The organism is Devosia elaeis, assembly GCF_001650025.1.
Classification (GTDB): Bacteria; Pseudomonadota; Alphaproteobacteria; order Rhizobiales; family Devosiaceae; genus Devosia; species Devosia elaeis.
Map to the genome: position 1 here is coordinate 1 of NZ_LVVY01000061.1, position 55,678 is coordinate 55,678.

56 protein-coding genes and 1 tRNA gene (1 of these 57 cut by a window edge) are annotated in these 55,678 nt (G+C 64.4%); 20 read left to right on the forward strand and 37 right to left on the reverse strand.

Features of this window, described 5'->3' with window-relative positions:
- Positions 1-206: 206 nt before the first annotated feature.
- A complete protein-coding gene (gene lepA, locus A3840_RS02270) occupies positions 207-2,012 on the reverse strand; it encodes a translation elongation factor 4 (protein ID WP_067451239.1) in 1,806 nt (601 codons plus the stop codon).
- A gap of 54 nt (positions 2,013-2,066) precedes the next feature.
- Between lepA and A3840_RS02275 the strand changes: the two genes are divergently transcribed.
- Positions 2,067-2,945, forward strand: coding sequence for an extensin-like domain-containing protein (locus tag A3840_RS02275; RefSeq protein WP_067451242.1), 879 nt, complete (start codon positions 2,067-2,069; stop codon positions 2,943-2,945).
- 42 nt (positions 2,946-2,987) lie between these two features.
- Here the strand turns inward: A3840_RS02275 and A3840_RS20100 are convergent, their stop codons facing one another.
- Positions 2,988-3,119, reverse strand: a complete 132-nt coding sequence (locus tag A3840_RS20100; RefSeq protein ID WP_281180530.1) for a hypothetical protein — start codon at positions 3,117-3,119, stop codon at positions 2,988-2,990.
- Positions 3,120-3,215: 96 nt separating this feature from the next.
- Between A3840_RS20100 and A3840_RS02280 the strand changes: the two genes are divergently transcribed.
- Entirely contained in the window at positions 3,216-4,151 is a 936-nt protein-coding gene (locus tag A3840_RS02280; protein ID WP_067451245.1) for a LysR substrate-binding domain-containing protein, read from the forward strand.
- A 75-nt stretch (positions 4,152-4,226) separates the two neighbouring features.
- Positions 4,227-5,483, forward strand: coding sequence for an NAD(P)/FAD-dependent oxidoreductase (locus A3840_RS02285; protein WP_067451248.1), 1,257 nt, complete (start codon positions 4,227-4,229; stop codon positions 5,481-5,483).
- A gap of 527 nt (positions 5,484-6,010) precedes the next feature.
- Here the strand turns inward: A3840_RS02285 and A3840_RS02290 are convergent.
- The 5 genes from A3840_RS02290 to A3840_RS02310 all read right to left on the reverse strand — a co-directional run bounded on the left by A3840_RS02290 (position 6,011) and on the right by A3840_RS02310 (position 9,754).
- The gene (locus tag A3840_RS02290; protein ID WP_067451251.1) at positions 6,011-6,604 is read right to left on the reverse strand and encodes an SCO family protein; all 594 of its coding nucleotides are present in this window, start codon (positions 6,602-6,604) and stop codon (positions 6,011-6,013) included.
- A 2-nt stretch (positions 6,605-6,606) separates the two neighbouring features.
- Positions 6,607-7,116 (reverse strand): copper chaperone PCu(A)C, encoded by a 510-nt coding sequence (locus tag A3840_RS02295; protein WP_067451253.1) that lies wholly within the window; start codon positions 7,114-7,116, stop codon positions 6,607-6,609.
- Between the two features lie 20 nt (positions 7,117-7,136).
- Positions 7,137-8,723, reverse strand: coding sequence for a copper resistance CopC/CopD family protein (locus A3840_RS02300; RefSeq protein WP_067451255.1), 1,587 nt, complete (start codon positions 8,721-8,723; stop codon positions 7,137-7,139).
- Positions 8,724-8,782: 59 nt separating this feature from the next.
- The gene (locus tag A3840_RS02305) at positions 8,783-9,301 is read right to left on the reverse strand and encodes a YcnI family copper-binding membrane protein (protein ID WP_067451379.1); all 519 of its coding nucleotides are present in this window, start codon (positions 9,299-9,301) and stop codon (positions 8,783-8,785) included.
- 63 nt (positions 9,302-9,364) lie between these two features.
- The gene (locus tag A3840_RS02310; protein ID WP_067451256.1) at positions 9,365-9,754 is read right to left on the reverse strand and encodes a hypothetical protein; all 390 of its coding nucleotides are present in this window, start codon (positions 9,752-9,754) and stop codon (positions 9,365-9,367) included.
- A 160-nt stretch (positions 9,755-9,914) separates the two neighbouring features.
- Between A3840_RS02310 and mbfA the strand changes: the two genes are divergently transcribed.
- Positions 9,915-10,895, forward strand: a complete 981-nt coding sequence (gene mbfA, locus A3840_RS02315; RefSeq protein ID WP_067451259.1) for an iron exporter MbfA — start codon at positions 9,915-9,917, stop codon at positions 10,893-10,895.
- A gap of 39 nt (positions 10,896-10,934) precedes the next feature.
- The gene (locus A3840_RS02320; protein ID WP_067451262.1) at positions 10,935-11,738 is read left to right on the forward strand and encodes an alpha/beta fold hydrolase; all 804 of its coding nucleotides are present in this window, start codon (positions 10,935-10,937) and stop codon (positions 11,736-11,738) included.
- Here A3840_RS02320 and A3840_RS02325 read toward each other — a convergent pair.
- The 4 genes from A3840_RS02325 to trhO all read right to left on the reverse strand — a co-directional run bounded on the left by A3840_RS02325 (position 11,735) and on the right by trhO (position 14,329).
- Positions 11,735-12,652: a LysR family transcriptional regulator gene (locus tag A3840_RS02325; RefSeq protein WP_067451265.1), complete on the reverse strand. Its 918-nt coding sequence runs from the start codon at positions 12,650-12,652 to the stop codon at positions 11,735-11,737. The two genes, A3840_RS02320 and A3840_RS02325, sit on opposite strands and share 4 nt — an antisense overlap.
- A gap of 86 nt (positions 12,653-12,738) precedes the next feature.
- On the reverse strand, positions 12,739-13,002 hold the full coding sequence (locus A3840_RS02330) for a BrnA antitoxin family protein (protein ID WP_067451268.1): 264 nt from the start codon (positions 13,000-13,002) through the stop codon (positions 12,739-12,741).
- Entirely contained in the window at positions 12,986-13,258 is a 273-nt protein-coding gene (locus A3840_RS02335; RefSeq protein WP_067451271.1) for a BrnT family toxin, read from the reverse strand. Before A3840_RS02335 ends, A3840_RS02330 begins: the two co-directional genes overlap by 17 nt.
- Before the next feature lie 30 nt (positions 13,259-13,288).
- Entirely contained in the window at positions 13,289-14,329 is a 1,041-nt protein-coding gene (gene trhO, locus A3840_RS02340; protein WP_245676532.1) for an oxygen-dependent tRNA uridine(34) hydroxylase TrhO, read from the reverse strand.
- 71 nt (positions 14,330-14,400) lie between these two features.
- On the opposite strand from trhO, the gene A3840_RS02345 reads away from it, so the two are divergent.
- On the forward strand, positions 14,401-15,438 hold the full coding sequence (locus tag A3840_RS02345; protein WP_067451277.1) for an aldo/keto reductase: 1,038 nt from the start codon (positions 14,401-14,403) through the stop codon (positions 15,436-15,438).
- Between the two features lie 144 nt (positions 15,439-15,582).
- Here A3840_RS02345 and A3840_RS02350 read toward each other — a convergent pair whose 3' ends face one another.
- On the reverse strand, positions 15,583-16,473 hold the full coding sequence (locus A3840_RS02350) for an NAD(P)/FAD-dependent oxidoreductase (protein ID WP_067451280.1): 891 nt from the start codon (positions 16,471-16,473) through the stop codon (positions 15,583-15,585).
- A 165-nt stretch (positions 16,474-16,638) separates the two neighbouring features.
- Between A3840_RS02350 and A3840_RS02355 the strand changes: the two genes are divergently transcribed.
- Positions 16,639-17,244, forward strand: a complete 606-nt coding sequence (locus A3840_RS02355) for a hypothetical protein (RefSeq protein WP_067451282.1) — start codon at positions 16,639-16,641, stop codon at positions 17,242-17,244.
- A gap of 191 nt (positions 17,245-17,435) precedes the next feature.
- On the opposite strand, the gene A3840_RS02360 is transcribed toward A3840_RS02355, so the two are convergent.
- On the reverse strand, positions 17,436-18,563 hold the full coding sequence (locus A3840_RS02360; protein ID WP_067451285.1) for a Gfo/Idh/MocA family protein: 1,128 nt from the start codon (positions 18,561-18,563) through the stop codon (positions 17,436-17,438).
- Positions 18,564-18,919: 356 nt separating this feature from the next.
- Positions 18,920-19,330: a VOC family protein gene (locus A3840_RS02365; RefSeq protein ID WP_067451288.1), complete on the reverse strand. Its 411-nt coding sequence runs from the start codon at positions 19,328-19,330 to the stop codon at positions 18,920-18,922.
- Positions 19,331-19,408: 78 nt separating this feature from the next.
- Between A3840_RS02365 and A3840_RS02370 the strand changes: the two genes are divergently transcribed.
- Positions 19,409-19,999, forward strand: coding sequence for a TetR/AcrR family transcriptional regulator (locus A3840_RS02370; protein WP_067451291.1), 591 nt, complete (start codon positions 19,409-19,411; stop codon positions 19,997-19,999).
- Positions 20,000-20,268: 269 nt separating this feature from the next.
- On the opposite strand, the gene A3840_RS02375 is transcribed toward A3840_RS02370, so the two are convergent.
- The 10 genes from A3840_RS02375 to aptA form a co-directional block, all read right to left on the reverse strand.
- Complete coding sequence (locus A3840_RS02375; RefSeq protein ID WP_067451294.1) at positions 20,269-21,165, reverse strand: hypothetical protein; 897 nt, start codon at positions 21,163-21,165, stop codon at positions 20,269-20,271.
- 368 nt (positions 21,166-21,533) lie between these two features.
- Positions 21,534-22,514: an ABC transporter substrate-binding protein gene (locus A3840_RS02380; RefSeq protein ID WP_067451297.1), complete on the reverse strand. Its 981-nt coding sequence runs from the start codon at positions 22,512-22,514 to the stop codon at positions 21,534-21,536.
- A 19-nt stretch (positions 22,515-22,533) separates the two neighbouring features.
- Entirely contained in the window at positions 22,534-23,499 is a 966-nt protein-coding gene (locus A3840_RS02385; protein ID WP_425388831.1) for an ABC transporter permease, read from the reverse strand.
- A 140-nt stretch (positions 23,500-23,639) separates the two neighbouring features.
- Complete coding sequence (locus A3840_RS02390) at positions 23,640-24,506, reverse strand: ABC transporter permease (RefSeq protein WP_067451300.1); 867 nt, start codon at positions 24,504-24,506, stop codon at positions 23,640-23,642.
- A gap of 211 nt (positions 24,507-24,717) precedes the next feature.
- Positions 24,718-25,503 (reverse strand): ABC transporter ATP-binding protein, encoded by a 786-nt coding sequence (locus A3840_RS02395; RefSeq protein WP_067451303.1) that lies wholly within the window; start codon positions 25,501-25,503, stop codon positions 24,718-24,720.
- A gap of 160 nt (positions 25,504-25,663) precedes the next feature.
- On the reverse strand, positions 25,664-27,115 hold the full coding sequence (hydA, locus tag A3840_RS02400; RefSeq protein ID WP_067451306.1) for a dihydropyrimidinase: 1,452 nt from the start codon (positions 27,113-27,115) through the stop codon (positions 25,664-25,666).
- A 16-nt stretch (positions 27,116-27,131) separates the two neighbouring features.
- The gene (locus A3840_RS02405; protein ID WP_067451309.1) at positions 27,132-27,551 is read right to left on the reverse strand and encodes an endonuclease domain-containing protein; all 420 of its coding nucleotides are present in this window, start codon (positions 27,549-27,551) and stop codon (positions 27,132-27,134) included.
- A 147-nt stretch (positions 27,552-27,698) separates the two neighbouring features.
- Positions 27,699-28,949 (reverse strand): Zn-dependent hydrolase, encoded by a 1,251-nt coding sequence (locus A3840_RS02410; RefSeq protein ID WP_067451312.1) that lies wholly within the window; start codon positions 28,947-28,949, stop codon positions 27,699-27,701.
- Positions 28,950-29,106: 157 nt separating this feature from the next.
- Positions 29,107-30,603 (reverse strand): CoA-acylating methylmalonate-semialdehyde dehydrogenase, encoded by a 1,497-nt coding sequence (locus tag A3840_RS02415; RefSeq protein WP_067451315.1) that lies wholly within the window; start codon positions 30,601-30,603, stop codon positions 29,107-29,109.
- Positions 30,604-30,669: 66 nt separating this feature from the next.
- Entirely contained in the window at positions 30,670-31,950 is a 1,281-nt protein-coding gene (gene aptA, locus A3840_RS02420) for an omega-aminotransferase AptA (RefSeq protein ID WP_067451384.1), read from the reverse strand.
- A 236-nt stretch (positions 31,951-32,186) separates the two neighbouring features.
- Between aptA and A3840_RS02425 the strand changes: the two genes are divergently transcribed.
- Together A3840_RS02425 and A3840_RS02430 are read left to right on the forward strand one after the other, a co-directional pair.
- Positions 32,187-32,834 carry a TetR family transcriptional regulator C-terminal domain-containing protein gene (locus tag A3840_RS02425; RefSeq protein WP_067451387.1) on the forward strand — a complete coding sequence of 216 codons (648 nt, stop codon included), beginning with the start codon at positions 32,187-32,189 and terminating at the stop codon, positions 32,832-32,834.
- Between the two features lie 845 nt (positions 32,835-33,679).
- Positions 33,680-35,485, forward strand: a complete 1,806-nt coding sequence (locus A3840_RS02430) for a hypothetical protein (protein WP_067451318.1) — start codon at positions 33,680-33,682, stop codon at positions 35,483-35,485.
- Here the strand turns inward: A3840_RS02430 and A3840_RS02435 are convergent.
- From A3840_RS02435 to A3840_RS02445, 3 genes are all read right to left on the reverse strand, one after another.
- Positions 35,482-35,844, reverse strand: a complete 363-nt coding sequence (locus A3840_RS02435) for an MmcQ/YjbR family DNA-binding protein (RefSeq protein WP_245676534.1) — start codon at positions 35,842-35,844, stop codon at positions 35,482-35,484. The genes A3840_RS02430 and A3840_RS02435 overlap by 4 nt on opposite strands.
- 101 nt (positions 35,845-35,945) lie before the next feature.
- Positions 35,946-36,602: a peptide-methionine (S)-S-oxide reductase MsrA gene (gene msrA / locus A3840_RS02440; RefSeq protein ID WP_067451321.1), complete on the reverse strand. Its 657-nt coding sequence runs from the start codon at positions 36,600-36,602 to the stop codon at positions 35,946-35,948.
- Between the two features lie 54 nt (positions 36,603-36,656).
- The gene (locus tag A3840_RS02445) at positions 36,657-36,980 is read right to left on the reverse strand and encodes a hypothetical protein (RefSeq protein WP_067451324.1); all 324 of its coding nucleotides are present in this window, start codon (positions 36,978-36,980) and stop codon (positions 36,657-36,659) included.
- A 227-nt stretch (positions 36,981-37,207) separates the two neighbouring features.
- Between A3840_RS02445 and A3840_RS02450 the strand changes: the two genes are divergently transcribed.
- Together A3840_RS02450 and A3840_RS02455 are read left to right on the forward strand one after the other, a co-directional pair.
- A tRNA-Ser gene (locus tag A3840_RS02450) sits at positions 37,208-37,297 on the forward strand.
- 253 nt (positions 37,298-37,550) lie between these two features.
- A complete protein-coding gene (locus tag A3840_RS02455; protein WP_067451327.1) occupies positions 37,551-37,811 on the forward strand; it encodes a hypothetical protein in 261 nt (86 codons plus the stop codon).
- A 42-nt stretch (positions 37,812-37,853) separates the two neighbouring features.
- Here A3840_RS02455 and A3840_RS02460 read toward each other — a convergent pair whose 3' ends face one another.
- A complete protein-coding gene (locus A3840_RS02460; protein WP_067451330.1) occupies positions 37,854-38,915 on the reverse strand; it encodes a PAS domain S-box protein in 1,062 nt (353 codons plus the stop codon).
- A 433-nt stretch (positions 38,916-39,348) separates the two neighbouring features.
- Here A3840_RS02460 and A3840_RS02465 point away from each other — a divergent pair, with 433 nt between their 5' ends.
- From A3840_RS02465 to A3840_RS02485, 5 genes are all read left to right on the forward strand, one after another.
- Positions 39,349-40,110: an SDR family oxidoreductase gene (locus A3840_RS02465; protein ID WP_067451392.1), complete on the forward strand. Its 762-nt coding sequence runs from the start codon at positions 39,349-39,351 to the stop codon at positions 40,108-40,110.
- Positions 40,111-40,343: 233 nt separating this feature from the next.
- The gene (locus A3840_RS02470) at positions 40,344-40,973 is read left to right on the forward strand and encodes an SGNH/GDSL hydrolase family protein (protein ID WP_067451333.1); all 630 of its coding nucleotides are present in this window, start codon (positions 40,344-40,346) and stop codon (positions 40,971-40,973) included.
- A complete protein-coding gene (locus tag A3840_RS02475; RefSeq protein WP_067451336.1) occupies positions 40,970-41,614 on the forward strand; it encodes an SGNH/GDSL hydrolase family protein in 645 nt (214 codons plus the stop codon). The genes A3840_RS02470 and A3840_RS02475 overlap by 4 nt, the downstream gene beginning before the upstream one ends.
- 55 nt (positions 41,615-41,669) lie before the next feature.
- A complete protein-coding gene (locus A3840_RS02480) occupies positions 41,670-43,268 on the forward strand; it encodes an ABC transporter substrate-binding protein (RefSeq protein WP_067451339.1) in 1,599 nt (532 codons plus the stop codon).
- Between the two features lie 90 nt (positions 43,269-43,358).
- Complete coding sequence (locus tag A3840_RS02485; RefSeq protein ID WP_067451342.1) at positions 43,359-44,507, forward strand: mandelate racemase family protein; 1,149 nt, start codon at positions 43,359-43,361, stop codon at positions 44,505-44,507.
- Between the two features lie 35 nt (positions 44,508-44,542).
- Here the strand turns inward: A3840_RS02485 and A3840_RS02490 are convergent, their stop codons facing one another.
- From A3840_RS02490 to A3840_RS02510, 5 genes are read right to left on the reverse strand one after another with little or no spacing between them, the layout of a single operon-like run.
- The gene (locus A3840_RS02490) at positions 44,543-45,553 is read right to left on the reverse strand and encodes a dienelactone hydrolase family protein (RefSeq protein ID WP_067451344.1); all 1,011 of its coding nucleotides are present in this window, start codon (positions 45,551-45,553) and stop codon (positions 44,543-44,545) included.
- Positions 45,537-46,295 (reverse strand): ABC transporter ATP-binding protein, encoded by a 759-nt coding sequence (locus A3840_RS02495; RefSeq protein ID WP_067451346.1) that lies wholly within the window; start codon positions 46,293-46,295, stop codon positions 45,537-45,539. Before A3840_RS02495 ends, A3840_RS02490 begins: the two co-directional genes overlap by 17 nt.
- Entirely contained in the window at positions 46,292-47,152 is an 861-nt protein-coding gene (locus tag A3840_RS02500; RefSeq protein ID WP_067451350.1) for an ABC transporter ATP-binding protein, read from the reverse strand. The genes A3840_RS02495 and A3840_RS02500 overlap by 4 nt, the downstream gene beginning before the upstream one ends.
- A 2-nt stretch (positions 47,153-47,154) precedes the next feature.
- A complete protein-coding gene (locus A3840_RS02505) occupies positions 47,155-48,051 on the reverse strand; it encodes an ABC transporter permease (RefSeq protein WP_067451353.1) in 897 nt (298 codons plus the stop codon).
- Positions 48,048-49,121, reverse strand: coding sequence for an ABC transporter permease (locus A3840_RS02510; protein WP_082903595.1), 1,074 nt, complete (start codon positions 49,119-49,121; stop codon positions 48,048-48,050). Before A3840_RS02510 ends, A3840_RS02505 begins: the two co-directional genes overlap by 4 nt.
- A gap of 314 nt (positions 49,122-49,435) precedes the next feature.
- Between A3840_RS02510 and A3840_RS02515 the strand changes: the two genes are divergently transcribed.
- From A3840_RS02515 to A3840_RS02525, 3 genes are all read left to right on the forward strand, one after another.
- Positions 49,436-50,134 carry a FadR/GntR family transcriptional regulator gene (locus A3840_RS02515; protein WP_342669881.1) on the forward strand — a complete coding sequence of 233 codons (699 nt, stop codon included), beginning with the start codon at positions 49,436-49,438 and terminating at the stop codon, positions 50,132-50,134.
- 79 nt (positions 50,135-50,213) lie between these two features.
- A complete protein-coding gene (gene kdgD / locus A3840_RS02520) occupies positions 50,214-51,122 on the forward strand; it encodes a 5-dehydro-4-deoxyglucarate dehydratase (RefSeq protein ID WP_067451397.1) in 909 nt (302 codons plus the stop codon).
- Between the two features lie 45 nt (positions 51,123-51,167).
- The gene (locus tag A3840_RS02525) at positions 51,168-52,370 is read left to right on the forward strand and encodes an L-talarate/galactarate dehydratase (RefSeq protein ID WP_067451359.1); all 1,203 of its coding nucleotides are present in this window, start codon (positions 51,168-51,170) and stop codon (positions 52,368-52,370) included.
- Between the two features lie 185 nt (positions 52,371-52,555).
- On the opposite strand, the gene A3840_RS02530 is transcribed toward A3840_RS02525, so the two are convergent.
- From A3840_RS02530 to A3840_RS02545, 4 genes are all read right to left on the reverse strand, one after another.
- Positions 52,556-54,049 (reverse strand): tripartite tricarboxylate transporter permease, encoded by a 1,494-nt coding sequence (locus tag A3840_RS02530; RefSeq protein ID WP_067451361.1) that lies wholly within the window; start codon positions 54,047-54,049, stop codon positions 52,556-52,558.
- Positions 54,049-54,510: a tripartite tricarboxylate transporter TctB family protein gene (locus A3840_RS02535; protein ID WP_067451363.1), complete on the reverse strand. Its 462-nt coding sequence runs from the start codon at positions 54,508-54,510 to the stop codon at positions 54,049-54,051. The genes A3840_RS02530 and A3840_RS02535 overlap by 1 nt, the downstream gene beginning before the upstream one ends.
- A gap of 68 nt (positions 54,511-54,578) precedes the next feature.
- Positions 54,579-55,559 (reverse strand): Bug family tripartite tricarboxylate transporter substrate binding protein, encoded by a 981-nt coding sequence (locus A3840_RS02540; RefSeq protein ID WP_067451366.1) that lies wholly within the window; start codon positions 55,557-55,559, stop codon positions 54,579-54,581.
- A 41-nt stretch (positions 55,560-55,600) separates the two neighbouring features.
- A protein-coding gene (locus tag A3840_RS02545) for an IclR family transcriptional regulator (RefSeq protein WP_067451367.1) crosses the window boundary here: on the reverse strand, positions 55,601-55,678 show its 3' portion. 630 nt of this gene lie beyond the right edge of the window; the window shows 78 of its 708 coding nt (coding positions 631-708); its start codon lies beyond the right edge, outside the window; the stop codon is at positions 55,601-55,603.

A 55,678-nucleotide genomic window follows, 5' to 3' on the forward strand; every position in this document is an offset into this window, starting at 1 on the left:
GCCTCATGCTCAGAGCGAGCCCGATTACCTATGCTTTCGCGACCTAACAACCAGAAGCCGCTAGTCCGCTACCCACCCCAGGTCGGTCAAATTGCAACTGCTCCATCTCACAGCCGCCCATGACTAAAGAGCCTTCGGCTCAAGGCCGAGGGTGACGCGCGGTGGGGTGGAGGCTTGGTGCTGTTCTGATCCGTTCGCAGAACGGATCAATCGTCCCCCATCTTCAGCGCCTTGATGAACGCTTCCTGGGGGATTTCCACGCTGCCGAACTGGCGCATGCGCTTCTTGCCGGCTTTCTGCTTTTCCAGCAGCTTGCGCTTGCGGGTCGCGTCGCCGCCATAGCATTTGGCGGTCACGTCCTTGCGCATGGCGCGGACGGTTTCGCGGGCGATGATCTTGCCGCCGATGGCCGCCTGGATGGGAATGACGAAGAGATGCGGGGGGATCAGCTCCTTGAGCTTTTCGCACATGATGCGGCCGCGGCTTTCGGCGACCGAGCGGTGCACCAGCATGGAGAGCGCGTCGACCGGCTCGGCATTGACCAGGATGGAGAGCTTGACCAGGTCGCCCTCGCGGTGCTCGGCAAGCTGGTAATCGAAGCTGGCATAGCCCTTGGAAATCGACTTCAGCCGATCGTAGAAATCGAACACCACTTCATTGAGCGGCAATTCGTATTCCACCATGGCGCGGGCGCCGACATAGGAGAGGTTCTTCTGGATGCCGCGCCGATCCTGGCAGAGCTTCAGAATGGCGCCGAGATATTCGTCGGGCGTGAGGATGGTCGCCTTGATCCAGGGCTCGCGGATTTCCCTGATCTTCATCACGTCCGGCAGATCGGCCGGATTGTGCAGCTGCACGGTTTCGCCCGAAGTCATCTCGACCTCGTAGACCACGCTGGGCGCCGTGGCGATGAGATCGAGATCGAATTCGCGGCTGAGCCGTTCCTGGATGATTTCGAGGTGCAGGAGGCCCAAAAAGCCGCAGCGGAAGCCGAAGCCGAGCGCGGCGGAGGTTTCCATCTCGAAGGAGAAGCTGGCATCGTTGAGGCGCAGCTTGCCCATGGCGGCGCGCAATTCGTCGAAATCGGAGGCATCGACCGGGAAGAGCCCGCAGAACACCACGGGTTGCGCCGGGCGGAAGCCGGGCAGCGCCTGGGCGGTGGGCTTCTTGTCCTCGGTGATGGTGTCGCCGACATTGGTATCGGCCACTTCCTTGATCGAAGCAGTGAAGACGCCCAGCTCGCCGGGGCCCAGTTCCTTGACCTCGACCAGCTTGGGCGTGGTGACGGCGACGCGATCCAGCTCGTAGACGGCGCCGGAGGCCATCATGCGGATCTTCTGGCCCTTCTTCATCACCCCCTCGATGATGCGCACGAGGACGACGACGCCGAGATAGGTATCGTACCAGGAATCGACCAGCAGCGCCTTGAGCGGGGCATCGAGCTCGCCCCTGGGCGCGGGCAGGCGGGTGACGATGGCTTCGAGCACCTTGTCGATGCCCAGCCCGGTCTTGGCGGAAATCTCCACCGCATCGGAGGCATCGATGCCGATGACGTCTTCGATCTGGGTCTTGACGCGATCGACATCGGCGGCGGGCAGATCGACCTTGTTGAGGACCGGCACGATCTCGTGATTGGCGTCGAGCGCGTGATAGACATTGGCCAGGGTCTGCGCCTCGACGCCCTGGGAGGCGTCGACGACGAGCAGCGACCCCTCGACGGCGGCCATGGAGCGGGAGACTTCATAGGCGAAGTCGACATGGCCGGGCGTGTCGATGAGGTTGAGGATATAATCCTCCCCATCCTGGGCCCTGTATTTGAGGCGCACGGTCTGCGCCTTGATGGTGATGCCGCGCTCGCGCTCGATATCCATCGAATCGAGCACCTGTTCCTTCATCTCGCGCAGATCCAGCCCGCCCGTCATCTGGATCAGGCGGTCGGCCAGCGTGGACTTGCCATGGTCGATATGGGCGACGATGGAAAAATTGCGGATATTCTTGAGCGGCGTGGTCATGGGGCGCTGATAGCAGAAGCCACAAGCCCAAGAAAGATGGTTTCCGTGCGGTTAATGGGGGTTTTCGGCAACGGCGGGGGCCTGGCGCGCGTTACTCGCCTCATGCGCATGATCCTCCTCCCGCTCGCCGCCCTGCTGCTCGCCCCCGCCCCGCTGGCCGCACAGGATTTTCTCCAGCCCCTGCAAGACCTGGTCGAGGACCTGGCGCCGCGCCCGGCGCCGACGCCGACGCCGGCCGATGAGCGGCCGGAGGCGGAGCCTGAAGAGGCGGCGCCGCCCCTGCCCCGACCGCGACCGGAGGAAGCGGCAGCGCCGGACGAACCTGGTGCCGCGGAGGCAGAGGAGGAAATCGCCGCGGCGCCGCAGCCGGAGCGCGTCTACCAGACGGCCTGCCCGGCCCTGCTGGGTGGCGCGGTGATCGGGGACATGCTGCCGCCCATTGCCGAGGGTCCTTGCGGAGAACGTTCGCCGCTCTCCATCACCGCGCTTCGTGCCAATGGCCGGGAGATCGCGCTATCGAGCCCGGTCATTGCCAATTGCGCCATGGCCGGGGCGCTGGCCGATTGGGCCGGCGCGGTGGATGCCTATGCCCGGGCGGCGCTCGACAGCCCGCTCGCCAGCCTCGAGACCGGGACCTCGATGATGTGCCGCAATCGCAATGGGGGCGAGGAGGGCTTCATGTCCGAGCACGGCTTTGCCAATGCGCTGGACCTGGTGGGATTTACCCTGGCGGATGGACGCCGCATCGCCGTCGAAGCCGATTGGCTGCCGGCGGGCGCGCCGGAAGGGAAACTGCTGCGGCAGGCGCATGGCGCGGCCTGCGGGCATTTCACGACCGTGCTGGGGCCGGACGCCAATGCGGAGCACGCGGACCACCTGCATCTCGACCTCGGCTGCCATGGGCAGAGCTGCACGGCGCAGATCTGCGAATAGGAGGTGCACGCCGCGTGTGTATTGGCCTTAGCGCCCTGGCATTCACCCGCATTCGGGGTGATGCGCCGGCAGGTCGGCCCAGTCGCGCAGGGCCATGTGATCGGGATGGGGGCTTTTGCGGTCACCTTGCGACAGGCGCCCGAGCCACGCGACGAGGCGGGTCAGGATAGACATTTTCTGTCTCCGGTCGAACTTGGAATGTCGCCATCCTGCGCCCGGGAGCCCTGCGGCGCAATGGACAAGGTCTGCGCGCCGATATAGAAAATCTATATGAGCAATCCCTTCCCCATTCCCCTCAATGCCCTGCGCGCCATCGAGATCGTGGCGCGGCGCGGGGCATTGGCGCCGGCGGCGGAGGAATTGGGAGTGACGATCGGCGCGGTCAGCCAGCATTTGCGGCGGGCCGAGGAGCGGCTGGGCATGGAATTGTTCACCCGCACGCCGCAGGGATTGAGGCCGCTGCCGGCGCTGGCCCAGGTGCTGCCGCAGCTTTCCGCCGGCTTTTCGCAATTGCAGGAGGGGCTGGCGAGCCTGACCGGGGCGCATGAGGGCGTGCTCAACGTCACGGTGGGCAGCGTCTTCGCCTCGCGCTGGCTGATCTGGCGGGTGCATAGATTCTCCGCGCTCCATCCCGGGCTCGAAATGCGGCTGACGGTGACCGGGACCATGCTCGATCTCAGCCGGCCCGACATCGATTGCGGCATCCGCTATGGCGACGGCACCTGGCCGGGGATTACGGCCAGCCTGATCGGCGGGCAGGATTTCCAGCCGGTCTGCGCCCCGGCGCTGCGCGAGCGGCTGAAACAGCCGGCAGACCTCGCAAACGTGCCGGTCATAGCGGACCAGACCTCGATGCTCGACTGGCCGGCCTGGCTGGCGGCGGCGGGGCTCGACCCCAAGATGCAGCTTTTGGGCCCGGTCTATTCGGATGCCTCGCTGGCCTTCGACGCCGCCATTTCCGGGCAGGGCGTGCTCTTGGCCGCCGACATGATGACGGCCGATGCGGTCAGCGACGGGCGGCTGCTGCGGCCCTTCGGATTGCCGCTGCGTGGCCGGCGCGGCTATTTCCTGGCTTTGGCCAAGGGGCGGCGCGAGCCGAAAAAGCTCAAACTGTTCCGCGACTGGCTGGCGGAAGAAGTGCCGGCCAGCGCCGGCGGCTATGTGCAGCAAGGCATAGGCCTGCCCCCGCCATTGCCCGGGCCATGATCGGCGCCCGCTCTTCCCCAATCGCCGGAAAGGCTTTAGCTTCTGACCAAATGGTCAAAATTCCTGGAGCGCGTCATGGACAGCGACGTCATCATTCTGGGCGCGGGGATCGTGGGGATCGCGACGGGCATCCACCTGTTGCGGCGCGGGCGCAGCGTGACCCTGGTGGACCGGAATGCGCCGGGGCGCGAGACCAGTTTCGGCAATGCCGGCATCATCCAGCGCGAAGGGGTGCGCCCGCATGCCTTTCCGCGCGACCTGCAGACGCTGCTGCAGGTGGGGCTGCACCTGTCCACGGCGGCACGCTACGAGCCGCTGGCGCTGCCCAAACTGGCGCCGCCGCTGCTGAAATATTGGTGGGAATCCTCGCCCGAGCATTATCGCAAGGTGGTGCAATCCTATGCGCCGCTGATCGGGCGCTCCATCCTCACCCATAACGACCTGATCCTGGCGGCGGGGCCGGAGGCGGAAAAGCTGATCTCGCGCTATGGCTGGCACCTGGCCTTCCGCAGCCAGGACAAGTTCGAGAAGGAAATCGGCAAGGCGCGGGGCGACCACGAGCAATTCGGCATCGGCTACAAGGTGCTGGACTGGCCGGCGCTGAAGGCCGCCGAGCCGGACCTGATCGGCGGGCTGGTGGGCGCCATCCACTGGACCGATCCCTGGACGGTGCGCGATCCCGGCGCGTTGGTCTCGGCCTATTTCGGCCTGTTCGAAACGCTGGGCGGCCGCTTCGTCAGCGGTGCGGCCGAAGGGCTGGTGCCCGAGGCCGGCTTCTGGAGCAGCATGGTGGCGGGACGCAAGCTGACGGCGCAGCAGGCGGTGATCGCCTTGGGGCCCTGGGCACCGGACGTGCTGGAGCCCCTGGGCTATCGGCTGCCGCTCTTCGTCAAGCGCGGCTATCACATGCATTATGGCGCGCCCGAGGGCGTGGAGCTCAAGCACCTGCTGCTCGACCCGGAAGTGGGCTATGCCATGGCGCCGATGGCGGCGGGCATCCGCATCACCACCGGCGCCGAATTCTCGATGCGCGACGCCGCCCCCACCCCGATCCAGCTGGGCAAGGCCGAGCAGGCGGCGCGCGAGCTGTTTCCCCTGGGCGACAGGCTCGATCCCCAGCCCTGGAAGGGCGCCCGGCCCTGCACGCCCGACATGATGCCGATCATTTCCAAGGCGCCCCGGCATGAGGGGCTCTATGTGGGGATCGGCCACGCCCATCACGGCTTCACGCTGGGCCCGGCGACGGGCGAATTGCTGGCGCAGACCATGACCGGAGAAGAGACCGCCATCGATATCCGCCCGTTCCGGATGGAGCGGTTTTTAGGGGGCTGAGGTGCCCAAGCGGCGCGTGTTCATTCCGGACGCCTGCCGGCCCCGGCTCAATCCGCAAACGCCCTCGGGTCAAGCCCGAGGGTGACGATCCGTGGGTGGGGTGGTGCAGTTATTCACTGATGGACCCCCACCCCATCCCTCCCCGCAAGGGGGAGGGTGCCGGGCTGGCGTGTGACGCAAATACGGCCCCACACTCGATGCAGCACCTCCCCCTTGACGGGGGAGGGTGGGAGGGGGTGCCGGCTTGCGCAACACGCCCGGTTCTTTAGCCCCCCCCATGAGGGGAGGGAGGCCAAAGAATCGTGATTTCAGCTCAATGTCGATTGCTCCAAGGGCATCTAACCCAATCCGGATCGTCGCCCTCGGGCTTGGCCCGAGGGTTCTTTGGTTTTAGGGACATCGCAAACGCCCTCGGGTCAGGCCCGAGGGTGACGAGCGGTGGGTGGGGGTGGTCTAGTGGTTCCCTGATGGACCCCCTCCCCAACCCTCCCAAGGGGAGGGTGGCGGGCCGGCGTGTGGGACGGCCCCTAGCCCCCGATCAGCCGCCGCAGCTTGGCGAGGGCCGTGTCGTTGCTTTCGCGATAGGCGATGGTGCCCTGGAACTCGCCGTTGCGGTCGAGCAGGAAGATCGAGGCGGTGTGGTCCATGGTATAATCGCCGCCGTCGAGCGGGACCTTTTCGTAATGCACGGCCCAGGCCCTTGCCGCCTTGCCCACCTGTTCCGGCGTGCCGGTGAGGCCGGTGACGCGGCCGGTCCAGGCGACGTAGTCGCCGATGATGGCCTCGGTATCGCGCTCGGGATCGACGGTGACGAAATAGGCCTTGAGATCGGCGGCTTCGGCGCCGAGCTGCTCATACCAATTGGTCATTTCGGCCAAGGAGGTGGGGCAGACATCGGGGCAATGGGTGAAGCCGAAGAACAGCATGGAAGGATTGCCGTTGAAGCTGGCGCGGGTGAAGGGCGCGCCTTCATGGGTCGAGAGCTGATAATCGCCATGGCCGAGGCCGGCTACGGGGGCGGGGCGCATCATGGTCGCATAGGCATAGAGACCGGTGGCGCCGACGGCCGCCACCACAACCAGCGTCCACAATATGGTGCGCAGATGGGCGAGGGCGTTCATGCTCAATGCCCCTCGCCATGGGCCGGAGCCGCGGCGGCGCTGCAGCCGGCGGGCAGGTCGATGGTGATGGTGCCGGCCTTTTCGAAGGTGAGGGTGACGGGCACTGCATCGCCCTCGGCCACCGATCCGATGAGGCCCATGAACATCAGGTGATAGGAGCCGGGCGCCAGTTCGACGCTTTCGCCGGCCGGGATGAGAAGGCCATCGGCGAGCTGGCGCATCTTCATCACGTCGCCTTCCATGGCCATTTCGTGGATCTGACCCTGGCGGGCGATGGGGGTTTCGACCGAGACCAGCCGATCGTCCTCGCTGCCCTTGTTGGTGAGGGTCATGAAGCCGCCGGCCACCGGCGCATTGGGCAGGGTGGCGCGGGTGAAGGCGTCTTTGATCTCGATATTGCCGATGGTGACGGCGGCAGGCGCATGCGTGTCGTGGGCGTGTTGCGCCAGGGCCGGCATGGCCGGAGCCAGCGCCATAAGGGCGAGGGCGAAGAGGGGAAGACGCAGGGACATGGGATTGATCCTTTCAGGGTTCAGGGAATTTGGATTTCGGCGCCGATCCGCGCCAGGGTGAAGCGGTCGAGCCGGATATCGAGAACCAGCTCCCAGAGGCCGGGAAGCGGGATGGACTGGCCCTCGACGCGCCAGAGCCCGCCGGCCGGGATTGCAGGGACCTTGAAGGGCTCGATATTGAGGGCCGGCGCCGCGAGGGTGAGGTCGACCGAGAGCGGAACAAGCGGGGCGCCGGCGAGGTCGACCACGGCGATATCGATGGCCACCGGCCCGGCGCGGCCGGGCGTCACCACGATATCGGCCATGACGCGGTCGTCCATGGCATGGGCATAAGCGGGGACGGCAAGAGCGGCCTCCGCCGCCTGGGCCAGGGCGATGGCGCGGGGCGGCGGGGTGAAGCGCCAGCCGGCGGCGAGGCCGAAAATGACGAGGACCAGGCCGATTTCGGCCAGGATGGAGCGCCGCAGCAGCAGCCGGGCTTTGGCCTCGCCGCCAAGGGCAGGCCGGGTCAGGCGGAAGCGGTTCCAGAGGGCGAGCCCGAAAAGCAGGACGAGCAGGGCCAGCTTGGCGGCGAGGATATAGCCGTAAGGCGTCAGCCAGGCCGGGCCGGGCGGGCCGAGCTGGACCACGCCGAGCACGAGGCCGGAAACGAGGATGGGGGCGATGGCCAGGGGCACGAGGCGGGAAAATTGCGCCAGGGCCCTGTCGGCGTCATCGCTGCGGCTCTTCAGCCAGAACAGCAGCGGCAGCAGCGCGCCGGCCCAGAACAGGATGCCGCCGATATGCAGGATCACCGCGCTGCGGGTGAGCCATTGCGGTTCGGCCGCGCCGGCATGGCCGCTGATGGCGAGGGCAAGGGCCGCCAGGGGCCAGGCAAGCAGCGCCAGAAGGCGGAAGCGGACGAGGCTGACCAATCCCAGCGCCAAGGCGGCGGCCAGCAGCAGCGTGGTGAGGCCGTAACTGGTCGAATAGCCCGCGCTCCAGGTGGAGGCGGCAAAGATGCCGCCGGGATCGCGGCCAAGCGCATCGGCGCCATGCAGGCCCAGGCTCAGCGGCGCGGCGAGGAGGCCGAGCCCGGCCAGGCCGGCAATGACGCCCCCGCCCCGCGCCGGCAGCGGCGCAACCAGCGCGAAGATGGCCCCGCCAAGGCCGAAGAACAGCCCGGCAAAAAGCACGGCCTTGGCCGCCCAGAGCAAGAGGGCGGTGGCGGGCGAGGCGATGGCGATCTCGGGCAGCGCGCCGATGGCGGCGCCGATGGAAAAGACCAGCGCCCCGGCGACGGGATGGGCATCGACCGAGACCACGCGCCAGCTCAAGACATGCGTGCCCTGCCCCAGATCGGGCGGCAGGCTCACGCGCAGGTTTTCCCCGCCAATGGCCTCGGCGGTGAGATCGGTCGCGGTGCCGTCCGGCGCGACCAGGGCCAGGGAGAGCGGGCTGACCGGCTCATTGAAGAGCAAAGCGAGCTCGTTCGGCGCCTGGGCCAGAACGGCATTGGCGACGGGCTGGGTGGAGAGCAATTGCGCATGGGCGAAGGCGGGCTGGCCGGCAGCCAGCGCCATGAAAGCCAGCAGCAGCACGCATTGGCGGGCAAGGCGATGCAACATTGCCTGATCCTCCTTGTCGGCGGGCCGATGGGCGGGGTGCGAGACCCCGCCCGGGCGCCTTAATGGCCGTGGCCGCCCGAGGCCGGGACCAGGGTGACGCTGGGGGCCGGCATATCGGCCTCTGCGGCGCCGCTGGTGTCGATCCAGGCTTCCTCGCCGCCGGCGCATTCCTGGATGGCCGGGAAGAAGAACTTGCCCGGCTCCAGCGCGGCGGCAAAGGTGCCGCGGAAGACGAATTCGTCGTAATGCTCATTGAGCAGATTGCCGCCCGACCAGACGATTTCCTTGACGCCCTCGGTCAGCGTGGTGCCGTGATTGTCATAGGCATTCTCGTAAGGGCCGGAGACGATTTCGAGGTCCCAGCCCGGCTTGGGCATGGGCTTGACCGCGAAAAAGCCTTCCGGGATCTGCACGCGGACGAGATTGGTGGCTTGGGTGCCGCAGCCATGGGGCACGCGGAGCACGGCCTTGTAGCCGGCGCCGATCACCGCTTCGGGCGCCTCCAGGGTGACATGGGCGAAAACGGGCGCGGCCGGAATGGCCAGCAGGGTGGCGGCAAGGGCCGCGCGAGCGAACATGCGGATCATGAAACGATCTCCGGTCAATAGGGTCTGATGGGGCGGCAAATTGCCGGCTTGCAGTCAGACCGTGACGGGAGGCGCGCGCGATTGGCCCACATGATCGGGCAGGAGCGGCGCGGGAGGCGCAGGCGCGCGGGCAAAGCGGATGATGTCGGCCTGGCCGGGCGGCTCGATATGCAGGACCGGCGGCAGGATGGCCGCCACCTGCTGCTTGGCGACGCCGGTGGCCGGACAGGTCAGCGCGGCGGCGGCAGCGGGATCGCCGTTCTCGTCCTGGGCCATGGGCTGGCAGACCGACCAGGAATCGAGGGTGGAATAGCCGATGGCGTTGAGATCGCGCTGCAATCCGGCGGCCTGATGCAGGGGCAGGAGCAGGGTGAGCACATAGATGGCCAGAACCGCCAGAGCGGCCCCCATCTCACCCATCATCTGCCGCCGTTTCGTATGCATCGGGCTCCTCACCCCTTGGCAATAGCCCGGAGCGCGGGCGCTCACAAGCTCTTATGGCCGGGCGGGCGCCACTCACATTGTCGCAGCGGGAGGGGGCTTGCCCAAAGTTTAGAATGGTTCTAATCATTGTTTGGAACCATTCTAAACTTTGAGTGCCCCCATGCTCCGCTTCTGGCCCGACAATCGCCGCGATTTTTCCAGCCTGTCCGAACGCGAAATCCTGTCCCTGGCCATTGCGGCCGAGGAGGAGGACGGGCGCATCTATTCCGAATATGCGGCGCGGCTGGGCGATCTCTATCCGGGCAGCGCCGCCCTGTTCGAGGGCATGGCGGCCGAGGAGGACGAGCATCGCCGGCGCCTGCTCGATCTCTATGTCGCCCGATTCGGCATGCGGCTGGTGCCGATCCGGCGCGAACATGTGCGGGGCTTTCTCACCCGCAAACCGGTCTGGCTGCAGAAGACGCTGAGCCTGGACCAGGCGCGCCAGCAGGTGTGGGAAATGGAGGAAGGGGCCTATCGCTTCTATCTCAGCGCCGCCGCGCAGGTGAGCGATGCGGGCATCCGCAAGCTCCTGGGCGACCTGGCCGCCGCCGAAAAGGGCCATGCCAAACGCGCCGACCAGATCGACGAGAAGGTGCTGGGCGTCGAGGGCCGCGAGCGGGAGACCAGCGAGGCGCATCGGCAATTCGTGCTGACCTATGTGCAGCCGGGCCTGGCCGGGCTGATGGATGGCTCGGTCTCCACCCTGGCGCCGGTCTTTGCCGCGGCCTTTGCCACCGGCGACACGCACCAGACCTTCCTGGTCGGCCTCGCCGCGGCGGTGGGCGCGGGCATTTCCATGGGCTTTACCGAGGCGGCTTCCGATGACGGCAAGCTGACCGGGCGCGGTTCGCCCATCAAGCGGGGCCTGGCCGCCGGGATCATGACGGCCATTGGCGGGCTGGGCCATGCCCTGCCCTATCTCATCGCCGATTTCTGGGTGGCCACGGGCGTCGCCGCCTTCGTGGTGCTGATCGAACTCTGGGCCATCGCCTTCATCCAGCAGCGCTATATGCAGACCCCGTTCTGGCGGGCGGTGCTGCAGGTGGTGCTGGGCGGCTCGCTGGTCTTTGCCGCCGGCATCCTGATCGGCAATGCCTGACCTCTGGCCGCGCCGCGCCGTGCCCGCTATAGCGGGAGCATGGATCATCGACGCGATATATCGGCCAGCGACGGCACGCCGCTTTCCTACCGCCTGAGCGGGCCGGAGGATGGCGAGCCGGTGCTGCTCGGCCATGGGCTGGGGGCCGGGGCGGCGCAATTTGCCGCTGATGCGGCATGGTTTGCCGCGCGTGGCTACCGCGTGCTGACCCCCGACCTGCGCGGCCATGGCGATTCCGGCATGCCGCCCGCCATCACGGCCGCCGCCTTCGCCCCGGCGCGGCTGCGCGCCGATCTCTATGACATGCTCGACCATGCCGGCATGGCCGACGTGCATTGGGTGGGCAATTCGCTGGGCGGCATATTGGGGCTGGGCGCGACAGGCGAGCAGCCCCGGCGCCTCAAGAGCCTTGCGACCTTCGGCACCGCCCTGGCGCTTGACCTGGGCGTGGCCGGCTGGCCGTTTCTGGCGCTGGACCGCTTTCCGGGGCGGCGGATCGCCGCCTGGCTCACCGCCCGCAGCACGACACGCAACCGGGCGGCACAGGCGCTGGTCGCCGCCATGCTCGAACGCTATGACGCCCGCGCCGTCGCCCATATCGTCGACCATATCCGCCACTATGACCTGCAGAGCCAGGCCGCCGCATGGGCGGGGCCAGGCCTGGTGCTGGTGGGTGGGCGCGACCGGGCGGTCAATGGCAAGCTGCTGGGCCAGCTGGCGCCGCTGCGCGCCCTGCCCAATTGGTGCATCGCCGACCTGCCGGAAGGCGGCCATTGCGCCAATCTCGATGCGACCGATGCCTGGCGCGCGGCGCTCACCGCGTTCTGGTCGGCGTCCGGCTAGGCCGGCGCTAGGCGATTGTCGATGATCTCGCCCATCAGCGCGCATTCGTGGGCGATCTCGCGCACGAAATCGGCCAACATGGGCCGCTCCAGCGCCGCCAGATCGCGCACAACCATGGCGGTGTCGCGGTGCAGGGGCTCGAAATCGACCGGGGCGATCTCCACCAGGCGCCCGGCCTTGACGTCCTCGGCAATGGCGGAATTGACGAAGAAGCCCAGGCCCTCGCCCTTGATGGCCAGCCGCCGCGCCGGGCCGGTAGGCAATTCCACGCTGGTCTTGGCCAGCCGCACCAGGGCCGCCGCGATTTCCGGATCGGCCTGCCACCAGCGCAGGGCGATGACGCGCGGCACCAGCGCCAGCACCTCCTCGATGCCCGGCCGGGCCGGCAATCGGGCCGCCACGTCGGCGGCCACGACCAACGGCACGCGCTCGCGCATGACCACCAGCGGTTCGAGATCGACCACCAGGGGATCGATATTGGGCCAGCACAAGATGCCCATTTCCACTTCGCGCTCATGCAGCATGGCGGCGATCTGGGCCTGGCGCCCCTCGCGCACCACCACGTCCACCGCCGGATATTTCTCCTGGAAGCGCAGCAGGCTCTCGGTGATCAGGGGCGATACCAGCGTGCGCAGCGAGGCGATGGAAACGCGGCCCCGCTCCACCCGGCGCAGGGCCTCGCGCCCCTCCTGCGCGCTGCCGATGATGCGGCGGGCATAGGGCAGGAAGGTCATGCCCTGGTCGGTCAGCGTCACCTGGCGACCGCGCACGAAGAGCGTCACGCCCAGAAGCTGCTCCAGGGCGCGGATGCGCATGGAGGCGGTGGCCTGGGTGATGTTGAGATAGGCGGCGGCCCGGGTGAAGGACTGCTCGCGGACGATGCGGTCGAAAGTGCGGAGCTGGTCGAGGTCCATAGGAAAGGCTTATGCAGAAGACGCGAATACGCCTCTTATTGCCCGAGCCATTGACGGAGTCGATGTGTCGTTTGGCGTAGCCGGCCCTAGCCCGCCTTTTTCATCGCCCGCACATAGGCCTCGAGAACCGCGTTCATCCGCGTCTGATAGCCTTTTCCACCGGCCTTGAAGGCTTCAAGGACCGATCGCTTCACGCGAAGGGTCACCGGCGTGGTCCCGTCGGGATAGACCAGGAGCGCGTTCTTGAAGAATTCTTCGTCGAGTTCGGGGATATCGCTGAAATCGATGTCCTCGTCCTTCAGCGCCAGCAATTCTTCCTGTGTCAGAGGCCGGCTATAGGGCGGTTTCATAGACGATCCTTTCTCGTCTTGAGGCTCGTCGCGCCGAAATGATGCGCCGGCGGCCGGATCGATCCGTGTGAACCAATGTGACGATCACGGCATTCGCCATGGCCCCGATCGAGATTTCGCGCAGCTCGCCATAGCTCATGCGCATGTCGTGCCATGTCACGACGGGACCCTGAAAAATGGCTACAGCGTCGGCAAAGTCAATGCCGTGCTTTAGCCGATTAGCCTCGTTCTTCGCTTCGTCCCATTCGAAGTCCATGGCAATTGTTAATACTTTTGTATGTACAACTCAAGGTGCCTTGTTAGCCCGCCGCGAGCGTTCGGCCAGGTGCTGCTTGCGGGCGCGGGCCTGGGCGGCCGCTTCGGCGGCGGCGTCGCCGAGATGGGCGTCGCCGCGCCGTTCGGCCAATTGCATCTGGCGCTGGCGTTCGGCGGCCGCCGCATGCCTGGCACTGTCGCCGGCGCAATGGGGGCAGGAAATGCCGTCATGATAATCGGGATGGCGGCGATCGGCCTCGGTCAGCGGATGCCGGCAGGCGCGGCACAAGGTGGCGCTGCCCAGTTCCAGCCCATGCCCCACCGAAACGCGCTCGTCGAAGACGAAGCATTCCCCGGTAAAGCGACTTTCTTCGGGCGGGATCACTTCGAGATATTTCAGAATCCCGCCCTTGAGGTGGAAGACCTCCTCAAAACCCTGGCTCAACAGATAGGACGAGGCCTTTTCGCAGCGGATGCCGCCGGTGCAGAACATGGCGACCTTCTTGTCGCGGGCCGGATCGAGGTTCTTGGCCACGTAATCTTTGAAGTCGACAAAGCTCTGCGTCTTGGGATCGAGCGCCCGCCGGAAGCTGCCCAGGCCCACTTCGTAATCGTTGCGCGTATCGACCAGCACCACGTCGTTGCGCGCGATCAGCTCGTTCCAGTCCTCGGGCTCGACATAGGTGCCGGCCTGCCGGTTCGGATCGACCTGCGGCGCACGCAGGGTGACGATTTCGGGTTTGAGGCGCACCTTCATGCGCAGGAAGGGCGCGGTTTCGGCGAAGGAATATTTGACCTCGGCGCCGGCGAGGCGAAGGCCGAAGGGGCCGGCGGCAAAGAGGTAGTCGGCCAGCGCGTCGATGGCCTCGGGCGTGCCCGCCACGGTGCCATTGATGCCTTCGGGCGCCAGGATCAGCGTGCCCCTGATGCCCCGGCCGCAGCAGAATTCGGCCAGCGGCGCCTTGAGCGCCTCGGCATCCGGCAGGGCGGCGAATTTATAGAGCGCCATCACCTTGTATGGGTGCTGGGCATGGGGCAGAGTGGCACTGGACATGGAGCGGGGCGCGGTCATTTCCCGCCGCTCATACCATCGGTCGCGCCCGGCGTCACGGGCGGCCGCAGCCACAAAATTGGGAGAGAGAGATGACTTACCGGGCGGACAACGCGCGCTATGACAATATGCAATACCGCCGCTCGGGCCGATCGGGCCTCAAGCTGCCGGTGGTGAGCCTGGGCCTGTGGCAGAATTTCGGGGGCACCCGCGACTATCCGGGCGCCATGGACATATTGGGCTATGCCTTCGACAACGGCATCACCCATTTCGACCTGGCCAATAATTACGGCCCGCCGGCGGGGTCCTCGGAAGAACTCTTCGGCCGGGTGCTGGCGCGCGATTTCCGCCCCTATCGCGACGAGATGATCATCTCCACCAAGGCCGGTTACAATATGTGGCCCGGCCCCTATGGCGAATGGGGGAGCCGCAAATATCTGCTGGCCAGCCTCGACCAGTCGCTCCAGCGCATGGGGCTCGATTATGTCGATATCTTCTATTCGCACCGCTACGACCCCGAGACGCCGCTGGAAGAAACCATGGGGGCGCTGGCCCATGCGGTGACATCGGGCAAGGCGCTCTATGTCGGCATTTCCTCCTATCCGGAGCAGGAGACGCGGGAAGCCCATCGCATCCTCAAGGAGATGGGCGTGGCGCTGACCATCCACCAGCCCTCCTATTCGATGATCAACCGCTGGATCGAAAAGGACAGCACCATCGAGGCCTGCGGGGAATTGGGCATCGGCATGATCGCCTTTTCGCCGCTGGCCCAGGGCGTGCTGTCGGGCAAGTACAATTCGGGCAATATGGCCGGCACGCGGGGCGACAATCCCAATGGCACACTGCGCGCCAGCCATATCGAGCCACGCGTGCTCGCCGCCGTGGACAAGGTGGGCGCGATCGCCCGGGCGCGGGGGCAGACCATGGTGCAGCTGGCGCTGGCCTGGGTGCTGCGCCGCGCGGAAATGACCTCGGCGCTGATCGGGGTGCGCACGCTGGAGCAGCTCAAGGACAATCTGGGCGTGCTCAACAATCTGGCGCTGTCGGACGAAGAGGTCGCGGCCATCGATGCGGCGACCAGGGAGGGGCAGATGGAGCTCCATCCCCGGCCGCAGGGCTGGCTGCGGTAATTTCCTCCAGTCACGAGCACGATATAGCACCCTCCCCTTGACGGGGAGGGGTGTTCACACGCTCGGAAATCGGGCCCTCGCCCTCCCCCACCCATCCTCCCCGTCAAGGGGAAGGTGTCGGCCTGTGCGGGGGAGCGATCCTGCCTAATCCAGCAGCGAATTCAGCGCGCCCATGGCGGCCATGGAGCCGGCATAATTGGCGAAGGTGATGGAATGCATGCCGGTGGCCAGGTCGCCGGCAGCGAAGATGCCGGGGCGGGAAGTGGCCTGCAGCTCCCCGGTTGCCACCATGATGCCGGTGGGCGTTTCCTTGGTCTCGAGGCCCAGTTGCACGTGCAGATCGGCCGAGGGGCGATTGCGGGGATGGGCATAGAGCGCGGTCAGGGCCAGTTCGCGGCCGTCTTCCAGCACGACGCCGTCGAGAATGCCGCTGTCGTGCCGGATCGCGGCCAGCCGGCCGTTCTCGATATGCACGCCGCGCTTTTCGAGTTTGCGCCGCTCCTCCTCGATGATCTCCTGGCCATCGAGGATCAGGGTGATGTCGTCGGTCCAATTGGCGTAGAGCGCGGGCCCATGCAGGGACATGGGCGAGGAATAGAGCAGGCCCCAGGGTTTTCCCGCCACTTCATAGCCATGGCAGAAGGGGCAATGGATCACCGTCTTGCCCCAGCTTTCGGCGAAGCCGGGAATGGCGGGAAATTCATCGACGATGCCATAGCTGAGGATCAGCCGGCGCGCCTCGATGAGCTCGCCCGCGGCGGTCCTGACCACGAAGCCATCGGGCTCGCCCTCGACCTGGACGGCCTGGCCGGCGACCAGGTCGACGCTGGGATAGGATCCCACCTGGGCCCGGGCGCGGGCCAGGATATCGCCGGGCGGCGTGCCGTCCTGGGCGAAGATGTTATGGGCCGCTTCGGCATAGCGATTGCGGTTGAGGCCGGTATCGAGCACGCTCACCTTGCGCCGGGCGCGGCCCAGTTGCATGGCGGCGGTGAGGCCGGCGAAAGAGCCGCCGATGATGACGATGTCCTGCATGAAAACTCCTGTCGAAAGCCGGGCCGGGCGGCGCGCACGGGCGGCCGGATCGGCGCGGGCCCTTCATGTAACTTCTTTTGTTACACGTTAAGGCTGAAGTCAAGTCTCCGGTTTCGAGGGATAGAGCACTGCGCTAGGATCGGTTCCAAACACGGGAGACATTTCATGCGCCGCTTCGCCATCGCCCTCGCCGCCCTCGTGACCTGCTCCGGCACGGCCCTGGCCTATGACGCGGCGAGCCAGGACGTGATCGACCGGTTCAAGCCGGGCAAGCTGGTGCCGATCGAGGCGGTCGGGGGCCTGATGCTGGGCGCGGAGCGCTGGTGCTATGACCAGAGGGGCGAGGAATGCGGCTGGTCGGACATCTATCTCGAGATCGATGGCGACATGGTGCGCTACGAATTGTCCAATCCCTGGAGCGCGGCAATCGATATCAGCTTCGTCGCCGAGGGCGTGTTTCGCGACGGCCGCTATATCTGCGATACGGGCTTCGACTGGGTGCCCTCGGTGCGCGCCTATGAGCGTCCCGACGGCCAGGCCATCGAGGGGCGGGAACTGGACGCGCTGAAACAGGAAATCGCCGCGCACATCGACACCAGCCAGGCCGGCGATTGCTTCGACTATCTCTATGGCGGCCACGATGAAGAGGCGCAGACCATCACTCTGACGCAGCGCCAATATGTGGACGGCACCCACCAGCCGGCGCGGGATGCCGAGGTGACGCTGCATTTCGACAAGGCGAACGCCGACAATCTCGGCTGGTATTGGTGAGAGCGGGGTGCTCCTTCCGCCCCCCTGAATAGGACGACACACGCCCCTCCCCGCCATCGTCACCACCGGGCGCCTGTCCCGGTGGTCCAATCGATGCCACGGCGAATTCTGGATTGCCGGGACAAGCCCGGCAATGACGAGAGATTGGGGGGGCGACGGGAGTTGGGCGAAGCGAGATAAGGGCGAAACCCCTAGCCCAGCCGGCCGTCGCGCAGGCTCTCGGCCAGGGGCGCGGGGCGCTCGACCGGGGTTTTGATCTCCACGGTGCGGCCCTGGCTTGCGGCATGTTCGAAGGCTTCCATGACCTCGAGCACATGCAAGGCCAGGTCGCCATTGGCGCGATGCGGGCGGTTTTCGAGAATGGCCAGGGCCATGTCGGCCACGCCCAGCGAGCGGTAATTGCCATCGGCATAGGGCTGGGCGACCGGCACGGGTTGCCATTGCTCCTCGCGGCCGCGCTTGCGGGTTTCCACCGCCCCGCCGAAGAAATTGGGATCGGGCACGATCAGGCTCTGCTCCGTGCCGTAGATCTCGAGCGGCACATGCTTGTGGCCGGCCACGTCGAAGCTCATGCCGATCTGCACGATGGCGCCATTGGCAAAGCCCAGCGCGCCGGTGACATGAGTGTCGATCCGCACCGGCATGGTCTGGCCCCTCTTGGGCTCGGAGGTGATGGTGCGTTCGGTGCGCAGGCGCGAGGACATGGCCGAGACGCTGGCCACCGGCCCCAGCAGATTGACCAGGTCGGTGATGTAATAGGGCCCCATGTCGAGCATGGGCCCGCCACCCAGATCGTAATAGAAGGCCGGATCGGGATGCCAGCTTTCGTGGCCGGGGCTGAGCATGAAGGCGGTGCCGCCCACCAATTGGCCCAGGACGCCGCTATCGACCACGGCGCGGGCCTGCTGATGCGCGCCGCCCAGGAAGGTGTCGGGCGCCGAACCGATGCGGAGGCCGGCCGCATTGGCGGCATCGAGCAGCTTGCGCCCCTCGGCATAGGTGACCCCGAGCGGCTTTTCGGAATAGACATGCTTGCCGGCGGCGAGACATTTGAGCCCCACTTCGACATGGGCGCGCGGAATGGTGAGGTTGATCACCAGCGCGATTTCGGGATCGGCGAGAAGCTCGTCGATGCTCATGGCCTTGAGGCCGAATTCGGCGGCGCGGGCTGCGGCCGCCTCGGGCCGCATATCGGCCAGGCCCTTGATATCGAGCACGGGAAAGCCGGGCATGCCGTCCTTGCCCAGAATGGCCTTGAGATAGGCCGACGAGATATTGCCGGTGCCGATGAGACCGATCCCGAGCCGCTTGGCAGACATGCTGTTTCCTCCCAGATGTACGTGCATCAGCCTAGCCTGACGCGGGCGGAGTCGGAAGGGGATTTGTGTGATTTTTAAGTCCCGGAAGGACATGCTTGCGCGCTCCTCGAAGACCTCATGGTGAGCCTGTCGAACCATGAGGTCGGGCGTAAGAGAGCCCGAGCGCCACGACCTCGCCCTTCGACAAGCTCAGGATGAGGTCTACTGGTGTGTGCAGCGAAACGTGAAACGATCCAGCGCGGAGACCATCCCCCTATCGTCACCACCGGGCCTGTCCCGGTGGTCCATGGCGACGCGCTGGATTGCCCGGACAAGCCGGGCAATGACGGCACATGGTGGAAGACAGGCCCAGCACCCTAGCCCATCTGCGTCTTGAGCCAGTCCGGGTCGGGCTCGATGGGGGTGATGACGTCGATGAGGATGCCATTGGGGTCGGCGACGATGACATGGCGCTGGCCGAAGACCTCGTCGCGCAGCGGCTGGGCGATGGCGACGCCCTCGCCTTCCAGCCGCGCGGCTTCGGCGGCGGCATCATCGACGTAAAAGCTCAGGATCACGCCGCTGCTCGGCACCTGGCCGGCCTTGGGGATCGAATCGTGCTGGTAGTGAATCAGCGCCAGCTCGAACAGGCCCTCGCTCTCGCCCTTCAGATGCATGTACCAATCGCTTTCGAACACCGGCGTAAAGCCGAAATGGCGGCGATAGAAATCGCTGCTGGCGGCAAGATCGCGCACTTGCAGCAGGGGAAACAGGCTGTTGAATTTCATCTCTTCTCTCCTTGCCTTGTGGGTAAATTAGATACAGACTGCATGTATATAGATTTGAATAACATACAGGCAGTATGTATGCAAGTGGAAAGACGCAGCCAGGATGAGCGCCGCGCCGCCACCCGCCAGGCTTTGTTGCAGGCGGCGCGGGACCTGTTCGCCGACAAGGGCTATGCGGCCACCGGCACGCCGGAAATCGTGGCGGCGGCGGGGGTGACGCGGGGCGCGCTCTATCATCATTTCGCCGACAAGCTGGCCCTGTTCGCCGCCGTGGTGGAGGACGAGCATGCGGCGGTGGCCGCAGCCATCACCGCAATGGCCGATGGCGAGGGGGCGCCGGCCGACATGATCGATGCCCTGGTGGCCGGCGGGGACGCCTTTCTCGCCGCCATGCAGGATCCCGGCCGCCGCCGCATCATGCTGATCGACGCGCCGGCCGTGCTGGGGCCGGAGGCGCTCGACGCCATCAACCAGAAATATGGCCAGCGCACCCTGGTGGAGGGCGTGCAATGCGCCCGGGATGCCGGCGTGCTGGCCGATGTGCCGGTGGAGCCGGTGGCGCAATTGCTCGGCGCCCTGTTCGACCGCGCCGCCCTGGCGCCGGAAGCCGACATCCCGGCCTATCGGGCGGCGATGGAAGCTGTCATTCGGGGTTTGCGGAAAGCCTAAGGCCCCCTCACCCGGCCTGCGGCCGACCTCTCCCCCAAGGGAGAGGTGTCGCTCCGCGACATCGACAATCTCCCACCTCTCCCTTTGGGGGAGAGGTCGCCGCACAGCGGCGGGTGAGGGGGCCTTGAGCTCATAAAAAAGCGGGGCTTTCGCCCCGCCTTTCCTTCCCGGTCAGGTGACCAGGAAAATGATGATGATCAGCCAGATCGGCACGCCGAGCAGCCAGAGTGCGAGACCTTTGAACATTGTTTTTCTCCTCTCCTGGCCTTTTAGAAGCGACGGAAGACGTCGCTGAACACGCTGTTATGGTCGCGGTGATTGCCGCCCTTCTGGGCCGCCCAATAGGCGCCGATGGCCGAGATCAGCGAGGACGCCGCGAGCAGGAAGGCCGCGATGATGGCGGTGTTGCGGGCGATGCGGGCCGCCTCGATGGCCTCCTGGCGCGCCGCCTCGACATTGGCGGCCACCTGGTCGACGCGGGCCTGGGCCTCGTCGGGGGTCAGGCCGGTATTGGCCGTCACCACATTGGCCAGATAGGTGCGGTCCTCGGCAGCCAGCGTGCCGTCGCCCAGGGCCGCCTGGGCGAAGATGCGCCCGGCCTCGTCGCGCGCCACGCCCGGATCGACCGGGTTATTGGCGCGGAACAGGGTGTCGATGAAATAGGCATTGGGATCGGCCATGTCGGCTTCGCCCTCGGCCATGTTGGAGGCGGCGATGGTGGCCGTGGCCGCGGCATTGCCGGCGGCATTGGCGAAGGCGCCGATGCCGCCCACGGCCAGCACCGCGCCCACGATCAGCGCTCCGCCCCAGACCAGCAGGCCATGGGCGCCGTCGCGCATGTCGCTTTCATCCTCGCTGGCGTCGAAATGGCGCCGGCGCAGGCGGCCGGTGAGATAGCCGCCGGCCATGAAGCTCGAGATCTGCACCCAGAGGAACCAGCTCGCCGCGGCGATGCCGATCAGCACGGTGGGGGCGCCGTCGCGGGCATTGAAATCGACGAAGTTGAGGCCGATGGCCGAGCCGAAGCTGATCAGCACCAGCGAGACGGCCGAGGCGAAGACGATGCCGGCGAAAATGGCCGGCCAATCGACATAGCTGGCGTCCTCGCGGCCGCTGACGGGGCCGGTTTCGACGACGGCGATGCCGGATGGGGATTCAATGGTCATGTTCTGTCCTCCCGGGTTCACGATGCTCAGGCGAGGCCGATAAAGGACAGGATGGCCATGACGATAACGACCAGGCCGACCAGGTAGATAATGCTGTTCATGAGAAAGCCCTCTTGTTGTGACGCTCGTGGTCAGGCAACGGCACGAGGGCGGATTTTGTTCCGATTGCGGCACAGGCTATCGAGCGTGATCGCTGCGGCCTTCGCTCACTTGTTCCGTGATCCCAGCCTTCCGGGATCGTCACCCTTGGGCTTGACCCGAGGGTGACGAGCGGTGAGCGAGGCAAATGGGTGCCCGCCTGAGCCCTATTCAGAAACAAAACAGGCGGGGCTGATGCCCCGCCTGCATCCTCGATCAATGATCGAAGTTTATTTCAGGCCGTCGGTCACCACGCTGGTATAGGCGCCTTCCGGCGTCGCCTTGATGATGCCCTGGTCGAGCAGGGCCTGCACGGTGCGCTCATAGGTGGCCATGTCCAGCGCCGGATCGTCGGGATCGACCAGCTTGGTCACCTCGTTGACCATGTAGAACTGGTGGTCATATTCGGCCGCGCCGGTATCGTCGGCCTCGACCACGATCTCGGCCGCCTCTTCGGGGTTTTCCAGCGCATAGGCCCAGCCCTTCATCGAGGCGCGCACGAAGCGGGTATAGGCATCGACCTTGGCGGGATCGTCGAGGCTGTCTTCCATCACATAGAGACCGTCCTCGAGCAGGTCATTGCCCATTTCGGTATAGTTGAAGATGGTCAAATTATCCGGGCCATAGCCGGCATCGAGCGCCTGGCCATATTCGTTATAGGTCATCACCGAGATGCAATCGGCCTGGCCCTGGATCATGGGCTGGATGTCGAAGCTCTGCTGCAGCACGGTGACGCCGCCATCCGAGCCGTCGGTGGCCAGGCCCAGCTTGTTCATCCACGCAAAGAACGGATATTCGTTGCCGAAGAACCAGACGCCCAGCGTATGGCCGGGGAAATCGGCTTCGGTGGTGATGCCGGTTTCGGTGGGGCAGATCATCATCAGGCCAGAACGCTTGAAGGGCTGGGCGATATTGACCAGCGGCACGCCCGATTCCCGGGCCGCCATGCCGGCGGCCATCCAGGTGACGATGATATCGGCGCCGCCGCCGGCGATCACCTGTTCGGGGGCGATATTGGGGCCGCCGGGCAGGATGGTGATGTCGAGGTCTTCCTCGTCATAGAAGCCCTTGGCCTCGGCGACCAGATAGCCGGCGAACTGCGCCTGGGTGACCCATTTCAATTGCAGGGTCAGCGCATCGGCGGCCAGCACGGCCGGAGCGGCGGACAGCGCCAGGGCGCCGGCCATCAACCCGGTGATGATCTTGTTCATTTGTCGTTCCCTTTTCCCTTTACGCCCGTCCACCACGGACGGACGGATGCCAGAAGGTGACGCCCCTTTCGATGAGGGCGATCACCCCGTAGAAGGCGGACCCCGCGACCGCCGCAACGGCGATCTCCGCCCAGACCAGGTCGATGGCGAGACGCCCCACCCCGGTCGATATCCGGAAGCCCATTCCCACGACGGGCGTCCCGAAGAATTCCGCTACGATTGCGCCGATCAAGGCCAGAGTCGAGTTGATCTTGAGGGCGTTGAATATGAAGGGGCCCGCAGCGGGAAGCCTGAGCTTCATAAGGGTCTGCCAGTAATTGGCGGCATAGGTGCGCATGAGGTCGCGCTCGATGGCCGAGGCGGCATTGAGCCCGGCCACCGTGTTGACCAGCATGGGAAAGAAGGTCATGGCGACGACCACGGCCGCCTTGCTCTGCCAGTCAAAGCCGAACCACATGACCATGATCGGCGCGATGCCGATGATCGGCAGGGCCGACATGAAATTGCCGATGGGCATGATGCCGGCCTTGAGGAAGGGCGAGCGATCGACCAGGATCGCCACGGCCAGCCCCGCAAGACAGCCGATGGCATAGCCGGGCAGCACCGACTTGATGAAGGTTTGGACGAAATCGGCCCAGAGGATATTGGTCTCGGCCATGAGCCTCGCCCCGATGGCCGAGGGCGGCGGCAGCAGGACCGGCGGCACATTGGCGCCGCGCGTCACCACTTCCCAGATGACCAGCAAGGCCAGTCCGAAGGTGACGGGGATGACGAGGCCGGTGCCGGTCTCGGGCAAGCTGCCGGCGCGGATGGCGGCCGAGAGCCGTTCGACGAACAGCCAGGCAAAGGCCCAGGCGGCGATCAGCGCCAGCCAGTGATGCAGCGGCATGGCCTGGCCGACCGGCAGGGCCAGGAGCAGACCCATGGCGCCCAGCACCGCCAGGAGCCCGTCGAGCCAGAGGCTGAACGGCGCGAGGAGCCGCATGAGGCTCGCCCCGCCCAGCGCGAAGAACAGGGCCAGGAGCGGCGCATTGCCGAAAGTGGGGAGGCTCATGAGCAGGCCCAGCAGGGCCAGGCCGCCCGCCACCAGGCCGAGATAGAGCTGGAAGAAGGAAAGGTCGCGTCTCATGCCCGCGCCCCCATCCGGCCGTTCACCCATTTTTCGGCGCCGCCGACAATGGCGACCAGCACGGCGGCGAGGCCCGCCGCGATGAACAGCGCCGCCCAGATCTGGATGGTCTGGCCATTGTAGGAGCCGGTGAGCAGGCGCACGCCCAGGCCCCCGCCCGAGGCGTTGGAGAGCTCGGCCACCACCGCCCCGATCAGCGAAATGGCGATGCCCACCTTCATCGAGGCGAAGAGGAAGGGCATGGCGGCCGGCCAGCGCAATTTCCAGAATACCTGCACCGGACTGGCATCATAGGTGCGCAGCAGGTCGAGCTGGATGGCTTCGGGCGAGCGCAGGCCCTTGACCATGCCGACCACGACCGGGAAGAAACTCAGATACATCGAGATCAGCGCCTTGGGCACGAGCCCCGTCAACCCCACCGCGCCCAGCCCCACCACCACCATGGGCGCCACGGCCAGGATGGGAATGGTTTGGCTGGCGATGATCCAGGGCATGAGCGAGCGGTCCGAGGCATCGTTGTGGATGATGGCCACCGCCAGGACGATGCCGAGCATTGTGCCGAAGGCGAAGCCCAGCAACGTCGCCGAAAGCGTGATCCAGCCGTGATAGGCGAGCGAGCGGCGCGAGGTGATGTCGAGCGCGATGGTGGCGTTCCAGATTTCGCTCACCACCTGATGCGGCGCCGGCAGCACCGGCTTGTCCTGCGCCCAGGCCTGCTGCGCGAAATCCATGAAGGGCACGTTTTCGAGCCCGGCGCGATTGTTGAGCGTGTTCTGCCAGGGCGCGTTCATGTGAACGGCCATGGCGTACCAGAACAGCAGGAGGGCGAGGAGAATGGTGAGGACGGGGAGGATGCGGGTCATGATGTCATCCCTGCATCCCCGCACACCAGGCCTCCCCTCGCCCCTTGTGGGAGAGGGACAGGATTTTTGCGTTCAGCAAAAATCCAGGGTGAGGGGTTCTCTCCTCCGCAGAGGAGCGGGCGGTGAGCCCGCACACCCCTCATCCGCCCCTTTGGGGCACCTTCTCCCACAAGGGGAGAAGGGTGGTCGGTGAATGGGATGGCAGCCCCCATCACACATGCTCCTCCTCATAGCTGTGCCCGGCCCGCAGCCCGTCGCGCACCCGCGCGGCAATCTCCAAAAATTCCGGCGTCTCGCGGATATCGAGCGGCCGTTCGCGCGGCAGGGTGCTCTCGATCACATCGGTCACCCGGCCCGGGCGCGGCGACATGACCACGATGCGCGTCGACAGATAGACCGCCTCGGGGATGGAATGGGTGACGAAGCAGATGGTCTTGCCCGTCCGGTCCCAGAGTTTCAGCAATTCGGAATTGAGATGGTCGCGCACGATCTCGTCCAGCGCGCCGAAGGGTTCGTCCATCAGCAGCAGATCGGCATCGAAACTCAGCGCCCGGGCAATCGAAGCGCGCTGCTGCATGCCGCCCGAAAGCTGCCAGGGATATTTCTTCTCGAAGCCGGTGAGATTGACCAGCTCCAGGGTCGCCCTGACCCGTTCATGTTGCTGGGCCTGGCCATATCCCATGATCTCGAGCGGCAGGGCGACGTTCTTCTCGATGGTCCGCCAGGGATAGAGCGCCGCCGCCTGGAACACATAGCCATAGGCCCGCGCCCGGCGGGCCTCTTCGGGCGTCTGCCCATTGACGCTGAGCGTGCCCGATGTGGGTTTTTCCAGATCGGCAATAGCGCGCAGGAACGTGGTCTTGCCGCAGCCCGAAGGGCCGATGAAGGAAACGAATTCCCCCTTGCCGATGGTCAGGTTCACATCCTTGAGCGCCACCACGTCGCCATCGCCGGCGGGGAAGGTGAGGCCGAGATCCATTGCCTGAACCACGCTCATGGCAAGGCCCCCTCACCCGCCGCTTCGCGGCGACCTCTCCCCCAAGGGAGAGGTGAGGAAAGCACCGATGTCGCGCAGCGACACCTCTCCCTCTGGGGGAGAGGTCGGCCCGCAGGGCCGGGTGAGGGGGCCTTCAGCATCACGCTAACCAAATTCCGCATCAAACCCCCGTCGCCGGAATGCCGGACCGTTCCACCTTGCGCGGTGCGACGATCTCTTTCCACTGGCTGAGCGCCCTGTTCACAGGGTTCTTCGCTTCCCGGCCCACGAATTTGCCATGGCCGGGCTCGGCCTTCATCTCGTTCTCGACCATTGCCACCTTGCCCCGGCTCAGCACGAAGCGCGGCAGGCCCGTCACCTCGAAGCCTTCGAAGACATTGTAGTCGATCACCGATTGCTGGCTCTTGGCCGAAATGGTCTTTTTCCGCTTGGGGTCCCAGACCAGGAGATCGGCATCGGCACCGACCATGACGGCGCCCTTCTTCGGATAGAGATTGAGGATTTTGGCGATATTGGTCGAGGTCACCGCCACGAATTCGTTGGGCGTCAGCCGGCCGGTATTGACGCCAGCCGTCCAGAGCACCGGCAGCCGGTCCTCCAGCCCGCCCGTGCCGTTCGGGATCTTGGCGAAATTGCCGACGCCATTGCGCTTCTGCGCGGTGGTGAAGGCGCAATGGTCGGTGGCCACACAGGACAGCGAGCCCGATTGCAGCCCGGCCCAGAGCGAATCCTGGTGCGCCTTGTTGCGGAAGGGCGGCGACATGACCCGGCGCGCCGCATGGTCCCAATCGGGATTGAAATATTCGCTTTCGTCCAGCGTCAGGTGCTGGATCAGCGGCTCGCCATAGACGCGCATGCCCTTCTGCCGGGCGCGGCGGATGGCTTCATGGGCCTGCTCGCAGGAGACATGCACCACATAGAGCGGCACACCGGCCATGTCGGCCAGCATGATGGCGCGATTGGTGGCCTCGCCCTCCACTTCCGGCGGCCGGCTATAGGCATGCCCCTCCGGCCCACTATTGCCCTCGGCCAGGAGCTTGGCCGTCATGGCCGCCACCACGTCGCCATTCTCGGCATGGACCAGGGGCAGCGCGCCCAGCGCGGCGCAGCGCTGGAAGGAGGCGAACATCTCGTCGTCGTTCACCATCAGGGAGCCCTTATAGGCCATGAAATGCTTGAAGCTGGTGATGCCCCGATCCACCACCTCGGCCATTTCCTCGAAGACCTGCTCGCCCCACCAGGTGATGGCCATGTGGAAGGAATAATCGGCCGAGGCCTTGCCGGTCTTGTTGTCCCACATCTGCAGCGCCTCGAGCAGGCTCTGGCCGGGGTTGGGCAGGCAGAAATCCACCACCATGGTCGTGCCGCCCGCCAGCCCCGCCCGCGTGCCGCTCTCGAAATCATCGGCCGAATAGGTGCCCATGAAGGGCATTTCGAGATGGGTATGCGGATCGATGCCGCCGGGCATGACATAGCAGCCGGTGGCGTCGAGAATGTCGTCGCCGGAGAGGTTCCTGCCGATCTCGACAATGGTCTCGCCCTCGATCTTCACATCGGCCTGGTAGGAGAGATCGGCGGTGACAATGGTGCCGTTCTTGATGATCGTGCTCATGCTGTGTTCCCTTGGTTTATTGCTGGCCCCTCTTCACCTCTCCCCGGGGGGAGAGGTCGGGCTTCGCGAAGCGAAGACCGGGTGAGGGGGCCTTTTCGAGATGCATCGCGATCGCCTGAAGCACCCCATCGATATTGCTGAGGACATCATTGTTCCAGAAGCGGAGCACGGCATAGCCATGTCCCATCAGCTCCAGTGTCCTTTGATCGTCCCGGCTACTCTCTGCGTGTTGCCCGCCATCAAGCTCGACGAGCAGGTCGGCCTCCCGGCAGGCAAAATCGGCAATGAATCGCCCCACCGGTTCCTGCCGCACGAACTTGAAGCCCAGCAATTGCCGATTGCGCAACCGCGACCACAATTTGCGCTCGGCGTCGGTCATATTGATGCGGAGCACCCTGGCGGCCTTCTGGGCGAAGCGGGTTTTGAGATTGCTCATAAGGCCCCCTCACCCGGCCCTGCGGGCCGACCTCTCCCCCAAAGGGAGAGGTGTCGCTGCGCGACGCACGGCCTCCTCCTACCTCTCCCTGGGGGGAGAGGTCGCTGCGCAGCAGCGGGTGAGGGGGCCTTGCGCATCATCCGAATCTCACTCCACCACCCCCGCCGTTTCCACTACGGCGTGGAACAGCACATCGGCGCCGGCCGTCGCCCAGTCCTTGGAGATGTCTTCAGCCTCGTTATGGCTCAGCCCATCCACACAGGGGCACATGATCATGGTGGCCGGCGCCACCTTGGCCGCCCAGCAGGCGTCGTGCCCGGCGCCGGAAATGATGTTCATATGGCTGTAGCCGAGCTTTTCGGCTGCCGCGCGCACCCGGCTCACCAATGTCGGATCGAAGGTGACCGGATCGAAATGGCCCACCGCTTCCACCGCGCAGCCGACGCCCAGTTCGGCGCAGATTTCGGCGGCCCCGGCCTCGATGGCCGCCCGCATCCGGTCGAGCTTGGCCTGGTCGGGCGAGCGGATATCGACGGTGAACACCACCTGCCCCGGCAGCACATTGCGCGAATTGGGGGCGAATTTCACCTGCCCCACCCCGCCCACGGCGCCGGGCTGCTCGCCCATGGCCACGTCCTGCACCATCTCGAAGATGCGGGCCATGGCCAGCCCGGCATTGACGCGCATGTTCATCGGCGTCGAGCCGGTATGGGCCTCCTTGCCGGTCAGGGTGAATTCGAGCCACCACAAGCCCTGGCAATGGGTGACGACGCCGATCTGCTTGTCTTCGGCTTCGAGGATCGGGCCCTGCTCGATGTGATATTCGAAATAGGCGTGCATTTTCCGCGCGCCCACCTCTTCCTCGCCCACCCAGCCGATGCGCTCCAGCTCGTCGCCGAACCTTTTGCCCTCGAGATCGGTGCGGGCATAGGCATGCGCGATGGGAATGACGCCGGCGAAGACGCCCGAGGCCAGCATGGCCGGGGCGAAGCGCGCGCCCTCCTCATTGGTCCAATTGGTGACGACGATGGGATGGCGCGTCCTGATGCCCAGATCATTGAGCGAGCGCACGACTTCGAGCCCCGCCAGCACCCCCAGCACGCCGTCATATTTGCCGCCGGTGGGCTGGGTATCGAGATGGGAGCCGATATAGACCGGCAGCGCCTCGGGATCGTTGCCGGGCCGGGTCATGAACATGGTGCCCATCTTGTCGACGCCCATGGAAAGCCCGGCCTCTTCGCACCAGCTCCGGAACAGCTCCCTGCCCTCCTTGTCCGCATCGGTCAGCGTCTGCCGGTTATTGCCCCCGGCAATGCCCGGCCCGACCTTGGCCATCTCCATCAGGCTCTCCCAGAGCCGGTCGCCATTGATCCGAAGGTTTTCGCCGGGAGAGGTCATGCTGTGTGCTCGCGAGGTAAATCGAAACCAAAAGCCCCGTCGTCGCGAATGAGCGAACGGCGGGGCCGGGACGACATTGGAGAGAGCGGGCATGGCTCGCTCCCGTGGGAGTGGAGGCGGCAGGTCAGCGATGGATGTTTGACGCTGACCATATTGCCTACTTCACACTCGGAAACGAAAATTCCGCGCCGCCCTTGATGCCGGCGGGCCAGCGGGTGGTGACGGTTTTGAGCCTTGTATAGAAGTGGATGCCTTCGGGCCCGTAGATGGAATGATCGCCGAACAGGCTTCGCTTCCAGCCGCCGAAGGAGTGATAGGCCACCGGCACCGGGATCGGCACGTTGATGCCGACCATGCCCACTTCGATCCTGTCGGCGAAGTCGCGGGCGGCGTCGCCGTCGCGGGTGAAGATCGCCGTGCCATTGGCATATTCGTGGCCATGGATCAGATCGACCGCGTCCTTGAAGCTGTCGCGGCGCACCACGGAGAGGACCGGGCCGAAGATTTCGTCTCTATAGATGTCCATATGCGGCTCGACATTGTCGAACAAAGTGCCGCCGACATAATAGCCGTTTTCATAGCCCTGCAGGGTGAAGCCGCGGCCATCGACCACCAGCTTGGCGCCCTGTTCCTCGCCCTTGTCGATATAGGAGAGTATCTTGTCGCGGTGCATTTTCGTCACCACCGGACCCATTTCGGCGTCCTTGTCGGTGGCGGGGCCGATCTTGAGGCTTTCGACGCGCGGCTTGAGCTTGGCCACCAGCGCATCGGCCGTGTCCTTGCCCACCGGCACGGCGACCGAAATGGCCATGCAGCGTTCGCCGGCCGAGCCATAGCCGGCGCCCATCAAGGCATCCGCCGCCTGGTCGAGATCGGCATCGGGCATGATGATCATGTGGTTCTTGGCGCCGCCCAGGGCCTGGACGCGCTTACCGGCCCTGGTGCCGCGCTGATAGACATATTCGGCGATCGGGGTGGAGCCCACGAAAGACACCGCCGCGATATCGGGATGGTCGAGAATGCCGTCGACCATTTCCTTGTCGCCATGGACGATATTGAGGATCCCCTCGGGCAGGCCGGCTTCCATGAACAGGTTCCAGGCCAGCATGGGGGCGGAGGGGTCGCGCTCGGAGGGTTTCAGGATGAAGGCATTGCCGCAGGCAATGGCCGCCGGATACATCCACATCGGCACCATGGCCGGGAAGTTGAACGGGGTGATGCCGGCCACCACGCCCAGCGGCTGGCGATCCGAATAGGTGTCGATGTTCGGCCCAACATTGCGGGAGAATTCGCCCTTGAGCAGATGCGGGATGCCGCAGGCGAAATCCACGCAATCGATGCCGCGCGCCACTTCCCCCAGCGCATCGTCATGCACCTTGCCGTGCTCTTTCGAAATCTCGCGGGCGATATCGTCGGCATATTGATCGAGCAATGCCTTGAACTTGAACAGCACCCGGGCGCGCTTCATCGGCGGGGTATGGCCCCAGGCCACCTGCGCCTTCTTGGCCGAGGCGACGGCCGCGTCCAGTTCGGAGAGGGTCGAGAGCGGCAATTCGGCGCTCTGCTCGCCGGTGGCGGGATTGAACACGGGCACGCGCCGGGTCGAAGACGACACATAGCGCTTTCCGGCGACGGCGTTCTCGATGATCTGCATCAGAGGTTCCTCTCCTTGGCGGGAACAAAAATTCTATATTTCCATCTATAGAATGTATGTTCCATTTTACTCAAGCGTCTTGAGGATGCCCGAGAGCGTCGAAACGATCTGGTCGATCTGGTTTTCCGAGACGATCAGCGGCGGCGACAGCGCGATGATGTCGCCGGTGGTGCGGATCAGCAGGCCCTGCTCGAACGCCTTGAGGAAGGCGGCAAAGGCGCGCTTGGTCGGTGCCCCCTCGATGGGCTGCAATTCGATCGCGCCGACCAGCCCGATATTGCGGATATCGATGATATGCGGCAGGCCCTTGAGGCTGTGCAGCCCGTCTTCCCACACCTTGGCGAGCGCCGCCCCGCGCGTGAGAAGGCCCTCGTCCTTATAGGTTTCGAGCGTCGCCAAAGCCGCCGCCGAGGCGATCGGATTGCCCGAATAGGTATAGCCGTGGAAGAACTCGATGACGTGTTCCGGCCCGGTCATGAAGGCGTCGTGGATCTCCCTGGACACCATGACCGCGCCCATCGGAATGACGCCATTGGTCAGGCCCTTGGCGGTGACCATGATATCGGGGGTGACGCCGAAATAATCGGCCGCGAAGGGCGTGCCCAGCCGCCCATAGCCGGTGATCACCTCGTCGAAGATCAGCAATATGCCGTGCTTTTTGGTGATCTCGCGCAGGCGCTTCAAATAGCCCGGCGGCGGAATGAGCACCCCGGTCGAGCCGGCCACCGGCTCGACGATGACCGCGGCGATGGTCGAGGCATCATGCAGGCCAACGATGCGTTCCAGCTCATCCGCCAGGTCGGCGCCATGCGCCGGCTCGCCGCGCGAAAAGGCGTTCTTGGCAAGGTTATGCGTGTGCGGCAGGTGATCGACGCCGGTGAGCAGGGTGCCGAACATCTTGCGATTGGGCACGATGCCGCCCACCGAAATACCGCCGAAATTGACGCCGTGATAGCCGCGCTCGCGCCCGATCAGCCGGAAGCGGCTGCCCTCGCCCTTCACCCGGTGATAGGCCAAGGCCACCTTGAGCGCCGTCTCCACCGATTCCGAGCCGGAATTGGTGAACAGCACATGGTCCAGCCCCTCGGGCGCCAGGTCCACCAGCCGATTGGCCAGTTCGAACGCCTTGGGATGGCCCATCTGGAAGGCGGGGGCATAATCGAGCTCGGCCGCCTGGCTGGCGATGGCTTCGACGATCCTCGGCCGGGCATGGCCGGCATTGACGCACCATAGGCCCGCCGTGCCGTCCAGCACCTGGCGGCCATCGCTGGTCGTGTAATGCATGTCCTTGGCGGCCACGAACATGCGCGGGGATTTCTTGAACTGCCGGTTTGCCGTAAAGGGCATCCAGAAGGCGCTGAGGTCGTTCGGCGCAATATTGGATGAAGTGGACACGAAACTCTCGCTCCCGATGAATTGGCCCGGCCGTCGTTTTGGGCCTTGACGCGCGGACGCGAACCCAAGAAATTTTGACCAGTTGGAAAAATGTTAGCATCCCTACACATTCCCGCAAGGCGAAAATGGCACCGAGAAAAGTGAAGGCGGCCGACCAGAAGCGGAGCGACGGTCTGCCGGGCGGCCGCATGCCCCGCAGCCGGCCGCAGACCCGCATCCAGAGGGAAAAGCAGGACATCATCCTGGAAGCGGCTCTGGAAGTGTTCTCGGTCCACGGCTTCCGCGGCGCCACCATCGACCAGATCGCCGAGGTGGCGGGGATGAGCAAACCCAACCTGCTCTATTATTTTCCCAAGAAGGAAGAAATCCACCGGCGCCTGATCTCCACCCTGCTCGACACCTGGCTGGCGCCGTTGCGCGAGATGGACGAGGACGGCGATCCCTTCGCCGAAATCCGCTCCTATATCCGCCGCAAGCTGGAAATGGCCCGCGACTTTCCCCGCGAAAGCCGGCTCTTCGCCAATGAAATGCTGCGCGGCGCCGAACATGTCATCGACATGATCGAGATCGACCTCAAGAACCTGGTGGACGAAAAGGCCCGCGTCATGCAGGTCTGGATGGACCAGGGCAAGCTCGCCCGCACCGATCCCTATCACCTGATCTTTTCCATCTGGGCCACCACCCAGCACTACGCCGATTTCGACGTGCAGGTGCGCGCCGTGCTGGGCAAGGACCGCAATGGCGAAGGCCGCTTCGACGACGCCGCCCGCTATCTCGAACAGCTCTTCATGCACGGCCTGACCCCCAGGCAGCGGCAGGGCACGAAAACGGCCTGACGCCCGCGCATGAGGCGCCACCCGCGGCGTCATTCCCGCGAAAGCGGGAACCCCTGTTATTCAAAACGGAGGTCCCGCTTGCGCGGGGATGACATCGCGCAAGCTGATGGAGCCTCTATCGACTCCCCCCATGAGGGGAGGGAATGAGGGTGGGGGTCCATCAGTATTCCACAAAAGCCAGCCCTCCCCAGCCCTCCGCAAGGGCAGGTCTATCGCCTATAGCCAAATGTCTCCCGCCTGCCGGCACCCCCTCCCATCCTCCCCCGTCAAGGGGGAGGTGCCGCATCCAGTGCGGGGCAGTATTTGCGTCTCATACGCCGGCCCGGCACCCTTGCGGGGAGGGATGGGGTGGGGGGCGCCCCCCTCGATCCTATCGGCCCATATGCGATATCCCTCTCTCAAGGGGGAGGCGGCGAAAGCACCAAACTTACCGAGCAAACCGAAGCCCCTTCTCCCCTCGCGAGAGAAGAGCCTGCCCCCGGGCTTGACCCGAGGGTGCCCGAAGGGCGGATGAGGGGCTTCGAGCCGCCCCGCAGGGCAAATCTCTCCGGTGGAGAGGTTTGAGGCGAGAAGGCCATGAGCGCTATGCGCGAATGGCGGAGCGTCGCCCCTGCTTCCATCACCGCAGCAGCAATAGACCTCATCCTGAGCCTGTCGAAGGACGAGGTCGTGGCACTCATCTTCCCGCGTTCCCGCCCCCGTGGTTCGACAAGCTCACCATGAGGTCTCCGGACCTTTTCCGCGAATTTCCCTCCCCCACCCGCCCCGGCCATCCCCGCCCAGCACACCCGCCATTAACCCGGCCCGGTCATGCTGGCGCGCCGCTCATCCTCCAGAGGCTCCGCGTGTCCGCCCAATTCCCTCCCCTCGCCCGCCGCGACTGGCTTTCCCTGCTGCTCGTCTGGGGCCTTGCGGCCGGGGCGCTGCTGCTACGCGGCGCCAATGCCGGCGCCGATGGGCCGCTGTTCGGGGATACCGACGACGCCATGCGCATGGTGGTGGTGCGCGATTTCCTCGCCGGGCAGGGCTGGCATGACCTGGTCCAGCACCGGCTCAACACGCCCTATGGCGTGGAAATCCACTGGTCGCGGCTGATCGATGTGCCGCTGGCGGGCCTCCTCGCCCTGTCGGGCCTGGTCTTCGGCCCCGCCGCCATCGCGGTGACCGGCACGCTCTGGCCGCTGCTGCTCCTGGCCGTCATGCTCTATCTGTCGGCGCGGGTGACGCTGGACCTGGTGGGCCGCGAGGGCCTGGTGGCCGCTCTGGTCCTGCCCATTCTCGCTCCCGCCATCCTGGCCGAATTCATGCCCGGCCGGCTCGACCATCACAATGTCATCGTGCTCTTGACCATGGCGGGGCTACTGGCGGCCCTGCGCGCGCTCCGGCAGCCGCTCTGGGCCTGGCTGGGCGGGCTCATCGCCGCGACGGCCCTGGCCATCGCCATCGAGGCCCTGCCCGGCATCGTCGCCGCCATCCTGGCCTTCGGCCTGGCCTACGTCGCCGATCCGGCCCGGGCCGCCAATCTGCGCCGCTTCGGGCTCGGCTTCGCTTTTGGCATGGTGGGCCATCTCATGCTGGCGCGCCCTCTCGCGCTCTGGTTCGAGGCCGCCTGCGACATGATCTCGCCGGTCTATGTGCTGGCCGGCCTCATGGTGGGCGCGGCCTATCTATTGGCTTCGCTCCTGCCCGCGCCGCGCCTGGCCTGGCAACGCCTGGCCCTGCTCGCGATCCTGGGGCTGGCCGCCATCGCCGTTGTCGTCCTGGCCTATCCGCAATGCCTGGCCGGCCCCTATGCCGAGCTCGATCCCTGGCTGATCGACAATTGGATCGCCGCCATCGTCGAGGCCAAGCCCTGGCACCGCTCGCTGGGCGAAATTCCCGCCTATGCCGTGGGCGTGGGCGTGCCGGTGCTGATCGGGCTTTTCGCCGGCCTCGCCGCGCTCCGCCTGGAACGGCAAAGCCGGCTCGAATGGCTGATCCTCCTGGTCTTCATCGCCGCCACGGCGCTGATCATGCTGGCGCAGGTGCGCGGGGCGCGGCTGGCCGTGCTGCCCGCCGTGCCCGCCGCCGCCTGGCTCATCGCCCGGGCCCGGCAGGCCTATCTCGCGCGCCGCGGGGCCGGGGAGATCGCCGCCCTGCTCGGGGCCTGGCTCGCCTCGGCGGGCATCGTGCTCATGCTGGGCACCGGCGCGGTCCTGGCGCTGCTGCCCCAGCCATCGGCCACCGGCGCCCGCGCCGCCGATATATCGAGCGGGCGCGCCGCCTGCCTTGCCCCTGCTGCCTATGTGGATTTGCGCGGCCTGCCGCCCGAGCGCATCATGGCGCCGATCGACCTGGGCTCGCATATCCTGCTCGAAACCGGCCATGCCGTGGTCTCGGCGCCCTATCATCGCAACGAGGCGGGCCTGCTCGACACGTTCCGCTTCTTCAACCGCCCCGCCGAGGGGGCCCGCGCCATCGCCGCCGCGCGGGGGCTGGGCCTCGTGGTCACCTGCCCGGCCTTGCCGGAAATGCAGGGCCCGGCCCGCGCCGAGCCGGGCACGCTGCTCAATCTCCTGGCCGAAGGCGATCCGCCCGACTGGCTGGCCGACGTTTCCCTGGACGGCCCGCTCAAAATCTATGCCGTCCTGCCCCCGAACCTCGCGCCCTAGTCCAGGCCCAGCGCCGTCCGGGCCTTGCGGCTCAGCCTTTGCGCCACGAGGCCATGGGCGGCCACGATATAGGCACGAACCTCGGCATCATCGAGCGGGCTCAGATGGGAAATCGCCACCCAGCCGGCGCGGGCGAAATAGGGCGCGGGCCGGATGCCGGGCACATCCGTCATCAGCTCGAACGCCATGTCCGACACCTTGAGCCAGACCTCGCCGGGATCGCGATCGAGCAGGCAGAAGATCCGGCCGCCGACCTTGGCCACCGAATCATCGCGCCATTGCCGCACCAGGGTCGCGGCCGGCAGGCCGAGCACGAAGGCCTCGAAGGCCGGACGATGCATTATGGGCAGATGGGGCATGGTCAAGGTTAACAGTCTGCTGACGAAAAGGCGCCGCGGGTGACGATCCGCGACGCCTTTGTTGACATTGTTTTACTTGCCGGGCCAGCGGCCAATATTGTCTAGCCGGCGGCGACGCCCAGCCCGATCGGGCAGCTCACCCCGGTGCCCGCCAGCCCGCAATAGCCATTGGGGTTCTTGGCCAGATATTGCTGGTGATAGGTCTCGGCATAATAGAAGGGGCCGGCCGGCGCGATCTCGGTGGTGATCGGACCCAGGCCCCGCTGGCGCAGGGCCGCGCCATAGGCCTCGCGGCTTTTCTCAACGATTTCAGCCTGTTGCGGCGTGGTCGTATAGATGGCCGAGCGATATTGCGTGCCCATATCATTGCCCTGCCGCATGCCCTGGGTGGGGTCGTGCTCCTCCCAGAAGGTCTTGAGCAGGGTTTCGAGGCTGACCTTGGCCGGGTCGTAGACCACCTTGACCGCCTCGGTATGCCCGGTGAGGCCAGAACAGGTTTCCTCATAGCTGGGATTGGGCGTGTGCCCGCCCTGATAGCCCACCGCGGTGACGATCACCCCCGGCAATTGCCAGAACAGCCGTTCGGCGCCCCAGAAGCAGCCGAGGCCGAAATAGATAGTCTCGGCCCCTTCGGGATAAGGGCCCTTGAGCGGGGCGCCATTGACGAAGTGATTGGGCGCAATGGACATTTCCTCGGCGCGGCCGGGCAGCGCCTCGGCGGCATCGGGGAGGGTCATCGGCTTTTGACGGAAGAACATCTGATGCTCCTTTCGATCCCTATATGGGGATGCAGCCGGCCTTTTTGCAGGTGGCTAGATCTGTTCGTGCCGCAGGAAGCGCTCGCGGCGCGGCCGGCGGCCCGCCAGCGCCAGGATCACGCCCGGCACGGCGAAGACGGCGAAGGCCGGATAGGTCAGCACGGCCTGGAGCACCACATGCAGCAGATCGGCGAAGAACCGGCTTTCGAAAAAGGCATCGACGGCCTCGAGACTGGCCGGATGCAATTGAGTCCAGGCTTGTCCGAAGCCGGTAAAGACCAGGGCATTGGCCGCCAAGGACTTGGTGCCGTCCACGACAAGAAAAACCAGCGCAATGCCGATCAGCCAGGTGCCCAATAGTCTAAAGACAAGCCGCATGAACTTTCCCTGTGCTTGTCAGAACCAATGCAAAGCCCCCCGGCACCCCGCCCTTCTGCCACGCCCAAACCATGCCCCACAAGATGGGATTTGCAGGCGGGAAAAACAATTGCGCTGTCGCCAAAGTGATCCCTTGCGCCCGCAACGATCATGGGTATATTGCGCCTCGCTCGCAACGGCCCGAACGGGTTGCGGTTCCGGTATTATATGCTGGACAGGCGCGATGCGGAGAGATGGCCGAGTGGTCGAAGGCGCACGCCTGGAAAGTGTGTAGGCGGGGAACCGTCTCGAGGGTTCGAATCCCTCTCTCTCCGCCATTCCCAAGCCATTGAAATTTCTAAGGCATGATCGAACAGCGGATTCCGTCACAGGATTCCGCCCGCCGATATGTGCGGTGCTTTTGACGTCTGGGGCAACAATGTCGGGGTCGGCGCAACCGGCCACTTCTCGCGAGGTGGCGTTCACTGGCGACGCAACCAAGCCACGCCCACTCAACCACATCCTGGATTGCCGATTGCAACGGACCATCGGCTCGACAGTTTACCGGAGGGCGCTTCAGAGGAGGCAGATATGACCGATCTGGATTTGACTGTAGACGAGATGGAGACCTTGGCTCGCTTCCAGTCCCTGGATCAGCCCGAGGAGGTGGACCCCCGGCATTTCGCAAAGCTGCTTTCACTGGCTCTTGTCGAGCAGAAGGAGGACGGACCTGAACTCACCTCGTCCGGCCTGGAGCTCCTGCGATCACGGGCGGCCGATGCGGAACTGGATAAGCAGCTGGAGCAGACTTTTCCTGCCAGCGATCCACCCAAGATCACCAGGAACGTCTAGCGTCGAACGTGTCGATCGGTCCGGCCGGCGCTTCCCGCCCACCTAACCGATTTTTCCCAGACTCCATGGGGAAGGCTCCGTCGCACCGACCGGGCCGCCTTGGCCAAAAACCTCAGAAGCGGGAGCGGTCAGGGTCCAAGCCAGGCGGCCGTTCTCGCGCACGAGCGTGGCCTTGCCGTTCAGACTTAATGGCACGACCCGCTCTAGAACAACGCTGCCAAATCCGCGACGCGGCGGCGCCTCCTTTTCATTCGCGCCCACAATCTCGGGAAAGATTTCTTCCCAGGTCAGCACAAGGTTCTTGCTACCGGCTTCATCGGGTCGCGTTTCCCAATGCACGTTCACCCGCCCACCTTGCGCCGAGAGCGCGCCATACTTTGTCGCATTCGTTCCGAGCTCATGCATCGCCATGCCGAGGTTCTGGACGGCATTGGGCTGCAACATGACGAGGGGACCGGACAGATTGATCTGTTCGGGATTGCCGAAGATGCTCAGGTGCTCCTGAACGACTTCGAACAAGCCGGCACCCGTCCAATCCGTGTTCACCAGCAAATCGTGTGAGCGCGAGAGCGCCATGATACGGTCTCGGACATGCGCTTCGAACTCCTCGGTGGATCGCGCTCGATTGCTCGTCTCGCGGATGATCGAGAGGATCACCGCGAACTGGTTCTTCACCCGATGATTGACTTCCCGGAGTAACAAACGGATTCGCTGTTCCGCATCGCGGGCAGCGCTGATATCCCGGGCGATTTTGGACGCCCCGACTATCTCCCCGTCATTGTCCCTGATCGGTGAGACCGTCAGCGATACAGCGATCTGAGTGCCGTCCTTTTTGAGGCGAATGGTATCGTAACTATCGATGCGCTCGCCGGCGCGGATGCGAGCTATGATGTCTTCTTCCTCGCTCGCCAGATGCGGCGGTATCAGCATCCGGATGGATTGGCCTATCGCCTCCTCAGCGGTGTACCCGAACAAGCGCTCGGCACCCGCATTCCAAGTCTGGATAACGCTGTTCAAATCCTTGCTGACAATCGCATCGAAGGAATTGTCGACGATGGCTGCCAGGCGAGCAGCGACGAGATCGGAGCTTGTCAAAAGCACCATCTCAAAATCCTCTCATATAACTTCAAATGCGCTTCACGATATTATCGCGCGCCGCAACGCTGACAGACAATAGCACGGGCAAGGGCTAACCCTTCACATTTCCTGCGGAGACAAGCCGCTTCATTGCCTCTCGATCACTCAACGCTCTAATCCTGTATCTGTTTCGCGACGCCGCAGCGCCTGGAAAGCTCTGAAATACCCAGACCCGCGTTTTGTCGCCCCACAAGGCGCGGATTAGTTTGGGCTATTGGAGACCCACCATACGCGAGGCGCCAATCCTTCCCATCGACGATCCGCTGTTGAAGACGAGGTCCAGGCCGACCGCATGTTCATGGTGATGTCAGGCGCCACCGAATTCGAGTTCAGCCAAAACCGGGTCGCCAATTGGCGAAGGGGCCCATAGATCGGCATGGCCAATAGCAGGGAGCCTGGCATGGAACTTGAAAAGAAAAACATCATCATCACGGGCGCGAGCAGCGGTATCGGGGCGGCGGCGGCACGGCTTTTCGCCCGCGAAGGCGCCAATGTCATCCTGGGAGCGCGGCGGCGGCATGAACTCACGATCCTCGCCGATGAAATCAATCAGGACAATGGTGGGCGCGCCGCCCTATTGAGCGGCGATGTCTCCGACCCGTCTTATGCTTCGTCCCTGGTCGAGCTGGCCGAGCAAGAATTCGGCGGGCTGGATGGCGCGTTCAACAATGCCGGCATAGTCGGCCAAATGACGCCGGTCACCTCGATGACGATCGAGAATTGGAACTCGGTTGTCGCCGTGAATCTTACAGCCGCATTCCACGCCGCCCAGGCACAGATACCGGCACTCCAGAAGCGCGGTGGTGGCGCGATCGTGTTCACATCGTCTTTCGTCGGCTTCAGCAATGGCGGCCTGCCCGGCATGAGCGCCTATGCGGCGACCAAGGCCGGCATGAACGGATTTGTGCAGTCTCTCGCCGCGGAGCATGCCGCCGAAGGCATCCGGGTCAACTCACTTCTCCCCGGCGGCACCATCACCCCTGCCGGAGGCGAAGGGAACAGGGAAGTGCTTGCCTTTGTGTCAGGCCTACACCCGATAAAGCGCATGGCTGAACCGACAGAGATAGCTCAGGCGGCGTTGTTCATGCTTTCCGATCGCGCTGGCTTTATGACCGGCTCCCCGATGGTGGTGGACGGCGGTATGTCCGTTCGATTGCTCTGACGACCAGGACGGAACGGTCCGCTCTGTCGGCCCCAATTCCGCGATCACCAGCTTGGGGCTGACCGACTCTCCACAATAGTCAGACGCGCAACGCGTACGGGCCCGGGCGCTATCGGGGCGCACCAAGCGCGCAATCGCGCCAACCCTTCCAACACTTAGTTGTCTGATAGATCTATAATTCAGTCGACCGCAATGTGTTAGTTTGGTAGCGAGATGCCAGTTGGAGGTGACGCATGCAGGAAGTCCTCGTTTTTGGTGATAGTTTAACTTGGGGCGCGGATCCTCAAACAGGAGCCCGCCATCCATACCCTATCCGCTTTCCATCCATCTTGAGTAAGGAGCTGGGCGACAAAGTCTACATCGTGGCTGACGGCCTTGGCGGACGGAACACCAGCTTCGACGATTTCTCCGGCCCCTGCGATCGCAACGCGGCGCGGACATTGCCCGTCCTGCTCGGAACGCACCAGCCGCTCGATCTCGTGGTGATCATGTTGGGCACCAACGACCTCAAGCCCTATATCTGCGGCCTGGCTTCGGGTGCTGCCGCAGGCATGAAGCGACTGATCCAGATCGTCAAATACTTCCCCTACAAGAGCGGGAATATCCCCAAAATTCTCGTCATCGCGCCACCGCCCTGCGTAGCCGGGCCAGGCGGCGCCCCGGCACAAAACCGGTCCATCAGTGAATCGCAGGCGCTGGCCCCCGCCTACCGCGCCCTTGCCCAGGCCGAGAACGTCGCCTTCTTTGACGCAGGGCAGATCTGTTCCGCATCGCCCATCGATGGCGTCCACCTAAGCGCCGAAGACACCGTGGCGCTTGGCAAAGCGCTGTTGCCCGTGGTCAAAGAGCTGCTCGATCAGTGACGAAGACCATTCTTGTGGTCGGCGACAGCCTCACCTGGGGCGCCGACCCCGCGACCAAGCGCCGACACCCGCGGGCATTTCAGTGGCCCCATGTCATGCAGACAGGTCTCGGCGAGGGCGCCGAGGTCGTGACGGAAGCCCTTTGCGGGCGGACCACGAGTTTTGACGATCACGCCGTTCTGGAAGAGCGCAACGCTGCGCGCTCGCTCCCCATGCTCCTGAGTTCGCACCAGCCGCTCAGCCTCGTCATTATCATGCTCGGCACCAACGATTTGAAGCCCCATTTATGCGGTTTAGCGCAAGGGGCGCAGGCTGGGTTGAGACGGCTGGTGCAATTGGTGCGGACGCACCCCTATATCGATGGCGCCGTTCCCAAGATCCTGATCGTTGCCCCGCCGCCGCGCATCCCAACGCCCGCCCGCCCCGAGGTCAGCGAAGAGACGCTCAACCAGTCGCGGCTCCTGGCGCCGCTTTACCGTTCGGTGGCCGAAACCGAGGCCGTCTGGTTCTTCGATGCCGGAACATCGTCCATCCCGTCGATGGCAGACGGAGTGCACCTCGACAGGGAGCAGACGCAAGCTCTGGGCCAAACCCTTTCCGTGCATCTACGTAACAAGCTTGCCGAGTTGTCTGACTATTGACAAAAGCTGTACTATAGCAAATGCTCGACGCCATCAGACTTCTGGGAGGAAACCAATGAAGAAAATCGTCTCTACGGTGGCGATCGCGGCGCTGATGGCAGGCTCGGCCCTGACCGCCGCCAACGCCGCAACGCCCAATGACCAGCTGGTCGTCGCCATGTCGCTGAGCAATGTGCTGACGCTCGATCCGGCATCCACGGGCAGCCGCGAAACCGCGCAGGTGCTGTCCGCGGTCTATGACACGCTGATCAAGCTCGACGATGACAATCCCGGCGAGTTCCTGCCAGCGCTGGCAGAGACCTGGGAGATCAACGAAGACAACACCGCGATCACCTTCAACCTGCGCGATGCGCAGTTCGCCTCGGGCAACAAGGTGACCGCGCAGGACGTCGTCTGGTCGCTGACGCGCCTGATGACGCTCAACCTCGCCAATTCCTCCTTCCTCAAGACCCGGGGTTTCTCGGCCGAAAACGCAGAAGCCAGCTTCGTCGCGGTCGATGAAGACACCGTGCAGATCAACCTGCCGCAGGCGGACGATCCGCGCATGGTGATGATGGTCATCGCCCTGCCCGGCCCCGGCTCGATCCTCGACAGCCAGACCGTTCTGGCCAACGAAACCGATGGCGACCTGGGCGAAAACTGGCTGCGCACCAATTCTGCGGGTTCGGGAGCCTTCACGCTGACCGAGTGGCGCTCCAACGAACACGTCATCCTTGATCGCAGCGACAGCCACTGGGACGAGGCGGCGGCCATGCGGCGCGTGCTGATCCGCCACCTGCCGGAATCGCAGTCCCAGCGCCTGCAACTCGAGCGCGGCGATATCGATATCGCCTATTCGCTGCTGGCAGCGGACCTTGCAGCCCTTCAGAACGCCGAGGGCATTGAAATCGAAACCGTGCCCAGCGCCGGCTTCTACTATCTTGCCGTATCGATGAAGGATGAGCGCCTCGCAAATCCAAAGGTGCGCGAAGCCTTGCGCTACCTGATCGACTACGAAGGCCTCAACAATTCGGTCATGCGGTTCTATGGCACGCCGCATCAGCGTCCGCTTAACTCGACGGCCATGGGCATCTTGCCCAGCCCCGGCTATACCCTCGATGTCGAGCGCGCCAAGAACCTTCTGGCAGAGGCCGGCTTTGCCGATGGGTTCGAGGTCACGCTGCATGCCTTGAACGAGCCGCCATTCCTCGACGCGGCAACGGCGATCCAGGCGACGCTGGGGCAGGCGGGCATCCGTGCCAACCTCATCACCGGCAATGGCGACCAGGTCTACGGCGCCATGCGCGAACGCAACTTCCAGCTCATCGTCGGTCGTGGCGGTGGCGGCCAGCATCCGCATCCGGACTCCAACCTGCGCGCCACAGCGTTCAACCCGGACAATTCGGATGAAGCCAAGCTCACCAATTACCAGGGCTGGCGCACGAGCTTTTATGACGAAGAGCTCAACCGAATGATCGAGGACGCTCTGCTGATCGCCGACCGCACCGAGCAGGTTGCCGCTTATGAAGAGATCCAGAACTATTACGCCGACATGATCCCGGCCATCCAGCCGTTCTCTGAGGTGGTGGTCACTGCCGCATTCCGGGAGGATGTGGAGGGCCTGACCGTCGACCCGTGGCGTACCGATTTCGGCGACGTCTCCAAGAACCGCTGACAACCTCGTCCCTCCCAGAGAAGCCCGGTCCAACCGGGCTTCTCGCCTTCCATCCAGCCTTTCCCGGCTGTTCGCCCCTTAGGACCAGCAATGATCATCACAGACGTTTCGGTGAAAACCTTCCTGACCACCACAAGGCGCCACGCCGACACTGCCGGCCACGCGCATCCGGGCCCGGAGCACAAGGTCAAGCAGGCCATGCTGATCATCCGCACCGAAGATGGGCATGAAGGCTATAGTTTCGGCGCCCCTGAAATCGTGCGCCCGCATGTGATCGACAAGTTCGTCAAGAAGGTGTTGATCGGCCAGGACCACCGCGATCGTGAGCGTTTGTGGCATGAGCTGGCGCATTGGCAGCGGGGTTCGGCCGCCCAATTGACCGATCGCACTCTCGCCGCCGTCGATGTCGCTCTCTGGGACCTTGCCGGCCGTGCGCTGAACCAGCCGGTGCACAAACTCATCGGAGCGTACCGGAACAAGGTTCGCGCCTATGGCTCGATCATGTGTGGCGATGAACTCGAAGGCGGTCTGGCAACGCCGGAAGACTACGGTCGCTTCGCCGAAAAGCTGGTGAAGCGCGGCTACAAGGGCATCAAGCTTCATACCTGGATGCCGCCGGTGTCCTGGGCACCGGACGTCAAGATGGACCTAAAGGCCTGTGCCGCGGTTCGCGAAGCGGTGGGCCCGGACATCCACCTGATGATCGACGCCTTCCATTGGTATAGCCGCGTCGATTCGCTCGAACTCGGCCGCGGGCTCGAAAAGCTCGGCTTCGACTGGATCGAGGAAAGCATGGATGAGCAGTCCATGAGCTCCTACAAATGGCTTTCCGACAATCTCGACATTCCCGTCCTCGGACCGGAAAGCGCCAGCGGCAAGCACTGGCATCGTGCCGAATGGGTCAAGAGCGGCGCGGTCGACATCTTGCGGACCGGCGTCAGTGACGTCGGAGGCATCACCCCCGCGCTCAAGACCATGCGGCTCGCCGAATGCTTCGGCATGGACTGCGAGATTCATGGCAATGGCTCGATGAACCTTGTCGTCGCGGCGACTTCCAAGAATTGCCGTTGGTACGAGCGCGGCCTGCTGCACCCATTCCTCGAATATGACGATGGCTTCGACTACCTGACCGCGCTTTCCGATCCCATGGACCAGGACGGCTATGTTCACGTCCCGGATCGCCCCGGCATTGGCGAAGCCATCAACTTCGAGTTCATCGAGAACAATCGGGTCGAATAGGGATCAACCCGCGCGATTCACCAGCGCGCGGGCCCTCAAAGATAGCGGGCGAGAAATGCGAACGCCTCGTCCTGCACCGATCGCGGACAGTGGTGTGCCCCTGCAAAGATCGCCGCATCCAGCCTGCCGCCAGCATCGCCGGCAATCGTGCTGAGCTGCGCGATCGCCCGCTCTACCGTTTCCCGCGGCATGTGACGATCCTGATCGCCCGCGCGGATGAAGAGAGGCCGATCGGCGGCGAGGCCGGCGAGATCCGGGTAGTCGGCGCGCAACGCCATGGCCGGATGGAGAAAGTAGTTCGCCGAATGCCCGCGCAGCAGCGGATTGGCATGGCTTAACATGTCCTTGCGGCAGCCGATCCAAGACAGCGAGACCGCCGCCTTGACCTTCTGACAAAGCGCCGCAGCCTGCCAGGCGCGCGCACCACCGAAGGAAAAGCCCATGACGGCGATGCGGCCGGCGTCAATCTCAGGCTGCTGGGACAGCCAGGCGATCGATTGAAGATCGTCGACGGCCACGATGCCGGCCAATGACCAGCCCAGTTGCAGCGCATGGTAAGCCACCGCCTGCTGCCGCTCGTAGCCACCATAAAACCGGGAGCCCCAACCAAGGGCATCGATGCAAAGCACGGCATAGCCTGCTTCCGCCAGTCCGTTGCCGAGGTGCCTGCCTTCATAAAAGGCGGCGGGGGCAACGCCATCGGCGATCATCTTGCGCCAGCCGGCGTCAAATGAGCCGCCATGGTCGTGTAGCAGAACCACGGCGGGCAGAGGCTCGCTGGCGCCCCTGGGCAGCAACAGTGCGGCCTCTCCCGCGTCGCCCGTGGCGTAGCGGAAGCGGTAGCACCGAAATTCGAGGCTGCCGGAAACCGATTGCTCCTTCGCCTCCATGACCAGGGGAGCATCACCGAACGGGAGGCTCGCCTGCCAGGCACTGCGCAGTTCATGTTGCCAGGAAGCGAACGGCGCGCGGTAGGCGAGGTCGAACGCAAGCGCATCCCGACGGCGCGCCAGGAACGGCAGCAGATCGTCAGGATGCTCGGTCATAGGCGATGGATGCCGAGATCAGCTCGCGCGCATAGTCATGCGTGGCCGAGTTGTTTTCAAGCGCAGCGCGGTCGAGCACTTCGACAATCTCCCCGCTGCGCATGACCGCAAAGCGGTCGCACATATAGTCGACCACGGCAAGGTCGTGGCTCACCAGGATATAGGTGTAGCCGCGCCGGGCCCGCAGGTCCGACAGGAGATTCAGGATTTCCGCCTGCACGGAAACGTCGAGCGCCGAAGTCGGCTCGTCGAGAAGCAGGACATCGGGCTCGAGGATCAGCGCGCGGGCAATGGCCACGCGCTGGCGCTGGCCGCCGGATAGCTGGTGAGGAAAGCGATCGAGGAACGATATCGGCAGCCCCACATCACGCAGAGCCTGTTCCATGCGTTCCTGCCGGCGATCGAGGTTGTGAATGCGCAACGGCTCATAAAGGACGGTGCGGACCGAATGGCGCGGATGCAGGGAGCCATAGGGGTCCTGAAACACCATCTGCACGGTGCGGCACCGCTCGATCACACCCATGTCGCGCACCGAGGCGCCTCCGATCTTGACCGTGCCGCGCCAATGCTCAAGCAACAGCGAAATGCAGCGCAGAACGGTGGACTTGCCCGAGCCGCTTTCGCCGACCAGACCGAAACACTCGCCCTGCTCCACCGTGAAGCTCACGTCAGGAAGGATATTGACCGCCTTGGCGCCATGGCCGAGGGCAATGCCCAGATTAGTGACTTCGACCGATTTCATGCGGCGCCCTCCAGCGGAATTTCCCATTCCGGCTTGCGATCGAGCACGCTCAAGGGCGCACGGCTGCCGCCAATGCGCGGCTGTGCCGCCAGCAAGCCCTGGGTATAGGGGTGCCGGGCACTTTCCATTTCCGAGGCCTTGAGGCTTTCGACCACCTGGCCGGCATACATGATCAAGACCCGGTCGCAGAAATTGCGAACCAGGTTGAGGTCGTGGCTGATCATGATGAGGCCGATGCCGCGCTGGCTGACGAGGTCATCGAGGATTCCCAGAACCTGCAGGCGAACCGTGACATCGAGCGCCGATGTCGGCTCGTCGGCGATAACGACGTCGGGATCGGTCAGCAACATCATGGCAATCATGATGCGCTGGCCCATGCCCCCAGAGACTTCGTGCGGGTAGAGATCATAGACCCGTTGCGGATCGCGGATCTGGACCGCTTCGAGCATCGACATGGCCTTGGCCCTGGCCTCGGCCTTCGAGCACTTGAAGTGAATGAGGTAGGCTTCGGCCACCTGGTCGCCGACACGGCGGATCGGGTTGAGAGAGAATTTGGGATCCTGCAGGATCATCGACATGCGGCGACCGCGAATATCGAGCATTTGCTTTTCGCTAAGCTCGAGGAGTGGCTGGCCCTGAAAGTCGAGGCGGTCGGCGGTGATGCGGGCGGTAGGCAGGAGGCGCAGCAAAGCACGCCCGACCGTCGATTTACCCGATCCGCTCTCGCCGACAATGCCGAGCTTTTCCCGGCCCAGCGAGAACGAGATGTTGCGGACGGCATCCACATATCCGGTGTCGCTGCGATAGCTGACCGAGAGCTTGCCGACATCGAGAATGGTGTCGTGGGGCAAAACCATGTCTACCTCCGGTTCATCTGCTTGGGATCGAGCGCATCGCGCAGTCCATCGCCCAGAAGGTTGAAGGCGAGGCTGACCAGAAGGATGGAAACGCCGGGGAAGGTCACCAGCCACCAGCTATCGAGCATGTAGCGCCGGCCCGTCGCGATCATGGCGCCCCATTCGGGCATCGGCGGCTGTGCGCCGAGGCCAAGAAAGCCCAATCCTGCAGCGGTCAGGATCACCGTTGCCATGTTGAGCGTCAGGCGGATCATCACCGATGGCAGGCACATCGGCACGATGGAGTGCATGATGATGCGGAATGGCGAAGCGCCCTGCAGCCGGGCTGCCGCGATATAGTCGGATGAGCGAAAGGTCAGCGTTTCGGCGCGGGCGAGGCGCGCGATCGGGGGCCACGAGGTCAACGCTATGGCGATGATCGCATTGTTGAGGCTTGGGCCCAGAGCGGCAACGAAGGCCAGCGCCAGGATGAGGCCGGGAAACGAGAGGAAGATGTCGGTGATCCGCATCAATATGGTGTCGAAGATTCCACCCAGATAGCCGGCGATGGTACCCACGGCGAGCCCGATCGGCCCGACCGTGATGGTCACGAGGAAAATGATGTTGAGCGTGATGCGCGTGCCATGGAGGAGGCGCGAAAAGATATCGCGGCCCAGCTCGTCGGTTCCGAAGAGGTGGTTGCCTCCGGGCGGCTGCAGAACGTTGTTGAGGTTCTGCACATTGGGGTCATGCGTTGCCAGGAGCGGCGCAAAGATCGCCAGCAGCACCAGCAGCGCTATGACGGCCAGGCCAAACGCGGAGGTGGGGCTGCGCAGCAAAAAGCGCAGGACATTAAGGAGCGGCGCTATCGCCGATCGGCGCCGGGACGCGGGCTTGGGGGCGTTGACGATATCGGTCATCGGGTCCTCGGATCAAAGACGCGGTACAGCACATCGGAAAGCACGTTGAGGCCGATGAAGATGACGCCGACAATGAGGACGCAGGTCATCACGGCGTTCATGTCGCCAATGAGAAGATTGTTGGTGAGATACTGGCCGAAGCCAGGCCAGGCGAAGACCGTTTCGATCAGCACGGCGCCTTCCAGAAGCCCGCCATAGGAGAGCGCCACGATGGTCACGAGCTGCACCCTTATATTGACGAAGGCGTGCTTCCAGATGGTGTCATGGCGCGAAAGGCCCTTCACGCGGGCCGTGGTGACATATTCCTGGTTGAGCTGATCGAGCATGAAGCTGCGCGTCATGCGGGTGATGTAGGCGGACGAGGAATATCCCAGCAGGCTTGCCGGCAAGATCAGATGGTTGAGCGCCGACCAGAAGACATTCCAATCCCCGGCGATCAGGCTGTCGATCAGCAGAAAGCCGGTCGGCCCACGAACGAGACCGATATAGAAACTGCTCATGCGACCGCTGCCGCCAACCCAGCCGAGGCTGGCATAGAAGATGATGAGCCCGATCATGCCGGTCCAGAAGATGGGCATCGAATGACCGAGAAGGCTGAACACGCGAATGACGTTATCGGCCCATTTGTCCCTGTTGACGGCGGCGATGACGCCGAGCGGTATGCCAAGACCGGCGCCGATCACGATGGCAAATGTCGCAAGCTCAATGGTGGCCGGCATAACATGGAGAATGTCGCTGATCACCGGCTGGCCGGTGCGGATCGCTACGCCGAAATTACCGGTCACTACGTCACCGAGATAACGGAAGAACTGCTCCCAGATCGGACGGTCGAGCCCGAGGCGCTCATAGACCATGCGATAGGTGTCCTGGGTGGCGTCCTCGCCGACAATGGCGCGCACCGGGTCGGCAGGCATCATCCGGCCGATGACGAAGGTCAGCACCAGAAGGCCGAACAGCGTGACAAGAATGGACACGACCTGGCCGCCCAGCGAACGCACTCTGCCCCCCGGGCGCAGAAACGAGCCCAGGCCGACCGGGCGCGGGCTGGCGTTTCCAGTCGAAATCGTCATGGGCTTCCTCCTCTGGGTGGCCGTCGCGCCCAAGGCACGACGATCAGGACAGGCAGCTGTTTGCCAGCTTCGATTATTGCCGGTTGTCGCGCCACCATTGGCCAAATGTCAATAGTTGTCATACAGATTTTTGCGAACGCCTTGAGCTCCAGGGTCGAATGCGGGCTTCGCCAGCCTTAGCAGACCACGGATTGATCATGGCGTGTTTTCATCGGCGCGCTTGACAGAATGGACCCCAGAAGGCTTTGTCAGTGTGGTTCTCCCGACGATGGACATCAAAAAGGCAGCAGATGGACACGAGGCGCAGCAGCTCGATGCGCGGCACTGGCACATTAGTTGGACAGGTCGCCGAGGCCTTACGCGATGCCATCGCCACCGGCCCCTACAAGCCCGGTGACAAACTGCCCAGCGAAGCACGTATTGCCGAACAGCACGGGGTCAGCCGAACCGTCGTGCGCGAGGCCATCGCGTCGCTGCGATCGGACGGCCTGGTCGAGCCGCGCCGCGGCGCCGGAGTGTTCGTGCTGGAGCCTGCAGAACCGGTGCCACCACCGTTTCAAAACATTGATCCTGGGCGGCTTTCCTCCATCATCGCACTTCTGGAACTGCGGACTGCGGTGGAGGTCGAAGCTGCCGGGCTTGCTGCCAATCGCCGTTCGCCGGCGCAGGAAGAAGCCATTTTCGACGCGCACCGCAAAGTCGGCCAGTGCATCGCCGCCGGCCAGTCCACGAGCACCGCCGACTTCGAGCTTCACATGGCCATTGCCGAAGCCAGCAACAATCCGCGCTTTCCCGAATTCCTGACCATGATCGGGCAGAATGCCATCCCCCGCGCCTCCCTCGACCCCGGTGATAAGGGCACTGCCAAGCCGTACCTCGAACAGCTGCACAGCGAACACGCCAACATAGTCGCAGCAATTTCCAATGGTGATGCGACTTTGGCGCGCGATGCCATGCGGGAGCACCTGCAAGGCAGCCAGCGCCGCTACCGGTCGTTGCTGCAAAACAGGTGACATCCTATCATACAGCTTCTTGACTTTGATCAGTCAGAAATTTACCTCTTGTGTGATTACTTTGCGCAAGGAGAATTCCATGGATCCGCAACAGGTAAAGCAGGCTCTGGGTGCTGGCCTCCTTTCGTTTCCCGTCACGCACTTCGACAGCGAAGGGCGTTTTAATCGCTCGTCCTACATGGAACATGTCGGCTGGCTTTCGAACTTCGGGGCCACGACCCTCTTCGCCGCAGGCGGCACCGGCGAACTCTTTTCGCTTCTGCCAGACGAAATTCCGGAGATCGTCGCAGCAGCGAAGGAAGCTTCCGAGGGCAAGACGTCGATCGTTTCCGGCTGCGGCTATGGCACGGAACTGGCGGTTTCCATCGCCCGGAACGCCGAGAAGGCCGGCGCCGACGGCATCTTGCTGCTTCCCCATTATCTGATCGATGCACCCCAGGAGGGGCTCTTCGAGCATGTGCGCGCCGTATGCCACTCCGTGGGTATCGGCGTCATGGTCTATAACCGGGACAATTCGGTGCTCACGCCGGAAACCTTGGCGCGTCTGTGCGAGGTGTGCCCCAACCTCATTGGCTTCAAGGACGGAACGGGCGATATCGGTCTTGTGCGCCGGATCACGGCGACCTTGGGTGACCGCCTGACCTATCTTGGCGGCATGCCCACTGCCGAGCTTTTCGCCGAAGCGTATCTTGCAGCAGGATTTACCACCTATTCGTCCGCCGTCTTCAATTTCGTGCCGGGTCTTGCTGTGGAATTCTACAAGGCGCTGCGCAGCGGGCATCGCGCCACCTGCGAGCGCATCCTCCGGGACTTCTTCTACCCGTTCATGGAAATCCGCAATCGGCGGAAGGGCTATGCGGTCGCCGCCATCAAGGCCGGGGTACGCCTCCAGGGCTTCGACGCCGGTCCGGTTCGTGCACCGCTTTCGGATCTAACGAAGGCGGAAGAGGAAATGCTCGAAACACTGATCGGCTCCTACAAGCGCTAACGTGGCTCAGGCCGAAGCGGCTTCTCGTTCCCCGGAAGGTTTTGCATGAAGATCTCGCTCACGGAAAACGTCAGTCTTCCCCACAATCGTCAGCTGGCCGGGCTGGCGCCCGGACCCGCGACGCAGGACAGTATCGCCACGATCGAGCTTTCGCTGGTGATGCTGCCGCTCAGCGAAGCGATCAGCGACGCCAAGGTGCTGATGGGGCGCCAGAAGCCGCTGACCGAAGTCGCCATGCTCTTTGCCGAAATCACCAGCCGTGAAGGACATACGGGGCTGGGGTTCAGCTATTCCAAACGCGCCGGCGGACGCGGTCTTTATGCCCATGCGCGGGAGATTGCCGGCGCGCTGTTGGGCGAAGACCCCAACGATATCTCCCGCCTCTGGGACAAGCTGGTTTGGGCCGGCGCCTCGGTAGGCCGGAGCGGACTTGCAACGCAGGCGATCGCCGCCTTCGACAATGCCTTGTGGGACATGAAAGCCAAGCGCGCAGGCCTTCCCCTGGCGAAGCTGCTCGGCGCCCGTCGCGATGCCGTTCCCTGCTACAACACCTCGGGTGGCTTTCTTTCGACGCCGCTCGAAAAGCTGCTCGAAAACTGCTCGTCGTCGGTGGCCAACGGCATTGGCGGCATCAAGATCAAGGTGGGCCAGACCGACCCGATGATAGATCTGGCGCGCCTCGAAGCCGTGCGCAACCACCTCGGTGATCAGGTCTCCTTGATGATCGACGCCAACCAGCAATGGGATCGCACCACCGCGCAACGCATTGGGCGGGTGCTGGAACGGCTCAATCTCGTGTGGATCGAAGAGCCGCTCGACGCGTACGATGTGGAAGGGCATGCCATGCTCGCAGCCCAGTTGGACACGCCCATCGCTTCAGGCGAAATGCTGACAAGCGTTGCCGAACATCGTGCGCTGATCGAAGCGAACGCGGTCGACTTCATCCAGCCCGATGCTGGGCGCGTCGGCGGCATCACTCAGTTCCTCAAGATCGCGAGCGCCGCGGAGCAGAAATATCTCAAGCTCGCGCCGCACTTTGCCATGGAAATCCACATCCACCTGGCCGCGGCCTACGCCCACGAATCCTGGGTGGAGCATTTCGACTGGCTGTCTCCCCTGTTCAATGAGCAGCTGGAGACCAGCGAGGGCACTATGATCGTTCCCGCACGGCCGGGCCTGGGCTTCAGTCTCAGCGCGCAGGCTCGAAGTTGGACAGCTGACAGCTGCAGCGTTGGTCCTCGATCATAGACCGGCTGTGGGGAACGCGAGAGACAGCGATGGACAAGCTATAGCAGCTCCTGCATCCGGTCTGAATCAAGCGCCCCGGCCTTGCGGAGGACGATCTGCGTCAGTGCGTGATCGTTCCTCAGGCCGGAGCGAAAGATGAAAGTGCTCCGCCTACCACCACGACGACGGGCCTGTCGGCGTGGCCGTCAGGCCGGCTTGCGGTTGAAGATCAGCGGCTTGAGGCCCCAGAGCAGGACCAGCAGGGCAATGGCCAGGACCGTGGCGCTGATCGGGCGGCTCAGGAAGGTGCCGAAATCGCCCCGCGACAGCAGCATGGCGCGACGGAAATGCTCTTCCATCATCGGGCCCAGGACAAAACCGAGCAGCATGGGGGCGGCCGGATAGCCGCCGACGCGCAGGGCGTAACCCAAGGCACCAAACAGGACGACGAGCATGACATCGAAGGCGCTGTTGCTGACGCTATAAGTGCCGATGCAGATGAACATCAGCACAGCGGGGAACAACCAATTATAAGGCACCATGAGCAGGCGCACCCAGACCCCGACCAGCGGCACGTTGAGGATGACCAGCAGAACATTGCCAATCCAGAAGCTCATGACCAGGCCCCAGAACAGGGAGGGCTGTTCGGTCATCAGTTGCGGTCCGGGCGCAATGCCATGGATCATCAGCGCGCCCAGCATCAGCGCCATGGTGGCGCTGCCCGGAATACCGAGTGCCAGCGTGGGAATGAACGAGGTCTGGTCGGCGGCATTGTTGGCGGCCTCGGGCGCCATGATGCCCTCGATCTGACCGCTGCCGAATTTTTCGGGTGCCCTGGAGACGCGTTTTTCAACCGCATACGCCATGAAGGCGGCGATGGACGAGCCGGTGCCCGGCAGCGTGCCGAAGAAGGCGCCGATGGAGGAGCCACGGATCATCGGCAACCAGGACCGACGAACGTCGTCCCTGGTCGGCTTCATGGCCGAAAGCTTTACCGAATTGGGATCGACCTTCTTGCCATCGACCTTGCCGACGCTGGCGATCACTTCGGAGACGCCGAACAGGCCCATGGCCAGCGCCACGAGATTGATGCCGTCGGCGAGGTCGAGAATGCCGAAATCGAACCGCCGCGTGCCGGTATAGATATCGCTGCCGACAAGGCCGAACAGGATGCCCAGCGCCACCATGATCAACCCCTTGAGGATCGAGCCGCTGGACACGTTACAGGCGGCGATGAGCCCGAGCAGCATCAGGGAGAAGTACTCGGCCGACGAAAAGCTGAGTGCATAGGCGCTGATTGTGCCGGCAAAGCCCATGAGCAGGATGATGCCGAACGAACCACCGAAGAAGGAGGCGACCGTCGTCATCAACAGTGCAATGCCGCCGCGGCCCTGCTGAGTCATCGGATAACCATCGAGGCAGGTAACGGCATTGGTGGCCGAGCCCGGAACGTTGAGCAGGATCGAGGCCGTGCTGCCGCCATAAGAGGTGCCGTACCAGATGCCGGCCAGCATGATCAGCGCGGCGGTCGGTTCCAGCTGGAAGGTCAGCGGGAACAGCATGGAAATGGCGGCGACCACGCCAATGCCCGGAATGACGCCCAGAAGCGTGCCGAGGAATACCCCGACAAAGCACCAGAGCAGATTGTACCAGGAGAGCGCGGTTTGCAGCCCGAGGATGAGATTGTCGAAATAGGACATCAGAATGGCCAGCCGATCAGCTTGAAATGCATGCCCAGGCCGATCCGGAAGATCAGAAAGGCAATGGCGCAAAAGACGATGCTGAGCACGATGGCGGTGACAGGCCGCGCGCCTTTGTCGGCGAAGGCCGAAATACCGACGACGCCGAAGACGGCGGGAATAAAACCGGCAGTGCGGATCAGCAGCGAGAAAACGATCACAGACAGAAGGATGAGGATGGCGGCGCGCCACTGGATCGAGGCCGGATCGATGCGCGGCAGATCCGACTTGAACCAGCCGGTCAGCGCCTGGGTGATGCCGAGGCCGGCGATCAGAACGCCGAGCGCCATCGGGAACATGCCCGGGCCCATGCGTTGCAGCGTGCCGATGGTATAATTCTGGGCGGCATAGAAGGCCACGATCGCACCGAAGATCGCGATCAGAAGACCGGGCACGATTTCCGAATAATTGCGGTCTATCATGCCGCTCTCCTGAGAAAATGCTGGACGTGCAAAGCCGCGCCATGCAGCGCGGCCCTGCAATGGCTGGATCAGTCGACCGTGGCGCCTGAGGCTTCGATTACCGCAGCCCAGGTGTCGAGTTCAGTGGCGTGATATTGCGCGAACTCGTCGCTTGCGCCGCCCAGCGGCGTGCTGCCGTCAGCGATCAGCAGGGCGCGTAGCGCTTCGTCCTGCAAGGCCTCGTTGAGGGCTGCATTGAAGGCGGCAACCATGTCTTCGGGCATGCCGGCGGGGCCAACGATGGCTTTCCAGTCGGCGGCGTTGTAGCCGTCGAAACCAAAGGAAGCGACAGTGGGGGTATCGGGCAGCACCGGGTTCGGCTCGGCCGAGGTGACGGCCAGCGGACGAACGCTGCCGGCACGAACATGCGGCAACACGCTCGGCACGCTGCCGATATAGATGTCGACGACGCCGCTCATCACGTCCGAAATCGCCTGGGCGATACCCGGATAGGGAACGTGTGTGAGTTCGAGCTCGCCCTGGGTGGCCAGCAGCTCAAGCGAGAGGTGAGCAACGGTGCCCGAGCCCGGCGTGCCATAGAGGATGGCGCCCGGATTTTCCTTGGCAGCGGCGATGACTTCAGCCAGGTCCTGATAGAGGGAATCCGGGAAGGTCACGATGGCCATCGGCTGAGTCGTGACCAGGCCGATATGCGAGAAATCGTTCAGCGCATCATAGGGGATATCGCTGTAAAGCGAGGGATTGACCGCCAGGTTCGAGGTCTGACCCATGCCGATGTTCAGGCCATCGGGCGCGGTGCGCGCCAATTGCGCCATGCCGATATTGCCGCCGGCGCCTGGCTGGTTCTGCACGATGATCGACCAGCCGGTGGCAGAGACGATCTTGTCGACGACCTGGCGCGCTAGGATGTCAGTGCCCCCGCCCGGCGGAAACGGCACGGTGAAGGTGATGGTGTCCTTGGTGTAATCCTGGGCCAGTGCAATTCCGGGTAGCGCCAGCGCGCCTGCCAGGGCAATGCATGCCAAAGTCGGTTTTGAAAACAGGTTCATATCGTCTTCCTCCTGGTTGCTTGGTGTTTTGGTTTTTGGCCTCAGGACCGGACCGGCTGCGTTTCGGAGCCGAGAATTTTCGAAATCGCATCGGCCGCCGCGAATAGGCGCGGCAGATG

Bases quoted from the DNA above. Each gene is read 5' to 3' on its own strand.
- A3840_RS02395 (WP_067451303.1), bottom strand. From the start codon at position 25,503: ATGAGCGTGGTTCAGGCAATGGATCTCGGCCTCACCTTCCCCGCCGGC.
- A3840_RS20100 (WP_281180530.1), bottom strand. From the start codon at position 3,119: ATGTCTATCCTGACCCGCCTCGTCGCGTGGCTCGGGCGCCTGTCGCAA.
- A3840_RS02465 (WP_067451392.1), top strand. From the start codon at position 39,349: ATGGAACTTGAAAAGAAAAACATCATCATCACGGGCGCGAGCAGCGGT.
- mbfA (WP_067451259.1), top strand. From the start codon at position 9,915: ATGCTCCGCTTCTGGCCCGACAATCGCCGCGATTTTTCCAGCCTGTCC.
- aptA (WP_067451384.1), bottom strand. From the start codon at position 31,950: ATGCCCTTTACGGCAAACCGGCAGTTCAAGAAATCCCCGCGCATGTTC.
- A3840_RS02480 (WP_067451339.1), top strand. From the start codon at position 41,670: ATGAAGAAAATCGTCTCTACGGTGGCGATCGCGGCGCTGATGGCAGGC.
- A3840_RS02280 (WP_067451245.1), top strand. From the start codon at position 3,216: ATGAGCAATCCCTTCCCCATTCCCCTCAATGCCCTGCGCGCCATCGAG.
- kdgD (WP_067451397.1), top strand. From the start codon at position 50,214: ATGGATCCGCAACAGGTAAAGCAGGCTCTGGGTGCTGGCCTCCTTTCG.
- A3840_RS02310 (WP_067451256.1), bottom strand. From the start codon at position 9,754: ATGCATACGAAACGGCGGCAGATGATGGGTGAGATGGGGGCCGCTCTG.
- trhO (WP_245676532.1), bottom strand. From the start codon at position 14,329: ATGACCGCGCCCCGCTCCATGTCCAGTGCCACTCTGCCCCATGCCCAG.
- A3840_RS02515 (WP_342669881.1), top strand. From the start codon at position 49,436: ATGCGCGGCACTGGCACATTAGTTGGACAGGTCGCCGAGGCCTTACGC.
- A3840_RS02495 (WP_067451346.1), bottom strand. From the start codon at position 46,295: ATGAAATCGGTCGAAGTCACTAATCTGGGCATTGCCCTCGGCCATGGC.
- A3840_RS02470 (WP_067451333.1), top strand. From the start codon at position 40,344: ATGCAGGAAGTCCTCGTTTTTGGTGATAGTTTAACTTGGGGCGCGGAT.
- hydA (WP_067451306.1), bottom strand. From the start codon at position 27,115: ATGAGCACGATCATCAAGAACGGCACCATTGTCACCGCCGATCTCTCC.
- A3840_RS02485 (WP_067451342.1), top strand. From the start codon at position 43,359: ATGATCATCACAGACGTTTCGGTGAAAACCTTCCTGACCACCACAAGG.
- A3840_RS02365 (WP_067451288.1), bottom strand. From the start codon at position 19,330: ATGAAATTCAACAGCCTGTTTCCCCTGCTGCAAGTGCGCGATCTTGCC.
- A3840_RS02530 (WP_067451361.1), bottom strand. From the start codon at position 54,049: ATGTCCTATTTCGACAATCTCATCCTCGGGCTGCAAACCGCGCTCTCC.
- A3840_RS02285 (WP_067451248.1), top strand. From the start codon at position 4,227: ATGGACAGCGACGTCATCATTCTGGGCGCGGGGATCGTGGGGATCGCG.
- lepA (WP_067451239.1), bottom strand. From the start codon at position 2,012: ATGACCACGCCGCTCAAGAATATCCGCAATTTTTCCATCGTCGCCCAT.
- A3840_RS02325 (WP_067451265.1), bottom strand. From the start codon at position 12,652: ATGGACCTCGACCAGCTCCGCACTTTCGACCGCATCGTCCGCGAGCAG.
- A3840_RS02375 (WP_067451294.1), bottom strand. From the start codon at position 21,165: ATGACCATTGAATCCCCATCCGGCATCGCCGTCGTCGAAACCGGCCCC.
- A3840_RS02305 (WP_067451379.1), bottom strand. From the start codon at position 9,301: ATGTTCGCTCGCGCGGCCCTTGCCGCCACCCTGCTGGCCATTCCGGCC.
- A3840_RS02535 (WP_067451363.1), bottom strand. From the start codon at position 54,510: ATGATAGACCGCAATTATTCGGAAATCGTGCCCGGTCTTCTGATCGCG.
- A3840_RS02445 (WP_067451324.1), bottom strand. From the start codon at position 36,980: ATGCGGCTTGTCTTTAGACTATTGGGCACCTGGCTGATCGGCATTGCG.
- A3840_RS02435 (WP_245676534.1), bottom strand. From the start codon at position 35,844: ATGCCCCATCTGCCCATAATGCATCGTCCGGCCTTCGAGGCCTTCGTG.
- A3840_RS02385 (WP_425388831.1), bottom strand. From the start codon at position 23,499: ATGCGGCTCCTCGCGCCGTTCAGCCTCTGGCTCGACGGGCTCCTGGCG.
- msrA (WP_067451321.1), bottom strand. From the start codon at position 36,602: ATGTTCTTCCGTCAAAAGCCGATGACCCTCCCCGATGCCGCCGAGGCG.
- A3840_RS02510 (WP_082903595.1), bottom strand. From the start codon at position 49,121: ATGACGATTTCGACTGGAAACGCCAGCCCGCGCCCGGTCGGCCTGGGC.
- A3840_RS02390 (WP_067451300.1), bottom strand. From the start codon at position 24,506: ATGACCCGCATCCTCCCCGTCCTCACCATTCTCCTCGCCCTCCTGCTG.
- A3840_RS02405 (WP_067451309.1), bottom strand. From the start codon at position 27,551: ATGAGCAATCTCAAAACCCGCTTCGCCCAGAAGGCCGCCAGGGTGCTC.
- A3840_RS02410 (WP_067451312.1), bottom strand. From the start codon at position 28,949: ATGACCTCTCCCGGCGAAAACCTTCGGATCAATGGCGACCGGCTCTGG.
- A3840_RS02455 (WP_067451327.1), top strand. From the start codon at position 37,551: ATGACCGATCTGGATTTGACTGTAGACGAGATGGAGACCTTGGCTCGC.
- A3840_RS02275 (WP_067451242.1), top strand. From the start codon at position 2,067: ATGGGGGTTTTCGGCAACGGCGGGGGCCTGGCGCGCGTTACTCGCCTC.
- A3840_RS02490 (WP_067451344.1), bottom strand. From the start codon at position 45,553: ATGACCGAGCATCCTGACGATCTGCTGCCGTTCCTGGCGCGCCGTCGG.
- A3840_RS02330 (WP_067451268.1), bottom strand. From the start codon at position 13,002: ATGAAACCGCCCTATAGCCGGCCTCTGACACAGGAAGAATTGCTGGCG.
- A3840_RS02360 (WP_067451285.1), bottom strand. From the start codon at position 18,563: ATGTCTGCCAAGCGGCTCGGGATCGGTCTCATCGGCACCGGCAATATC.
- A3840_RS02380 (WP_067451297.1), bottom strand. From the start codon at position 22,514: ATGAACAAGATCATCACCGGGTTGATGGCCGGCGCCCTGGCGCTGTCC.
- A3840_RS02540 (WP_067451366.1), bottom strand. From the start codon at position 55,559: ATGAACCTGTTTTCAAAACCGACTTTGGCATGCATTGCCCTGGCAGGC.
- A3840_RS02500 (WP_067451350.1), bottom strand. From the start codon at position 47,152: ATGGTTTTGCCCCACGACACCATTCTCGATGTCGGCAAGCTCTCGGTC.
- A3840_RS02350 (WP_067451280.1), bottom strand. From the start codon at position 16,473: ATGCAGGACATCGTCATCATCGGCGGCTCTTTCGCCGGCCTCACCGCC.
- A3840_RS02300 (WP_067451255.1), bottom strand. From the start codon at position 8,723: ATGTTGCATCGCCTTGCCCGCCAATGCGTGCTGCTGCTGGCTTTCATG.
- A3840_RS02525 (WP_067451359.1), top strand. From the start codon at position 51,168: ATGAAGATCTCGCTCACGGAAAACGTCAGTCTTCCCCACAATCGTCAG.
- A3840_RS02345 (WP_067451277.1), top strand. From the start codon at position 14,401: ATGACTTACCGGGCGGACAACGCGCGCTATGACAATATGCAATACCGC.
- A3840_RS02295 (WP_067451253.1), bottom strand. From the start codon at position 7,116: ATGTCCCTGCGTCTTCCCCTCTTCGCCCTCGCCCTTATGGCGCTGGCT.
- A3840_RS02370 (WP_067451291.1), top strand. From the start codon at position 19,409: ATGCAAGTGGAAAGACGCAGCCAGGATGAGCGCCGCGCCGCCACCCGC.
- A3840_RS02355 (WP_067451282.1), top strand. From the start codon at position 16,639: ATGCGCCGCTTCGCCATCGCCCTCGCCGCCCTCGTGACCTGCTCCGGC.
- A3840_RS02415 (WP_067451315.1), bottom strand. From the start codon at position 30,603: ATGCAGATCATCGAGAACGCCGTCGCCGGAAAGCGCTATGTGTCGTCT.
- A3840_RS02460 (WP_067451330.1), bottom strand. From the start codon at position 38,915: ATGGTGCTTTTGACAAGCTCCGATCTCGTCGCTGCTCGCCTGGCAGCC.
- A3840_RS02320 (WP_067451262.1), top strand. From the start codon at position 10,935: ATGGATCATCGACGCGATATATCGGCCAGCGACGGCACGCCGCTTTCC.
- A3840_RS02505 (WP_067451353.1), bottom strand. From the start codon at position 48,051: ATGACCGATATCGTCAACGCCCCCAAGCCCGCGTCCCGGCGCCGATCG.
- A3840_RS02290 (WP_067451251.1), bottom strand. From the start codon at position 6,604: ATGAACGCCCTCGCCCATCTGCGCACCATATTGTGGACGCTGGTTGTG.
- A3840_RS02335 (WP_067451271.1), bottom strand. From the start codon at position 13,258: ATGGACTTCGAATGGGACGAAGCGAAGAACGAGGCTAATCGGCTAAAG.
- A3840_RS02425 (WP_067451387.1), top strand. From the start codon at position 32,187: ATGCCCCGCAGCCGGCCGCAGACCCGCATCCAGAGGGAAAAGCAGGAC.